Annotated in this window: 46 protein-coding genes and 10 pseudogenes; 33 read left to right on the top strand and 23 right to left on the bottom strand. The window is 69.4% G+C overall.

Annotated features, from left to right (window positions below; all coding sequences use genetic code 11):
- Positions 1-170 precede the first annotated feature (170 nt).
- Complete coding sequence (locus ACZ5VD_RS30195; protein ID WP_468683885.1) at positions 171-1445, top strand: cation:proton antiporter domain-containing protein; 1275 nt, start codon at positions 171-173, stop codon at positions 1443-1445.
- Between the two features lie 190 nt (positions 1446-1635).
- Here ACZ5VD_RS30195 and ACZ5VD_RS30190 read toward each other — a convergent pair whose 3' ends face one another.
- The 5 genes from ACZ5VD_RS30190 to ACZ5VD_RS30170 form a co-directional block, all read right to left on the bottom strand.
- Positions 1636-2112 carry a hypothetical protein gene (locus ACZ5VD_RS30190; protein ID WP_468683884.1) on the bottom strand — a complete coding sequence of 159 codons (477 nt, stop codon included), beginning with the start codon at positions 2110-2112 and terminating at the stop codon, positions 1636-1638.
- Between the two features lie 14 nt (positions 2113-2126).
- Positions 2127-3359, bottom strand: a complete 1233-nt coding sequence (locus ACZ5VD_RS30185; protein ID WP_468683883.1) for a molybdopterin-dependent oxidoreductase — start codon at positions 3357-3359, stop codon at positions 2127-2129.
- Positions 3360-3521: 162 nt separating this feature from the next.
- Entirely contained in the window at positions 3522-4778 is a 1257-nt protein-coding gene (locus ACZ5VD_RS30180) for an SWIM zinc finger family protein (protein ID WP_468683881.1), read from the bottom strand.
- The gene (locus ACZ5VD_RS30175; protein ID WP_468684002.1) at positions 4775-7648 is read right to left on the bottom strand and encodes a DEAD/DEAH box helicase; all 2874 of its coding nucleotides are present in this window, start codon (positions 7646-7648) and stop codon (positions 4775-4777) included. Before ACZ5VD_RS30175 ends, ACZ5VD_RS30180 begins: the two co-directional genes overlap by 4 nt.
- Before the next feature lie 416 nt (positions 7649-8064).
- Positions 8065-8481 carry a hypothetical protein gene (locus tag ACZ5VD_RS30170; protein WP_468683880.1) on the bottom strand — a complete coding sequence of 139 codons (417 nt, stop codon included), beginning with the start codon at positions 8479-8481 and terminating at the stop codon, positions 8065-8067.
- A gap of 562 nt (positions 8482-9043) precedes the next feature.
- On the opposite strand from ACZ5VD_RS30170, the gene ACZ5VD_RS30165 reads away from it, so the two are divergent.
- The gene (locus tag ACZ5VD_RS30165; protein ID WP_468683878.1) at positions 9044-9604 is read left to right on the top strand and encodes a TetR/AcrR family transcriptional regulator; all 561 of its coding nucleotides are present in this window, start codon (positions 9044-9046) and stop codon (positions 9602-9604) included.
- A 476-nt stretch (positions 9605-10080) separates the two neighbouring features.
- Complete coding sequence (locus tag ACZ5VD_RS30160) at positions 10081-11811, top strand: acyltransferase (protein ID WP_468684000.1); 1731 nt, start codon at positions 10081-10083, stop codon at positions 11809-11811.
- 174 nt (positions 11812-11985) lie between these two features.
- Here the strand turns inward: ACZ5VD_RS30160 and ACZ5VD_RS30155 are convergent, their stop codons facing one another.
- Both ACZ5VD_RS30155 and ACZ5VD_RS30150 read right to left on the bottom strand, forming a co-directional pair.
- Complete coding sequence (locus ACZ5VD_RS30155) at positions 11986-12312, bottom strand: SH3 domain-containing protein (protein ID WP_468683876.1); 327 nt, start codon at positions 12310-12312, stop codon at positions 11986-11988.
- 361 nt (positions 12313-12673) lie between these two features.
- Positions 12674-13558, bottom strand: coding sequence for a helix-turn-helix transcriptional regulator (locus tag ACZ5VD_RS30150; RefSeq protein WP_468551696.1), 885 nt, complete (start codon positions 13556-13558; stop codon positions 12674-12676).
- A 232-nt stretch (positions 13559-13790) separates the two neighbouring features.
- On the opposite strand from ACZ5VD_RS30150, the gene ACZ5VD_RS30145 reads away from it, so the two are divergent.
- The 6 genes and pseudogenes from ACZ5VD_RS30145 to ACZ5VD_RS30120 form a co-directional block, all read left to right on the top strand.
- The gene (locus ACZ5VD_RS30145) at positions 13791-14114 is read left to right on the top strand and encodes a carboxymuconolactone decarboxylase family protein (protein WP_468683875.1); all 324 of its coding nucleotides are present in this window, start codon (positions 13791-13793) and stop codon (positions 14112-14114) included.
- A 166-nt stretch (positions 14115-14280) separates the two neighbouring features.
- Positions 14281-14685, top strand: coding sequence for a (R)-mandelonitrile lyase (locus ACZ5VD_RS30140; RefSeq protein WP_468551698.1), 405 nt, complete (start codon positions 14281-14283; stop codon positions 14683-14685).
- 48 nt (positions 14686-14733) lie between these two features.
- Positions 14734-15750, top strand: coding sequence for a zinc-dependent alcohol dehydrogenase family protein (locus ACZ5VD_RS30135; RefSeq protein WP_468683873.1), 1017 nt, complete (start codon positions 14734-14736; stop codon positions 15748-15750).
- A 90-nt stretch (positions 15751-15840) separates the two neighbouring features.
- A complete protein-coding gene (locus ACZ5VD_RS30130) occupies positions 15841-16608 on the top strand; it encodes a glucose 1-dehydrogenase (protein ID WP_468683872.1) in 768 nt (255 codons plus the stop codon).
- 102 nt (positions 16609-16710) lie between these two features.
- A complete protein-coding gene (locus ACZ5VD_RS30125) occupies positions 16711-17682 on the top strand; it encodes an aldo/keto reductase (protein WP_468551701.1) in 972 nt (323 codons plus the stop codon).
- Positions 17683-17920: 238 nt separating this feature from the next.
- Positions 17921-18412 (top strand): annotated as a pseudogene (locus ACZ5VD_RS30120) (MerR family transcriptional regulator); the annotation flags it as partial.
- Between the two features lie 241 nt (positions 18413-18653).
- Here the strand turns inward: ACZ5VD_RS30120 and ACZ5VD_RS30115 are convergent.
- Positions 18654-19640, bottom strand: coding sequence for an aldo/keto reductase (locus ACZ5VD_RS30115; protein WP_468551702.1), 987 nt, complete (start codon positions 19638-19640; stop codon positions 18654-18656).
- Between the two features lie 274 nt (positions 19641-19914).
- Here ACZ5VD_RS30115 and ACZ5VD_RS30110 point away from each other — a divergent pair, with 274 nt between their 5' ends.
- The 5 genes from ACZ5VD_RS30110 to ACZ5VD_RS30090 all read left to right on the top strand — a co-directional run bounded on the left by ACZ5VD_RS30110 (position 19915) and on the right by ACZ5VD_RS30090 (position 25828).
- Positions 19915-20958: an NAD(P)-dependent alcohol dehydrogenase gene (locus ACZ5VD_RS30110; RefSeq protein ID WP_468551703.1), complete on the top strand. Its 1044-nt coding sequence runs from the start codon at positions 19915-19917 to the stop codon at positions 20956-20958.
- Between the two features lie 51 nt (positions 20959-21009).
- Positions 21010-21999 carry an aldo/keto reductase gene (locus ACZ5VD_RS30105; RefSeq protein ID WP_468683999.1) on the top strand — a complete coding sequence of 330 codons (990 nt, stop codon included), beginning with the start codon at positions 21010-21012 and terminating at the stop codon, positions 21997-21999.
- A gap of 54 nt (positions 22000-22053) precedes the next feature.
- On the top strand, positions 22054-23055 hold the full coding sequence (locus ACZ5VD_RS30100) for an aldo/keto reductase (protein WP_468683871.1): 1002 nt from the start codon (positions 22054-22056) through the stop codon (positions 23053-23055).
- A 668-nt stretch (positions 23056-23723) separates the two neighbouring features.
- The gene (locus tag ACZ5VD_RS30095; RefSeq protein WP_468683998.1) at positions 23724-23948 is read left to right on the top strand and encodes a TetR/AcrR family transcriptional regulator; all 225 of its coding nucleotides are present in this window, start codon (positions 23724-23726) and stop codon (positions 23946-23948) included.
- A 623-nt stretch (positions 23949-24571) separates the two neighbouring features.
- On the top strand, positions 24572-25828 hold the full coding sequence (locus tag ACZ5VD_RS30090) for an SGNH/GDSL hydrolase family protein (RefSeq protein ID WP_468683870.1): 1257 nt from the start codon (positions 24572-24574) through the stop codon (positions 25826-25828).
- A 979-nt stretch (positions 25829-26807) separates the two neighbouring features.
- On the opposite strand, the gene ACZ5VD_RS30085 is transcribed toward ACZ5VD_RS30090, so the two are convergent.
- Positions 26808-27410 carry a TetR/AcrR family transcriptional regulator gene (locus tag ACZ5VD_RS30085; protein WP_468683868.1) on the bottom strand — a complete coding sequence of 201 codons (603 nt, stop codon included), beginning with the start codon at positions 27408-27410 and terminating at the stop codon, positions 26808-26810.
- Between the two features lie 48 nt (positions 27411-27458).
- Positions 27459-28454, bottom strand: coding sequence for an NADP-dependent oxidoreductase (locus ACZ5VD_RS30080; protein WP_468683867.1), 996 nt, complete (start codon positions 28452-28454; stop codon positions 27459-27461).
- A 161-nt stretch (positions 28455-28615) separates the two neighbouring features.
- On the opposite strand from ACZ5VD_RS30080, the gene ACZ5VD_RS30075 reads away from it, so the two are divergent.
- On the top strand, positions 28616-29137 hold the full coding sequence (locus tag ACZ5VD_RS30075) for a TetR/AcrR family transcriptional regulator (protein WP_468683866.1): 522 nt from the start codon (positions 28616-28618) through the stop codon (positions 29135-29137).
- On the opposite strand, the gene ACZ5VD_RS30070 is transcribed toward ACZ5VD_RS30075, so the two are convergent.
- Positions 29031-29957 (bottom strand): NADP-dependent oxidoreductase, encoded by a 927-nt coding sequence (locus ACZ5VD_RS30070; protein WP_468683865.1) that lies wholly within the window; start codon positions 29955-29957, stop codon positions 29031-29033. The two genes, ACZ5VD_RS30075 and ACZ5VD_RS30070, sit on opposite strands and share 107 nt — an antisense overlap.
- A 136-nt stretch (positions 29958-30093) precedes the next feature.
- Here ACZ5VD_RS30070 and ACZ5VD_RS30065 point away from each other — a divergent pair, with 136 nt between their 5' ends.
- Positions 30094-31137: a GlxA family transcriptional regulator gene (locus ACZ5VD_RS30065; protein WP_468551709.1), complete on the top strand. Its 1044-nt coding sequence runs from the start codon at positions 30094-30096 to the stop codon at positions 31135-31137.
- A gap of 75 nt (positions 31138-31212) precedes the next feature.
- Here ACZ5VD_RS30065 and ACZ5VD_RS30060 read toward each other — a convergent pair.
- Positions 31213-31344: pseudogene (locus tag ACZ5VD_RS30060) on the bottom strand (IS630 family transposase); the annotation flags it as partial.
- 210 nt (positions 31345-31554) lie between these two features.
- On the bottom strand, positions 31555-32505 hold the full coding sequence (locus ACZ5VD_RS30055; RefSeq protein WP_468551710.1) for a LysR family transcriptional regulator: 951 nt from the start codon (positions 32503-32505) through the stop codon (positions 31555-31557).
- An 89-nt stretch (positions 32506-32594) separates the two neighbouring features.
- On the opposite strand from ACZ5VD_RS30055, the gene ACZ5VD_RS30050 reads away from it, so the two are divergent.
- The 5 genes and pseudogenes from ACZ5VD_RS30050 to ACZ5VD_RS30030 all read left to right on the top strand — a co-directional run bounded on the left by ACZ5VD_RS30050 (position 32595) and on the right by ACZ5VD_RS30030 (position 35855).
- Entirely contained in the window at positions 32595-33515 is a 921-nt protein-coding gene (locus tag ACZ5VD_RS30050) for a zinc-binding dehydrogenase (protein ID WP_468551711.1), read from the top strand.
- On the top strand, positions 33512-34504 hold the full coding sequence (locus ACZ5VD_RS30045; RefSeq protein ID WP_468683864.1) for an alpha/beta hydrolase family protein: 993 nt from the start codon (positions 33512-33514) through the stop codon (positions 34502-34504). Before ACZ5VD_RS30050 ends, ACZ5VD_RS30045 begins: the two co-directional genes overlap by 4 nt.
- Positions 34501-34860 (top strand): annotated as a pseudogene (locus tag ACZ5VD_RS30040) (SDR family NAD(P)-dependent oxidoreductase); the annotation flags it as partial. The gene ACZ5VD_RS30045 and the pseudogene ACZ5VD_RS30040, both read left to right, overlap by 4 nt.
- A gap of 85 nt (positions 34861-34945) precedes the next feature.
- Positions 34946-35323: pseudogene (locus ACZ5VD_RS30035) on the top strand (SDR family oxidoreductase); the annotation flags it as partial.
- Positions 35320-35855, top strand: a pseudogene (locus ACZ5VD_RS30030) (flavoprotein). The pseudogenes ACZ5VD_RS30035 and ACZ5VD_RS30030, both read left to right, overlap by 4 nt.
- Positions 35856-35912: 57 nt before the next feature.
- Here ACZ5VD_RS30030 and ACZ5VD_RS30025 read toward each other — a convergent pair.
- Positions 35913-36488 carry a hypothetical protein gene (locus ACZ5VD_RS30025; protein ID WP_468683862.1) on the bottom strand — a complete coding sequence of 192 codons (576 nt, stop codon included), beginning with the start codon at positions 36486-36488 and terminating at the stop codon, positions 35913-35915.
- Between ACZ5VD_RS30025 and ACZ5VD_RS30020 the strand changes: the two genes are divergently transcribed.
- Both ACZ5VD_RS30020 and ACZ5VD_RS30015 read left to right on the top strand, forming a co-directional pair.
- Positions 36472-36807, top strand: a complete 336-nt coding sequence (locus tag ACZ5VD_RS30020; RefSeq protein WP_468683861.1) for a tyrosine-type recombinase/integrase — start codon at positions 36472-36474, stop codon at positions 36805-36807. The two genes, ACZ5VD_RS30025 and ACZ5VD_RS30020, sit on opposite strands and share 17 nt — an antisense overlap.
- Before the next feature lie 199 nt (positions 36808-37006).
- Positions 37007-38839, top strand: coding sequence for a TerD family protein (locus ACZ5VD_RS30015; protein ID WP_468683860.1), 1833 nt, complete (start codon positions 37007-37009; stop codon positions 38837-38839).
- A 486-nt stretch (positions 38840-39325) separates the two neighbouring features.
- Here ACZ5VD_RS30015 and ACZ5VD_RS30010 read toward each other — a convergent pair whose 3' ends face one another.
- From ACZ5VD_RS30010 to ACZ5VD_RS30000, 3 genes are all read right to left on the bottom strand, one after another.
- Positions 39326-39823, bottom strand: a complete 498-nt coding sequence (locus ACZ5VD_RS30010; RefSeq protein ID WP_468683859.1) for a transposase family protein — start codon at positions 39821-39823, stop codon at positions 39326-39328.
- Positions 39824-40223: 400 nt separating this feature from the next.
- Positions 40224-41255 carry a hypothetical protein gene (locus ACZ5VD_RS30005; RefSeq protein ID WP_468683857.1) on the bottom strand — a complete coding sequence of 344 codons (1032 nt, stop codon included), beginning with the start codon at positions 41253-41255 and terminating at the stop codon, positions 40224-40226.
- Positions 41256-41502: 247 nt separating this feature from the next.
- Positions 41503-42402: an alpha/beta fold hydrolase gene (locus tag ACZ5VD_RS30000; protein WP_468683856.1), complete on the bottom strand. Its 900-nt coding sequence runs from the start codon at positions 42400-42402 to the stop codon at positions 41503-41505.
- A 56-nt stretch (positions 42403-42458) separates the two neighbouring features.
- Here ACZ5VD_RS30000 and ACZ5VD_RS29995 point away from each other — a divergent pair, with 56 nt between their 5' ends.
- Complete coding sequence (locus ACZ5VD_RS29995; protein WP_468683855.1) at positions 42459-43067, top strand: TetR/AcrR family transcriptional regulator; 609 nt, start codon at positions 42459-42461, stop codon at positions 43065-43067.
- 383 nt (positions 43068-43450) lie between these two features.
- Positions 43451-44641, top strand: coding sequence for a DUF418 domain-containing protein (locus ACZ5VD_RS29990; protein ID WP_468683854.1), 1191 nt, complete (start codon positions 43451-43453; stop codon positions 44639-44641).
- Between the two features lie 331 nt (positions 44642-44972).
- Here the strand turns inward: ACZ5VD_RS29990 and ACZ5VD_RS29985 are convergent, their stop codons facing one another.
- Entirely contained in the window at positions 44973-45653 is a 681-nt protein-coding gene (locus tag ACZ5VD_RS29985) for an adenylate kinase (protein ID WP_468683852.1), read from the bottom strand.
- Positions 45654-45884: 231 nt separating this feature from the next.
- Here ACZ5VD_RS29985 and ACZ5VD_RS29980 point away from each other — a divergent pair.
- Positions 45885-46047, top strand: a pseudogene (locus tag ACZ5VD_RS29980) (dCTP deaminase); the annotation flags it as partial.
- A gap of 36 nt (positions 46048-46083) precedes the next feature.
- On the opposite strand, the pseudogene ACZ5VD_RS29975 reads toward ACZ5VD_RS29980, so the two are convergent.
- Positions 46084-47206 (bottom strand): annotated as a pseudogene (locus ACZ5VD_RS29975) (IS630 family transposase).
- Positions 47207-47288: 82 nt separating this feature from the next.
- Entirely contained in the window at positions 47289-48038 is a 750-nt protein-coding gene (locus ACZ5VD_RS29970) for a MerR family transcriptional regulator (protein ID WP_468683851.1), read from the bottom strand.
- 47 nt (positions 48039-48085) lie between these two features.
- Between ACZ5VD_RS29970 and ACZ5VD_RS29965 the strand changes: the two genes are divergently transcribed.
- Complete coding sequence (locus ACZ5VD_RS29965; protein WP_468683996.1) at positions 48086-48565, top strand: DUF6194 family protein; 480 nt, start codon at positions 48086-48088, stop codon at positions 48563-48565.
- 255 nt (positions 48566-48820) lie between these two features.
- Here the strand turns inward: ACZ5VD_RS29965 and ACZ5VD_RS29960 are convergent, their stop codons facing one another.
- Positions 48821-49609: an IclR family transcriptional regulator gene (locus tag ACZ5VD_RS29960; protein WP_468683850.1), complete on the bottom strand. Its 789-nt coding sequence runs from the start codon at positions 49607-49609 to the stop codon at positions 48821-48823.
- A gap of 126 nt (positions 49610-49735) precedes the next feature.
- Here ACZ5VD_RS29960 and ACZ5VD_RS29955 point away from each other — a divergent pair, with 126 nt between their 5' ends.
- From ACZ5VD_RS29955 to ACZ5VD_RS29935, 5 genes and pseudogenes are all read left to right on the top strand, one after another.
- Positions 49736-50695: a 5-dehydro-4-deoxyglucarate dehydratase gene (locus ACZ5VD_RS29955; protein WP_468683849.1), complete on the top strand. Its 960-nt coding sequence runs from the start codon at positions 49736-49738 to the stop codon at positions 50693-50695.
- 277 nt (positions 50696-50972) lie between these two features.
- On the top strand, positions 50973-52310 hold the full coding sequence (locus ACZ5VD_RS29950; RefSeq protein ID WP_468551724.1) for a gluconate:H+ symporter: 1338 nt from the start codon (positions 50973-50975) through the stop codon (positions 52308-52310).
- 36 nt (positions 52311-52346) lie between these two features.
- Complete coding sequence (locus ACZ5VD_RS29945; RefSeq protein WP_468683848.1) at positions 52347-53678, top strand: enolase C-terminal domain-like protein; 1332 nt, start codon at positions 52347-52349, stop codon at positions 53676-53678.
- Between the two features lie 40 nt (positions 53679-53718).
- Positions 53719-53880 (top strand): annotated as a pseudogene (locus tag ACZ5VD_RS29940) (NF041680 family putative transposase); the annotation flags it as partial.
- 18 nt (positions 53881-53898) lie between these two features.
- Positions 53899-54081 (top strand): annotated as a pseudogene (locus ACZ5VD_RS29935) (IS630 family transposase); the annotation flags it as partial.
- Between the two features lie 42 nt (positions 54082-54123).
- On the opposite strand, the gene ACZ5VD_RS29930 reads toward ACZ5VD_RS29935, so the two are convergent.
- Positions 54124-54447, bottom strand: a complete 324-nt coding sequence (locus ACZ5VD_RS29930) for a hypothetical protein (protein WP_468551726.1) — start codon at positions 54445-54447, stop codon at positions 54124-54126.
- A 353-nt stretch (positions 54448-54800) separates the two neighbouring features.
- On the opposite strand from ACZ5VD_RS29930, the pseudogene ACZ5VD_RS29925 reads away from it, so the two are divergent.
- A pseudogene (locus tag ACZ5VD_RS29925) lies at positions 54801-55402 on the top strand (DUF1707 SHOCT-like domain-containing protein).
- A gap of 96 nt (positions 55403-55498) precedes the next feature.
- On the opposite strand, the gene ACZ5VD_RS29920 reads toward ACZ5VD_RS29925, so the two are convergent.
- Positions 55499-55952: IS5 family transposase (locus ACZ5VD_RS29920; RefSeq protein WP_468683846.1), on the bottom strand; the 454-nt coding region annotated here is incomplete at its 5' end.

Below are 55952 nucleotides of genomic sequence, written 5' to 3'. Positions count from 1 at the left end.
ACTCAAGGCTGCGAGGGACGGGTCGCCCACCACGCCCGAGTGGATCGGCCTTCCCCTCGACAGCCGCAATCGGGCAGTCCAGTGAGCTTGGGGACGTACTCGGGCGAGGTATCGGTGCGGACGGGGTACCCACGTGGCCTGGGAATGATCGGGTCGAGCAGGAGGTCGCCGTGACGCTTTCGGACGGGGTCTACGTCTGTCTGGGCCTGGGGGCGCTGGTGGCGGCTGTGCTGCCTCAGGTGGTGTCCAAGCGGCCGCTGTCCCTGCCCATGGTCTTCCTTGCCGCGGGGGTTCTGACCGAGTTGCTGCCGGTGGGCGTACCGGCCGTGGATCCTGTTCGTGATCGCTTGTGGGTCGAGCACATCACCGAGGTGTGTGTGATCGTGTCGCTGATGGGTGCAGGGCTGGCCATCGACCGGCCCTTCGGATGGCGCCGGTGGTCCAGTACGTGGCGGTTGCTGGGCATCACGATGCCGCTGACCGTGGCGGTCGTTGCCCTGCTGGCCTGGGGGTTGCTCGACTGGCCGCCCGCTGCCGCTCTGCTGCTGGGGGCCGTCCTCGCGCCCACGGATCCCGTGCTGGCCGGTGAGGTGCGCGTGGGTGAGCCGCTCGATACCGAGCGCGAGGAGGACGAGGACGAGGTGCGGTTCTCCCTGACCAGTGAGGCCGGGCTGAACGACGGACTCGCGTTTCCGTTCGTCTACGCGGCCATCGCTCTCGCCGCGGCGGCCGGGACGGGCTGGTCGGCGGAGTGGATCGGCTCCTGGGCGCTGACCGACCTGCTGGGCAAGTGCGCTGTGGGGCTGGCCGTCGGGGGCGGTGTCGGCTGGGTGCTGGGGTGGATGTTCTTCCGGGTGCGTACCTCCGCGCTGCGGTTGTCCGAGCACATGGAGGGTTTTGTGGCGCTGGGTGCCACCTTCGTGTCGTACGGCATCACCGAGGTGCTCCACGGCTACGGCTTCCTGTCCGTGTTCGTCACCGCCTGCGTCATCCGGGCGGCCGAGCGCAGCCACGGCTACCACAAGGTGCTGCACGGGTTCACCGAGCAGATCGAGCGGTTGCTCACGGCCGTGCTGCTGTTCCTGCTCGGTGGCTATCTGGTGGCGGGCGCCTTGTCCGCCCTGTCGCTGAGGGGTGCGGTGCTGGGCGTGCTGGTGCTGCTCGTCGTACGGCCGCTGACCGGGTGGCTGGCACAGGGACGGGCCGCCATGGGAAAGAAGGAGCGTGCCGTGGTCGCCCTGTTCGGGATCAGGGGAATCGGTTCGCTGTTCTACCTGTCCTACGCCCTTGGGCAGGACTCCTTCGGAGGGCTGGAAAAAGAGCTGTGGGCGATCGTGACCCTCACCGTGGTGATCTCGGTGGTGCTGCACGGGGGCATGGCGGCCCCGGCCATCGGTTACCTGGACCGCCGGCGCGAGGGGCCGGAGCTCGGCGGTCGGTCGTAGGCCCACGACCAGGTCGGCATCCAGATCCCGCCCAGCCATGTCGCCGAGGAGCCCGCCGAACGCTTCGACCGTGTCGGGGTCATCAATCCGCGGCGTCCGGGCCCGCACGCATAAAGCACGAGCTGCGGCACATGCGCGCCCGGGGCGGCGGTGCCGTCATCAGCCTGCTCCTCGGCTGGCGCCCGCAGCGTCAGTGGGGGACCGGTGGCCGTTCCTTCGCCGCCTGGCGCAACCGCAGGGACCGCAGCAGGAGCGCCACCGCCGAGCCGCCGAACAGCACCGCCGTGATCAGGAGCCAGCGGGACAGGAATCCGTCGCCGGACAGGGTGGTGGCCGAGCTGTAGTGGTCTGCCACCTGCCCGCTGATCAGCGGAAACCAGATCAGCAGCAGTAGGGCGGAGAGCGCCGCCGGGACGCGCACGAAGACCGTCCACTCCCGGTGGCCGGCCACGCCCAGCCCTCGTGCGACGAGCCGGTCCGCGCCTGCGTACAGGGGCAGCAGCACCAGGTCGTGCACGAGCGCAGCGCCCACGAACCACAGCACGACAGAGAGCCAGTCGTCCGCGAGCAGCCGTACACCCGCGTACCCGGCGAGCGCGAACGATCCCAGGAGGAGCAGGAGTTGAAGTGGGCTGCCTACGCGCGGGCGCACCACAAGCCGTCGCATGACATGTCCTCGCATCACAGCTCTCCGAACGTCATTCGGTCCACCCACTTGGTGTTGAGTACGCCGGGCGCCGCGGGGACGATGATTCGCGCCGGGTAGCCGTGGTCGGGGGTGAGGGGTTCGCCGTTGACGAACAGGGCGAGCAGGGAACGCGGGTCGCGCACCTGGTTGTCGCGCAGGGCGGCCCGGCGGAACGCCCCGTGCCGCTGGAGCGACTCCACCATCACGTCGGGCGCCGCGCCGGTCTTGTACCCGACGAGCGCCGCCAGATCCCGCAGGCGTACGCCCCGCCACCACTGGTCGGAGGTCGACCAGCCCTCCACGCACGCGATGGGCAACGCGGCGCTGTGCAGGGGGAGTTGCAGCAGTTCTGCCCGGCTCAGCCGGACTGTCCGTCCGGGCCCCTCGATGACCAGACGCCATGCCTGGTCACTCGTCTCGGTCATGCTGATCCCGCGTGACACGGCTGTCTTGTTGATCTGGAAGCCGCCGGGTCCCGGGCCGGGTTCGGGACCGCCGTGCGGAGCGAGCAGGGCTGTCGCCCGCAGTGGTCCGTCGAAGCTTCGGCCCGCCGTCGTGGCCAGCAGGAGCAGGGAGCCGCCGCCGACGAAGGCGAGGGCGCCGCGGCGCGAGACAGTGGGCGGGGCGGGGTTCGGGGAGACGAGCCCGCCCTCCTCGTCGCGCAGGTGGCGCAGATTGTGGACCGCGGCCGGCATCCGCAGCACCGCGTGTGTCACGAACGCCGCGAAGAACACCCAGGCCCCGTAGAAGTGCAGCGGATAGAAGGAGCCGGGGAAGAGGTAGTCGAGCTGGACGTTCAGTACGCCGGTGATGAACTCGAACAGCGCGCCCCCGACCAGCAGAAGCAACGAGATCCGCTCCAGCGCGTGCGTGAGGGATCGCACGGGCGGCAGGGTGAACAGGCGCGGCAGGACCGACCACAGTTTTGCCAGCAGTACGGGGATCAGTGTGATGCCCAGGGTGACGTGGACGCCCTGGGTGAGTCGGTAGAGCCAGGGCGGGTCGGTCGGCCAGGCGAAGAGGTAGAAGCCGAGCAGGCCCTTGTCCGGGGTCTTGTCGTTCACCGGCGACAGGCCGGGGTTGTAGGCGGCGTACGACACAAGGCCCGTGACGAAGAGCACCGTGATCCCACCGAGCAGCACGATACCGAGCACTGAGGTGAACCAGCGGCTGCGCAGCGGGCTGCGCCAGAAACCGGGGGAGGTGGGGAGTGGATGGTCACGCATGTCCCGACCGTAGGCCGGTACGGGCTGGGGACGGGGCCCGCAACTCATGACGAAATGCTGACGTCCCGGGTTCACCGGAGCGTCATCCGGTCTTCCTCGGCGCTGCGTCGGGCCGTTTGTCGCGGTACGCGCAGCTGCGGATCAGGTGCCGCTCAGCTGGGCTTATTCAAGAGATCCGGGGTCGGACGGGGTGGGTGATCGGCGTTTGTCCCAGACGTCGGTGAGGGCGGTGGCCGGGTCGGGGTGGGCGGGGCCGCAGGGCCACCATTCGCCGTCGATCTCCTGGTAGGGGTGCCAGCGGGTGTCGGGGCCCAGGCGGAGCTGGAGGCCGGTGGCGTCGATGGTCAGCCGGTTGCGCCAGGTGCGCAGAGCGGGCGCGGCGCCATCGTCGCCGTGGATCTCGGCGAGCGTGCGGGCGAGTGCGGTGCGGGCGGTGGCCATGACCGTGGGGTCGGGGCTGTGGGGCTGCTCGGCGGTGGTGACGCCTGCGGCGCCGCCGTGGCGCCAGGCCCGTACGAGGCGGGCGAACTGGTTCGGGCGTAGCCCGGTGCCGGCCTGCAGGCCGTGAAACCACGTGACGTCCTGGTGGGCGGCGGCCATCCGCAGGGCGTCCTGGCGTCGGGTGAGGTACAGGGCCCTCGCGTCGCCGGTCAGGAGGAGGGCGGCACGGGTGGCGGTGTCGGCGGCGAGGCGCTGCAGGTCGTCGGCACAGGGGCCCGAGGCCGGGGGCGGGTCCGTCGTGAGGGCGGGGGTGCGGGAGGTCGCGGGCTGGGGTGGGGCCGCTGGTGCGGGGCGGGCGGTGTTCCAGTCGGCGTACGCGGTGGCCGCGCGGATGCCCCCGGGTGCGGGGGATGGGCTGTCGGGTGCGGCCGGGGGAGTGCGGCGGCGGCGCAGCTCGGCGAAGACCTGCTCTTTCGTACGGCCGCGCAGCGCGAACAGGACGAAGGGGTCGGCGTCGACGTCGGCGGCGATGGCGTAGCACAGGGCGGCGGCGTGCTTGCAGGGGTGGCCCCAGTCGGGGCAGGAACAGTCCGGGTCGAGTTCGGTGGGCCCGGGCAGCAGTGGCACGCCGGCGGTGTGGGCGTCGTCGACGAGGCCCTGGGGCATCTCGCCGTCGAGGAGGGCGGCGGTGTGCCCGGCGCGGGCGGCGATCGCGTCCAGCAGGGTGTCCCACTGGGCGTCGGTGAGGGTGGGGACGCGGACCGAGGTGCGGTACGGGCGTGGGCGGCTGCCCTGGACGGGGGCCTTGACGACGCCGGGGGAGACGGTGACCTCGCCCACCATGTTGTGGCGGGCGTAGGTGCGGCCGCGGGAGAGGCGGCCGGAGTCGAGAGTGGAGTCTTCCAGCGCACCGACCCATGCCTGCCCCCACCAGGTGGCGGCGAAGGCGCGGCCACCGCGGCGCCGGGCCGGGCTCATGACCGCCCGGCCAAAGCGACGAGTTCGGCGAGTTCGTCGTCGCCGAGTTCGGTGAGCGCGGCCTCACCGGAGCCGATGACGGATGCGGCCAGGGCGCGCTTGGATTCCAGGAGCCTTGCCACCTTGTCCTCCACGGTTCCCTCGGTGATCAGGCGGTGCACCTGTACGGGACGGTCCTGGCCGATGCGGTGGGCGCGGTCGGTGGCCTGGTCCTCGACGGCCGGGTTCCACCAGCGGTCGTAGTGCACGACGTGGGTGGCGCGGGTGAGGTTGAGGCCGGTGCCGGCGGCCTTGAGGGACAGCAGGAAGACCGGTGCTTCACCGGCCTGGAAGGCGGCGACCATCTCCTCGCGGCGGGCCACCGGTGTGCCGCCGTGCAGGAAGAGCGGCGCCCGCCCCTGTTGGGCCAGATGCTGTTCGAGGAGCCGGGCCATCGCCGTGTACTGGGTGAAGACCAGGACGGACTCGCCCTCGGCGGTGATGGTGGCCAGGAGCTCGTCGAGCAGTTCGAGTTTGCCGGAGCGGCCGGAGTCCAGCGGACCGTTCTGGCGCAGGTACTGGGCGGGGTGATTGCAGATCTGCTTCAGCGCGGTGAGGAGTTTGAGGACCAGCCCGCGCCGCGCGATGCCTTCGCTGGTGCGGATCGTGTCCATGGTCTCGCGCACCACCGCCACGTACAGGCTCGTCTGCTCGGTGGACAGGGGGACGACGCGGTCGGTCTCGGTCTTGGCCGGGAGTTCGGGGGCGATGCCCGGGTCGGACTTGTGCCGGCGCAGCAGGAAGGGGCGTACCAGGCGGGCCAGTCGTTCGGCGGCCTGTGGGTCCTGGCCGGACTCGACGGGGCGGGCGTGCCGGTCGCGGAAGACGGGCAGTGGGCCGAGCAGGCCCGGGGTGGTCCAGTCGAGGATCGCCCACAGTTCGGAGAGATTGTTCTCGACCGGGGTGCCGGTCAGCGCGACGCGGGCTTGGGCGGGCAGGGCGCGCAGTTCGCGGGCGGTGGTGCTGTAGGGGTTCTTGGCGTGCTGCGCCTCGTCGGCCGCGATCAACGACCAGGGGACGTCGGCGAGTCGCCTGCGGTCGCGGCGGAGCACGCCGTAGGTGACCAGGACGATCTCGCCGCGCGCCAGGTCGTCGAGGTGCCGGTCGCCGCCGTGGAAGCGGCGCAGGGGCGTGCCGGGCGCGAACCGGGCGGCCTCGCGTGCCCAGTTGCCGAGGAGCGAGGTGGGGCAGAGCACCAGGGTGGGCCCGGCGGTGGCCGGATCTTGCTGGCGGTGCAGGTGGAGGGCGAGCAGGGTGATGGTCTTGCCCAGGCCCATGTCGTCGGCGAGGCAGCCGCCGAGGCCGAGTTCGCACATGTCGGCCAGCCAGGCCAGACCGCGCAGCTGGTAGCCGCGCAGGGTGGCCTTCAATGCGGTGGGCTGGGGCACCGGTTCACGCACCTGCGGGTCGCGGATGCGGTCGACGAGCGCGGCGAACGCTCCGGCCGCCTGTACCGGAACACGCTCGCCGTCCGCCTCCGCCTCGCCGGTCAGGGCGGTGGTGAGTGCCTCCATCGGGGAGAGCGGACGCATGCGGCGGTGCCGGGCGCGGGCGACGATTTTCGGATCGGCGACCACCCACTGCTCACGCAGCCGGATCAGCGGCCGGCGGGCTTCGGCGAGGGTCTCCAGCTCGGCCTCGGTGAGCAGCTCGTCGCCGAGTGCGATCCGCCAGCTGAAGTCGAGCAGGCTGTCGGCGTCCAGCAGGCCGGGCGCGGCCGAGCCCGGAGCTCCCGGCCGGCCGATCTCGGCCCGCGCGGTGAGCGCCTTGACCAGCTCGCGCGGCCAGTGCACGGCGATCCCGGCGCCGCGCAGGGAGTCGGTGGCATCCCCGAGCAGATCCAGGGCCTCGTCGTCGCTCAGCGGCAGCCGGTCGGGCGCGGCCTCCTCCAGGAGCCGCTCCAGTGGCGGCCAGGCGCGGGCACCGCGGCGCAGTGCCAGCAGCGTCTCGGTTTCCGCGCGTGGCCCCAACTGCCACTGTACGGCGGCCGGATCGGCCCACAGGTCGGCGGCCTCGACGACCAGGGCGGGGTCGTCGGCGGTGTGCAGCTGCAGCACCGCCTGGAAGCGCCGCCGTCTCCCGGCCGGCAGTTCGACGCGCAGACTGACGGTGACCTTGGCCGACAGGGCCGCGTCGGTCTCCTGCGCCCACGTACGCAGCTCGGGCACCGGGCGCATCTCTCGCCAGGCGTAGGGGAGATGACCGAGGGCCAGCGGGGCGGCCGGGGTGCGGGCCAGCGCGTCGGCGACGGCGTCCGCGAAGTCCCGGATCAGGGCGGCCGGTTCGGCGATCCGCAGCGGAGCGGTGCCTGGCAGGGGAAGGCAGTGCGCGTGCGGCGGGAAGGTGGCGGCCAGCTCGTCGACGGCTCGCCGCCACGCGGTGTCGTACGGGCCGACCCTCCACGCGTCGTACGCGGCCTCGCTCAACGCCGGATACAGGCGCCCCTCGGCCAGCATGCCCAGCGTCAGCCGCGCGGCGGCCGCCCAGGCGGCGGCGGACGGATGCGTGGGCGTGGCCCCGAGCAGGGCGGCCACCGCCACGGGCGGAGAGACCGCGTACGAGGCGATGACGCGGCGGCGTACCGAGCGACCGTGCGGCAGCACCAGCTCGATGCGCCCCGCCTCGGCACCCTCCGGCGCCGGCGCGGCGGGCACCGCATCAGAGGGTTGCCACACGTGCAGCCGTCCCAGCCGGTCGGGCTCGCCGGGCACGAACACCACGGCCCAGCCGCCGGCCAGCAGCTCCCTCACCCATTCCACGGACTGAGGCGAGGCCAGCGGCTGCACCGCCAAGCCCCGTTCACCGGGCAACGGGACGATCACACGGGCCATGCCACCCCATTCCCGCTCTACGGCCACCGCCGCCGACGTACGACAGCCCGACTCCATCGACCATCCGACTCCATCACAGCGCGCACACGGCAGCCAAACCCGGGCCAAAGGTCGTGCACCCCTCCCCGGCGGAACCGCCGGACCCTTCGCCCCCGCCCCGCCGAGCCTCCCCGCACCGGCACCCATGGTCGCGTCCAGGAAAATGCCATGTACGGGTTCGATCTGATCCAGGGGTTTACTCCGGCTTCAGGGTGACGCCCGCAGGTCACATCCGCGGACGTCATGCATGGCGCGCCCTCCGGCGTCCACTGCCGTGCCCCGGTGCGCGGGTTGAGCCAGGGGCGAACCCGCGAGAGCCTTCCGTACTCGACCTTGGAGTGTGCAGCTCAGGAGATGGCCACGGTCCGTCTCCGGCCTCACGTAGGCAGCCACCCGGGCCACCAGGGTGGGACATTGTCAAGGGGGCAGTTGCCGTTGGTGTCGTTCCCCACCCCGAGCGGGGTCCCCAGCCAGGCGAAGTGCACCAAGGTCAGGGCGATCAGCGCTGCCAGGCACACCGCAGGTGGTATCAACAAGTTCAGGTGCCGGCGCTTCTGATGTCGCAGCATGCCCACGGGCAGCGCCCACGCGGCCAAGCCCGTGAATCCCGCCGCGAGGACCGTCAGCGGCGCTTCCCAGGTCCACAGATCTAACAGGCTCGGGTGTTCCCGCAGGATGACGGCGCAGGTCCGGCGCGCCGCGCGGGACAACCGGTAGGCGCCGTAGCCCGCGAGCGCCCCTGCGAGCAATGCCAAGCAGCCTGCCATCCAGGGCGGATTGGTCTGTCTTTCCATGTCAGAACTTGACGCGCCGCGATGCTGCGAGGTTCCTGCATCTACCAGGCTGATCCCGGGAAGTGACGGCTCCCCGCCCGCCTCGGCCCTGTATCGGCACAGATCAGAGGCTTGTTCCGTACCGGGTGAACGCCGTTGCCCTTGGGCGGCAGATACGGCCCACCTGACTGGCCCTCGGTTCAACCCCGGGCCGTTGCGACCCCGGGTACGGCCGGCGCCAGCCGGTACGCATTCCCCTCGCGCCGCACGTGACCGGCGGTCGGCGCCGGGAAGTGCCTGCCGAGCAGCAGGGTCGAGGTGCCGGCCAGCGAGTCGAGCATCCGGTGCCGGGTCCTGGTGGCAAGTTCAGCTGCGATGTCCACGCAGCTGCAGAGATCCGGATGCCCCATCTGGACCGGATGGTGGATGCTGTCGCCGCGGCGGAAGCCCCCGGGCGGCTCGTGCGCGCCCCGGGGCGCGCGGCAGACCTTCTCGGTCGCCGACGTCAGATGGTGCAGTGGCCTTGTCGCCGGGAACGGGACGGGGCGACTAGAAGCAATATATTCGCATTAAGATGGAACGTATGAGCCCCAAGCCCATGACGCGCCCCGGCGGACGTAGTGCCCGTGTGCAGGAGTCCGTCCATGCTGCGGTCCGCGAACTCGTCGGCGAGCACGGCCGCGAAGCACTGACCGTTCCCCTGGTTGCCGCCCGGGCCGGCGTGACCCCCTCCACGATCTACCGCCGCTGGGGCGACCTGCAGGAACTCCTGTCCGATGTCGCAGTCGAACGGCTGCGCCCGGAGACCGACCCCGTCGACCTCGGCAGCCTGCGCGCCGACCTCGACGCATGGGCGGAGCAGTTCCTCGACGAGATGGCCTCACCGCCCGGGCGTGCGTACATCAGGGATGCGCTCCTCGGTGATCCGGACGGCACCAACGCCGGCCAGTGCTCCGCCTACGCCGCAGAGCAGATCGACACCGTCCTGAACCGTGCGACACGGCGCGGAGAGGCCGTGCCTGACACGGAACGAGTGATCGACCGGGTCGTGGCGCCGATGATGTACCGCATTCTCTTCCGACCCGGTCGCCTGGATGCCACGTACGCACGCGAGCTCGTGACCAACGCCCTCGGCCGCCCCTGACGGCGAAACCGCACCGGACGACCGTGCTGAGCCGACCGGGAAACGGCGAGACCCCGCTGCCTGCCCGGCTCCGGGCCCCTCACCGGGCGCGGCATCCCCAGAACGACCGCTGCTGACCAGCAGAAGCTCGCGGTTTTTTCCCCTTTGCCGGTCAGCGGCCGACAGTCCTCGCCGATGGGTTCCCGACCGCCAGGCCGTCCGCGTGCTGGAGCAGCTACTCGCCGATGGCGCGGGCGCCCCATGATGCCGACGCCGCCCGGTGCCGGGCTCACTCGTCGCTGCCGGCGTCCCCGGTCGCGGCCACCGGCCAGCCCAGGTTGACGGTCTCCGTGCCCGTGCCGTTCCACCATGTCGCTACCCGGGCCCATCGGCCGCGCCCCGTGGGAGTGAGGTGGTGGGTGGGTATGGGGTGGGTGGAGTCCGGGGTGGTTCGGGTGGAGGGTATGAGTGTGTTTTCCATGGGTGACCGGGAGCAGATGTCCGAGGGTTTCTCCGGCGGGACTACTGGCGGCTTCGCTGGACGTTTCGACTACTGTCCGTGGTTGTTTGATGGAGAGGCGAGTGAGGAGGGGCGGGCTCTTCAGCGGGAACGGCAAGCCTCCCTCGGAGGGGACAGCGCGGTGGGTGAGCGTTGTTATGTGGCGGACTCGGCGGGGGTATTCCCTGATCTTCTGCGGCTGGGTGACGATTCGTATATCGCCGCATACGCCTACGTCACCGGGACTCTGACCACGGGCGCGAACTGCACGCTGAACCCGTTCACCGTGGTCCGCGGCACCGTCTCCCTGGGCACCGGCGTACGTATCGGCGCTCACACATCGCTTCTGGGCTTCAACCACTCGATGGCCCCCGATCAGCCGGTCTTCCGCCAGCCCCAGACCAGCCGAGGCATCACCGTCGGCGATGACGTGTGGATCGGCTCTCATGTGGTCATCGTCGACGGTGTGACAGTGGGCGACCATTGTGTGATCGGTGCGGGGGCGGTGGTGACGAAGGACCTGCCGGCGTGGACGGTGGCTGCAGGGAATCCGGCGCGGCCGATGGGAGACCGGCGCGAGAGGGGCGAACGGGGACGGAAGCCCGTTGCGGCCGGCGGTGGGGGTGAGGGTGATGCCCTGGCCCGCTTCGCCGACACCGCCCGGGCACAGGCGGCCGGCATCCTGGCCCGCTGCTGGGACGGCGTTCACTACACCGACCGCCCCGGTGCTCCACCTACCGTGCGGGCCCACTGCGATGCCGTGGAGATCGCTGACCTGCTGCTGTCGTCCGTCCCTGAGCAACTGGACAGGACACAGCACATCGAGCGTCTGACATCCCTCCAGGACGAGGCGAGCGGTCTGGTACCCGAACTCGGCGGGCAGGTGCCCTGCGTGGACGGTGACGGCTTCATCGCCGATGGCCCGGCGCTCTATCACGTCCTGTCGGTGGGCTACGCGCTGGATCTCCTGGGCGCTTCCTTCCCCCGGCCCATCTACGGTGTCAGCAGCATGACGGCAGATGAGCTCATGGCACGCCTGGACAAGTTGCCCTGGCGGGACGGTGCGTGGGGGGCGGGCGCCTGGATCGACTCCTGGGCGACAGCGGCCCATTGGAACCTGCGACATCCCGCCGGCGCCCCTCTGGTTCCGGGCACACTCGAAGCCCTCTTCGGCTGGCTCCTGACCCGGGCCGACCCCTGGACGGGTATGTGGGGCAGCCCTTCGGCCGCCACCGGCCGTCTCCAGGTGGTGAACGGCTATTACCGGCTCACGCGGGGTTCCTTCGCACAGTTCGCGATGCCCGTCCCGCATCCGGAGCGGGTCGTGGACGCGGTGCTGGACCACAGCCGGGACGCCCGTTACTTCGGCGCGGGCCGCGAGAACGCCTGCAACGTACTGGACGTGGCGCACCCGTTGTGGCTGTGCACGAGGCAGCTGGGCGGCAGCGGCGAAGACGGCGGCACCTACCGGGCGGCCGAGATCCGGGCCTGGGCCGGACAGCGGCTCACCACCGCCCTGCCGATGTGGCAGGACGGCAAAGGCTTCGGGTTCGGACCGGGCACGACGGGGCCGGGGCCGGAACCGGGCCTGCAGGGAACGGAGATGTGGCTGGCCATCGTCTGGCTGCTGGCAGATCTGGTGGGGGAGTCGGACCGCCTGGGGTACCGGCCACGGGGGGTGCACCGCCCCGGACCGGGCCAGGAGCCAGCGGCCTTGCACATCCCGTGAGCATCCCGCCGGTCCCCGGCCGCCACCCGCGGCAGCAGGCGGGCCGGGCACCGCCGGCACTCAAGAGCGAGCTACGGGCCCCGGGCTGCGCACGGGTGGATGGCATCGGACTGCGCGTGCCTGATGATGCTCCTCGTCGTGACGCCGGTGCTGGGCCAGTGAGCGCGGCCGGGGTCAGCAGTGGTGGGTGGTCCCCCGCGTGATTTGGTCAGAGTTGATGGGGAGGTTGTCGTCGGAGAACCAACCTTCGGTGCTTGTGCCGGCGATCCGCGCCCACGTCCAGGTGTTGCCGTAGTCGTTGCCGGTGTAGCAGTGGTAGTAGAGGAGGGTCCCGGCGTACGTCTGGCCCGTGTTCGAACAGGCCGCGTAGGGGCCGGACTTCAAGGCGTCCGTGCCCGAGGAGCGACCGGAACCGTCGTCCAAGTTGCTGTGGCTCCAGCCGCTGCAGCTCACCGTCGCGGCGGCTCCGGTGGCCGGGGACTTCTTCGTCGGCAGTGTCACGGGTCGGATCGACACAGGAGCTGACCGACAAGTACAGCGCATTGAAGGAGAAGCTGGCGGCAGTCACGGAGAATCTCGCGCATGAGCAGGCCGTCAGTTTCGCACCACGGCGGATCGTTGCCGAGCTCGACCTGGAGCTGATGCAAGCCCTGGTGGAACGTGAGCAGTCCGGGAACGTCACCCGTCTCCCTGCCCCGCGCCGACAGGCAGGGGCAGATGAGAAAACGCCCGTAGTAACCGCCCGTCCGGTCCCATCGGTCCGGTCCGATGGGGAGCGTGCACGGGCAAGGGCTTCTGGTGAGCCGGCCTCAGTACACGAAGCTGCCTGCCGTTGAGCGTGATGTCAGGGGTGGTGCTGCGCTTACTCGTCGCTGGTGAGGCCGGTGTTCAGCTGTTCGCTCCGGTCGAGAGTGGCGGCCCAGCTCGCCAGGAGGCGGAGACCGTCGTGTGATGGGGTGCCGGGCTCGGCGCTCATCGCGGTGAGCGTGAGGCCCGGATCGTTGGGGATGGGCAGGCCCTCGAAGGCGAGGGTGAGGTCGCCGACGGCGGGGTGGCGGAAGCGCTTGAAGCCGGTTCGGTGCAGGCGCACGTCGTGCGCGGCCCACACGGCGCGGAAGTCCTCGCTGCGAGTGGAGAGTTCACCGATCAGGTCGCTGAGGTCACGGTTGTAGGGGTCCTGTCCGGCCTCGGTGCGCAGGAGGGCCGCCGAGGCGGCCTTTTGGTAGTCCAGCTCGGTCATGTACTCGCCGGCGCCGGGGTTGAGGAACTGGTAGCGGGCGAGGTTGACCGGCCGTGCGGGATCCTGGAACACCGGCCAGTACAGGGCTTTGCCGAGGCGGTTGGTGGCCAGGATGTCGAGGCGGCCGTTGCGGATGAAGGCGGGCGCCTCGGTCATCGCGTCCAGCAGCTGCTGGAGGGCGGGGCGGATCGGCTGCGGGCCGCGGCGGCGTGCAGCCCGGCGGGTGGTGCCGGCGGTGCGAGCCAGGTCCAGCAAGTGGGCGCGCTCGGACTCATCGAGCTGCAGCGCCCTGGCGAGCGAGTCCAGGACGGCTTCGGAAGCGCCCGAGAGGTGGCCGCGCTCCATGCGGGCGTAGTACTCGGCACTGACACCGGCGAGCATCGCAACTTCCTCACGGCGCAGCCCTTTCACCCGGCGGCGGCCTGCGGCGGGCAGACCGGCCTGCTGGGGTGTGATCTTGGCACGGCGGCTGGTGAGGAACTCCCGGACCTCGCTGCGGTTGTCCATGACTTCGAGGCTACGACGGTTCCGGGATACGAGGGGCGTACTGCCAGTACACGTATCAACGGGTCCTTCCCCGCACTCGTGACCTGCCGTTGCATCGATAGCAGGCCGGCAATGGGACCGCCCGTCCACTCCGGTGGCGCACACCGGGACGCCGAGACGGAATGGAGAGAAGGTGCCCGCTCCCCGCCCCTGCGGGGACACACCTGGGCATCTACGAGGAAAGGGGCTGACCATGGCGCAGGACAAGAAGCCGGAGAGCCCGCGTCAGCAGTTCGGGGACATCGCCCCGGCGCTGGCGGGATACAGCGAGGACGTGCTGTTCGGGCAGGCGTGGGAGGACCCCGACCTGTCCCCGCGAGACCGCAGCCTGGTCACGGTGGCCAGCCTGATCACCAGCGGCAGCAGCGATCAACTCGCCTTCCACCTGGGCAAGGCCCGGGAGAACGGGGTCAGCGACAAGGAGCTGATCGCGACGATCACGCACATGGCGTTCTACGCCGGATGGCCCAAGGCGATGTCCGCGCTCACGGTCGCCCGCAGCGTGCTCGCGTCCTGAAGGCCCCATGGCGGGCGGCAGGGGCCCAAAGGCCCGGAACCAGCCGCCCGTGGGCTGGGCACCACCGATAGCAAGGCGCACATCCTTCTGCCCGCAGACCCGACCCTCCCCCTCTTCACCTGCACGTGACCTGGTCACGACTTTACGTATGCAAGGAGAACCCCTCATGGAGATCATCAAGCCTCCCTCGACGGCGAAGCTGCCCGCGGAAATGTTCACCGGGGACGCCTGGGCCGATGTCATCTACCGCGGCGAGGACCTCTCCCGCGCACGGGCCAACATGGTCCGCTTCGCGCCCTGCGCCCGCACCGCCTGGCACTCCCACGGCCTGGGCCAGACCCTCTACATCGTGGAGGGCATCGCCCTGATCCAGTCCCGCGGCGGCGACATCATCGAGGCCCACCCCGGAGATGTGATCTTCACCCCGGCCGGCGAGGAGCACTGGCACGGCGCGACTCCGGACCGGTTCATGGCCCACATCGCGCTGTGGGAGGGCGATGACGTCGACTGGCTGGAGCACGTCACCGACGACCAGTACACCGGCCCTCGCCGCCCCGCCCACACCCTCTGAGCCGCCCAGTCCGGCACCCCCTGCTCCAGCGAGATACGGAAGAGAACCATGCGCGCAACCATCCTCCACGCCCCCGGTGATGTCCGGGTCGAAGACCGGCCCCAGGCCGCCGTCCAGCAGCCCACCGACGTGGTGATTCGCACCGTCGCCACCTGTGTGTGCGGCTCGGACCTGTGGGACTACCGAGGCATCAACGACATTGCCGAGCCCACCCCCGGCGGTCACGAATACGTCGGCATCGTCGAAGAAGTCGGCGCCGACGTGAGGGGCATCAAGCCCGGGCAGCTGGTCGTCGGCTCGTTCTTCGCCTCCGACAACACCTGCACCAACTGCAAGAACGGCTACCAGACGTCCTGCCTGCACCGTGAATTCGTCGGCGGCGCCCAAGCCGAGTACATCCGCGTCCCCCTCGCCGACGGCACCCTCGTCCCCGTCCACGGCGATGTGGCCGAGGAACACATCCCGAGCCTGCTGGCCTGCTCCGACGTCATGGGCACCGGCTGGTACGCGGCCGTCGCCGCCGAGGTCAAGCCCGGCGACACCGTCGCCGTCGTGGGCGACGGAGCTGTGGGCCTGTGTGCGGTCATCGCCGCCAAGGAACTCGGAGCGACACGGATCATCGCCATGTCCCGCCACGCATCCCGCCAGAAGCTGGCCCGCGAGTTCGGCGCCACCGACACCGTCGCCGAACGCGGCGAAGACGGCGTAGCCCGCATCAAGGAGCTGACCGGCGGCATCGGCGCCGACCGAGTGCTGGAGTGCGTCGGCAACTCCGACTCCATGCAGCAGGCACTGGGCTCCACCCGCCCCGGCGGCAACGTCGGCTTCGTCGGCGTCCCGCACGACGTGCAGATCGACGGCGAGGAACTGTTCTTCTCCCACGTCGCCCTGCGCGGCGGCCCCGCCCCGGTCCGCGAGTTCCTCCCCGACCTCATCCAGCGCGTCCTGGACGGCCGGATCAACCCGGGCAAGGTCTTCGACCTGGAGCTCCCCCTGGAAAAGGCGGCCGAGGGCTACCGGGCCATGGACGAGCGCCGCGCCATCAAGACCCTCCTGCACCCCTGACCGCGCCACTTGCCCGCGGATGCGTCCGAGCGCCGCCATAGCGGACCCGGCTAGCTCGCCCGGTCATGGCAACCATCAGATAGGACCCCCATGAACCCGCAGTACAACTTCGACGGCCAGGTCGCCCTGGTCACAGGCGCCGCTTCCGGCATGGGGCTCGCCGCCGCTCGCGCCTTCGCCCAGGCGGGTGCCGCAGTCGTGCTGGCCGACGTCAACAAGGACGCCGTCGACAGCGCGGCCAAGGACCTCACCGACGCCGGCCACCAGGCCACCGGCGTCGTCTGTGATGTCACCGACGAAGCCCAGGCCGCCGCGATGGTGGACCAGGCCGTGGCCACCTACGGACGCCTGGACATGGCCTTCAACAACGCAGGCATCCAGGCCCCGCCCTCGGACGCCGCAGATGAGAAGGCCGAGGACTTCGACCGCGTCAACGCCGTCAACCTGCGCGGCGTTTGGGCCGCCCAGAAGCACGAGCTGCGCCAGATGCGCAAGCAAGGGTCCGGTGCCATCGTCAACAGCTCCTCCCTCGGCGGCCTGGTCGGCCTGCCCGAGCGCGCCGCCTACCACGCCTCCAAGCACGGCGTGATCGGCCTGACCAAGAGCGCCGCGGTCGAGTACGCGCCCAAGGGCATCCGGATCAACGCCATCTGCCCCGGTGTCATCGAGACCCCAATGGTCGCCGACATGCTCGAAGGCCAGGCCGAAGCCATGGCCGAGATCATGAAGCAGCAGCCCATCGGCCGCCTGGGCCAGGCCGAAGAAGTCGCCGCAGCCGCCGTGTGGCTGTGCAGCCCCGGCGCCAGCTTCGTCATCGGCGCCGCGCTTCCCGTCGACGGCGGCTACACCACCCACTGAACGGAGATCCCGCCGCACAGGCCGCCGGGGCCGGCAGCACCGCGTCACACACCGGGCTGACACCGCCTCCGAACCGCCACCCGATCCTCAAGGAGCGCCACCATGGAGTACACCCGCCTCGGCACCACCGGACTGAAGGTAAGCCGGCTTGCACTGGGGTGCATGAGCTACGGCGACCCGACCGTCACCGGCGCCCACCCCTGGGCGCTGACCGAGGACCAGGCCGCCCCCTTCTTTCGGCAGGCCGTCGCGCTGGGCATCACCTTCTGGGACACCGCCAACGTCTACCAGGCCGGCACCTCCGAAGAGATCGTCGGCCGTGCGATCCGTCGGTACGCGCGACGCGAGGACATCGTGCTCGCCACCAAGGTCCGAGGGAAGATGCACGACGGCCCGGGCGGAGAGGGCCTGTCCCGCAAGGCGGTCCTGGAACAGGTCGACGCCTCTCTGGCGCGGCTCGGCACGGACTATATCGACCTGTACCAGATCCACCGCTTCGACGACGACACGCCGGCCGAGGAGACCATGGAGGCGCTGCATGACGTCGTCAAGGCCGGCAAGGTCCGCTACCTCGGCGCCTCCTCGATGTACGCCTGGCAGTTCGCCAAACTCCAGCACGCCGCTGACCTCGGCGGATGGACACCCTTCGTGTCCATGCAAAACCAGTACAACCTGCTGCGCCGCCAGGACGAGCCGGAGCTCATGGCCATGTGCAAGGACATGGGCGTGGGCCTCGTCCCGTACTCCCCGAACGGCAAGGGCCGCCTCGCGCGCCCCGCAGGCGAACAGAGCACCCGCTCCCGCACCGACCACGTCGTCCAGTCCTTCGACAGCCCGCACGACGAACCCGTCATCAGCGCGGTGCAACAGATCGCCGGCGCCCGGAAGGTGGCCATGGCCCAGGTCGCCCTCGCCTGGGTGCTGCGCAACCCGCTCGTCTCTGCCCCCATCGTGGGAGCCACGGCACCGCGCCACCTCGAACAGGCGGTGGACGCACTCGGCCTCCACCTGTCGGACGAGGAAGCGGCCACCCTGGAGAAGCCGTACGTCAACGCGGGACCGTCCTGGTTCTGAGCCCCGGACGCGCGGGCCTGGAACAGGGCGCGGCGCAGCGCCGCGCCGGCTGCGTTCCCCACCCCTCGCAGAGAAGAGGGCCCAAGGCGGACCAGCGTCCTCAGCTGATCACGCAGCCCCCGGCCGAGTGGGAGACCATCGGAGGGCGCCAAGCAGAATCCTTGGTTGACCTTCACCTTGGGGGAGCCCACCGCATCAGTGGGGCCGGGCGACGTGCTCGGCATGAGGAAAAACGAGCATGGGGTTGCTGACTATCGGGGCGTTCGCGAAGGCGTCCCCGCTGTCGCCGAAGGCACTGCGTTTTTACGGCGAACTCGGTCTGCTGACCCCCGCTCATGTCGACCCGGTGACCGGCTATCGCCTCTACGCACCGGAACAACTGGATCAGGCCCGACTCGTCGCCTGGCTCCGGCGCCTGGGGATGCCCCTGGCCCGCATCCAGCACGTCAGCACGCTGGATGCAGCCGCGGCAGCCCAGGAGGTCCGCGCGTTCTGGGTCCAGAACGAGGCCGACACCGCCGCACGGCGAGACCTGGCCACCTTCCTCATCGACCATCTGTCCTGGAAGGACCCTGCCATGTCCGCCACCGCCAAGCCCCTGGGAATCCGTTACGCCGCTCTGTCCGACACGGGCCTGGTCCGCGAGAGCAACCAGGACACCGCCTACGCCGGTCCCCACCTACTCGCCGTCAGCTCCGGAGGCCCCGGCAACGTCAGCTGCGTGGTCGCCGACGTCGACGTCATGGAGTTCCAGCAGTAGGAGCGAGTGGCAGGCACTTCGAGTTGCACCGGATCCGCTCTCAAGAGCTCATCCGTGAAGGCGACGAACACCGGCTCTCCCAACACGTCAGGAAAGCCAAGCCGGCTCGTCGGGCCACGACAGCCCGGACGCCCGGTCAACCGTAGGCACCGCAGGTCAGAGCCCTGACCTGCGGTGCCTACGGTTGACCGGGCCGGGACACCCCCGTCCGCTACTTGTCCACCAGTGACATGTGGTGCTCGTTGTAGCGGTCTCCCTGGACGCTGATCCGGCCGGCGAGCTCGTTGAGATCCGCCAGTTCGTCGGCGGACAGCGGCACCTGCGTGGCGCCGAGGTTCTCCTCGATGCGCGCGCTGCGCCGGGTTCCGGGGATCGGCACGATGGAGGGATGCTGCGCCAGCAGCCAGGCGAGGGCGACCTGTCCCGGTGTGGCGTCCTTGCCCTGGGCCAGTGACGTGACGTGTTCGACGAGCGTCTGGTTCGCGGCCCGGTTCTCGGCAGTGAACCGGGGGATGGTGGTGCGGACGTCGTCGGCCGCGAACGATGTCGACGCGTCCACGGCCCCGGTGAGGAACCCCTTGCCGAGCGGGCTGAAGGGCACGAACCCGATCCCGAGCGCCACGCAGGCCGGCAGGACCTCCGGCTCGGGATCCCGGGTCCACAGCGAGTACTCGCTCTGTACTGCCGTCACCGGGTGGACCGCGTGGGCACGGCGGATGGTCTGCGCACTGGCCTCCGAGAGCCCGAAGCAGCGGACCTTGCCTTCCTGCACCAACTCGCCCACGGTGCCGGCGACGTCCTCGATGGGCACTTCCGGGTCGACGCGATGCTGGTAGAACAGGTCGAGCCTCTCGACCCCGAGCCTTTTGAGCGAGGCGTTCGCGACGGAGCGGATCTGCTCGGGCCGGCTGTTCAGCCCGACGGACGCACCGTCCTCGATGCGGAAGCCGAACTTGGTGGCGATCACCACCTGGTCACGCATCGGGGCGAGGGCCTCTCCGACGAGTTCCTCGTTGACGTAGGGGCCGTAGACCTCCGCGGTGTCGAAGAACGTGACTCCCTGATCGACGGCTCCGCGGAGCACGGCGATCATGTCGCTCCGGTCACCGGGATTGGGGCCGTAACTCTGGGACATGCCCATGGCACCGAGGCCGATGGCGGAGACCTGAAGGTGGCGACCGAGTGTTCGCGTGTGCATTGGTCCTCCTGCGCCTCGTTGACGAGCCGACCGCTTGGGTGTCTGTCTCCGACCCTCCGGGACCCTCCGGGCGGAGTCCTCAGGCACCGTACCCCGCACCCGATCTCCCAAGGGGGGAAGGAAATTTACCCCCCATGGAACCCTCCCCCGCACCGGGTCGGTGACCCGCTGACCACGGGGTACGCGGCCCGCAGCGGCCCGGTTGCCCGATCTGCCGGATACGCCGCGACGGCTGTCGCCGGGACAGCCACCACAGCCACCTGTTGGGAGAAACGTGTTCACCGTCAACGCGTACGCCGCTACGTCCTCGACCGAACCGCTCGTCCGGACCACCGTCGAGCGCCGTGACGTCGGCCCGCACGATGTCCTCATCGAGATCAAATACGCCGGCATCTGCCACTCCGACATCCACCACGTGCGTGGGGACTGGGGCCAGGTGCACTACCCGGTGGCCCCCGGGCACGAGATCGCCGGAATCGTCACCCAGGTCGGCTCCGAGGTCGTCAAGCACGCGGTGGGCGACCGCGTCGGCGTCGGCTGCATGGTCAATTCCTGTCGCACCTGTGACTCGTGCCGCAAGGGGGAGGAGCAGTACTGCCTCAACGGCACGACGCTCACCTACGGTTCCCCGGACCGGGACGGAACGTGGACACAGGGCGGATACACCACCCATATCGTCGTCGACGAGCACTTCGTCGTCCGCGTCCCCGAAGGCGTCGCCCTGGACGAGGCCGCCCCGCTGCTGTGCGCGGGCATCACGACCTACTCGCCGCTGCACCGCTGGGGCGCCGGCCCCGGCAAGAAGGTGGCCATCGTCGGTCTGGGCGGACTCGGGCACATGGGCGTCAAGTTCGCGCACGCGATGGGGGCGGACGTCACCGTCCTGTCGCAGTCGTTGAAGAAGATCGACGACGGTCTGCGCCTGGGCGCCGACCACTACCACGCCACCAGCGACCCCGCCACTTTCGAGGAACTGGCGGGCACCTTCGACCTCATCGTCAACACGGTCAGCGCCAAGCTCGACGTCGACGCCTACCTCTCACTGCTGGGCGTGGGCGGCACGATGGTCAACGTCGGCGCCCCGCCGGAACCCCTGTCCCTGAACGTGTTCTCGCTGCTCGCGCGCGGGCGGTCGTACGCCGGCTCGTCGATCGGTGGAATCCGGGAGACCCAGGAGATGCTGGACTTCTGCGGCGAGCACGGCATCGGTGCCGAGATCGAGACCATCGGGGTGGAGAAGACCAACGAGGCGTACGAGCGCGTCCTGTCCTCCGACGTGCGCTACCGCTTCGTGATCGACATCGCGACGCTGGCCTGACCCGCACCGCGCACGCAGTAAGGCCGCAGGAACGGAAGAACACCGATGACGATGACGTACCACCAACTCGGCCGGACAGGTCTGCAGGTGAGCAGGCTCGGTCTGGGGACCATGAACTTCGGCTGGGTCACCGACGAGCCCACCGCCTTCGCCATCCTCGACCAGGCAGTCGAGGAAGGTATCAACTTCGTCGACACCGCCGACGTCTACGGCGGGCCGCAGTCCCCCGACATGGAAGTGGGCTACGGCATCTCGGAAGAGATCATCGGCCGATGGCTGGCCCAGGGCGGCGGCCGACGCGACCGGATCGTGCTGGCGACCAAGCTCTACCAGCCCATGGGAACCGGCCCGAACGACAAGTACCTGTCGGCCTACAAGATCCGCAAGGCTGCCGAGGACAGCCTCCGACGGCTGCGGACCGATCACATCGACCTGTACCAGATGCACCACGTCGACCGTTCCACACCATGGGACGAGATCTGGCAGGCCATGGAGCAACTCGTCCGCGAGGGCAAGGTCACCTACGTGGGCAGCAGCAACTTCGCCGGCTGGCACGTCGCGACCGCCCAGCAGGAGGCCGGCAAGCGGCACTTTCTCGGTCTCGTCTCCGAGCAGAGCCTCTACAACCTCAACGCCCGTACGGTCGAACTGGAACTGATCCCCGCACTTCGCCACTACGGCATCGGCCTGATCCCGTGGAGTCCGCTGGGCGGTGGCCTGCTCAGCGGCGCCCTGCAGAAGGCCGACAGCGGCCGGCGTTCGTCTCCCGACTTCCTGGCCGCCGTCGAGCGGCACCGCTCGCAGCTGGAACGCTACGAAGCCCTGTGCGCGGAGCTCGGCGAGCGGCCCGCGGACGTCGCTCTCGCTTGGTTGCTGCACAACCCGGCGGTCGCGACCACCATCGTCGGACCACGCACTCCCGAGCAGCTCCACCAGACGCTCCGGGCTCCGCACCTGAGCCTGTCGGCGGAGACCCTACGAGAGCTCGACGCGATCTGGCCCGGGCCCGGTGGCGAGGCTCCCGAAGCGTACGCCTGGTAGCTCGGTGAGCCAGGAGACATGCACGGCTGCCCGATTCACTTGCTTGGAGCACGTATGGAATACACCCGACTCGGAAGTTCAGGACTCGTTGTCAGCAGGCTCGCGCTCGGCTGCATGACCTTCGGGGACACCTCTAGCGGTTTCAGCACCTGGGCACTCGGTGAAGAGGAATCGGAGCCGATCTTCCGGCAGGCCGTCGAGCTGGGCGTCACGTTCTGGGACACCGCCAACGCCTACAGCTTCGGCAGTTCGGAGGAGTTCGTCGGGCGCGCGATCAAAAAGTACGCGCGTCGCGAGGACATCGTGCTCGCGACCAAGGTCTTCTATCCGATGCACGCCGGCCCGGGCGGATCCGGAACCTCGCGCAAGGCGATCATGGAGCAGATCGACGCGTCGCTGACCCGGCTCGGCACGGACTACGTGGATCTCTACCAGATTCACCGCCTCGACTACGACACGCCCGCCGAGGAGACGATGGAGGCCCTTCACGACGTCGTGAAGGCGGGCAAGGTGCGCTACATCGGTGCCTCGTCGATGCTGGCGTGGGAGTTCGCCAAGCTGCAGTACACCGCCGACCTGCACGGATGGACGCGGTTCGTGTCCATGCAGGACCAGTACAACCTCCTCATGCGGGAGGAGGAGCGGGAGATGTTCGGCCTGCTCGCCGACCAGGGTGTGGGGAGCGTTCCCTGGAGCCCGCTGGCACGCGGCCGGCTCACCCGGCCCTGGGGGACGCAGACCACCCGGTCCGGAACCGATCCGGCATACGGACGCCTGTTCACCGAGGAGGAGTCGAACGGGAAGATCGTCGGGGCGGTGCAGTCGGTGGCCGAGGCCCGGGGGGTGTCCATGGCCACGATCGCGCTCGCGTGGGTGCTGTCGAATCCGGTCGTCAGTGCTCCGATCGTCGGGGCGTCCAAGCCTCGGCACCTCGCGGACGCAGTCGCGGCCCTCGACATCACCTTGACGGACGAGGAGATCGCCGCCATGGAGGAGCACTACACGCCCCGGAACGCGACCGGCATGAGCGCCGCCGACCGGCCACCGGCCCGCTGACGGTTCTCACGACGCATCGAAGGGCTGCCGCCCGGGCGGTCGAGCCGACGATCGGCCCGGGCGACATGACGACGTACAACGGACACCTGGGCGTCTGCCGTGCGGGACGGCGGCAGAGGAGTCTGCGGAGGGCGGGCGACACGGTGCCACTCCGCGGAGCGGGTGCGGATCCCAAGGGTGCCCTGCAGACGCCGTCGCCTGGGTGCTCGGGCTGCCCGCGGCGCGGCGTCGTGTGGTTCAGCTTGGGGACAGGCGCTGGGCGTCGGCTGTGGTGCGCGAACGCCACGAAACACCTTCCGCCGGTGGCTCGGCGGCGTCGATCGCCGCCATGCGTGTCGGCCAGCGGCGCGGGTGTCCAGCAGTCGTCGCTGCCGAAGAGGACGCGGTCGGGGTCGACCGGGCGTTCAAGGCGCCTTCGCTCAGCGCCATCAGGTTCACGTGTTCCGCCAGGACGGAGTGCCGGCCAGATGGGGACAGCTGGTGCCAGAGGGAGGTGGCCAGGTCGGCGCGGGTGTCGATACGCGAGAACGACGCGCTCAGCACAAGTGAGCTGACCCGCTCCGGTGGACGCACGGCGAGGTGGATCGCAACGGGTCCGCCGAGCGAGTACCCGCTGACGCGAACGTGTCGAGCCTGGGAGCCGACGCGCCTTCGACCGCGACACGGCCCTGGCTGCCGCTCTGCGGGAGTTCTGGACACACGGGTACGAGACGACGTCGGTCGCCTCACTCACCGAGGCGATGGGGATCAACCCGCCGAGCCTGTGTGCCGCCTTCGGCGACAAGCGCCAACGGTTCGACGAAGCCGTCCAGCCGCACACGCGCGCGTTCGGAGCCCGCTTGGAGCAGGCCCGGACGCCCGCACGGCCATCGCCGCGCTGCTGCGATACCTAGCCGCCCACTACACCCACCCCAACCACCCGCCGGGCTGCCCCATCATCACGGGGGGCGACCAACTGCGCCTCCGGCTCGCAGGACGTGAAAGACAAGCTGCGCGCGATGAGCGAGGAGACCAGGGCTGCGATCGCAGCCTGTATCCGTGCCGACATCGGTGCGGGCCGGCTCCCCGGCGACCTGGACGCCGACGGGTTGACTGCCCTTCCACGCCGCGGCCATCCAGGGGATGAACCAGCAGGCCGTCGACGGGGCGACGCGGGAGATCCTTGAGCGTGTGGTGCACGCAGCGATGGCGGCCTGGCCGGACGCACCGCCTCCGTAAGAAACAACACGGTCGCTCTCGTGCTCCAGACGCTCCCTGACTCCCTCCGGCCGGCAGACGCGAGTGATGCTGCCCCCTCCACTCGACGGCTTGTGATTCACCATCGCGTCCCGAGGACGCGCTGCAAGGCGCAGCGTCTTACCCCCTCCGCGGAGAGCAAACGGGGGGAATTTCTCCCCCCTCACAACGCTCAGCCGCCGTGCAAGGGTGAAGGGCACATCAGCGCGTCTTCCCGCGAGGCGGTATCTGCCAGGGCTGGGTGAGCGCGTGCGGCGACTTATCGGTGGAGTGGATGAAGATGACATTCGGCACGCGACGCACTCTGAGCGCCACAGCGGCACTGCTGGTGGCCGGGATGATCGCCACCTCAGGGACGGCGGCGGCCGACCCCGCAGGGCAGCCATGGACCGGCGGCTGGAAAGCCGCCATGACGGCCGGCGGGCCGAGTCTCTCCGACCAGACGGTGCGGATGGTGGTGCACACCAACGCCGCGGGCCGGAAGGTGCGGCTGCGGCTGAGCAACGCATACGGCAGCGCGCCGCTGGTGATCGGTGCCGTGAACGTCGCCGTACGCACCTCGGGCGGGAGTGTCGACGCCCGCACCCGGCACAAGGTCACCTTTCACGGCGCCACCAGAGCGGTGATCCCGGTCGGAGGCGAACTCAGCAGTGACGCCGTCGACTTCACCACCGCCGCGGACGAGGACCTGCTGGTCAGCGTCTATCTACCCAAGACGACCGGCCCCGCCACCTTCCACTCCGTCGCCCGGGACACCAGCTACGTCTCCACGACGGGCGACCACACCGCGGACACCGGCACCGCGAACTACCCCAAGACCACCAGCTCCTGGTATTTCCTGGACGGCCTGGACGTTCTCAACCCCCGCACAAACAGCACCCTGGTCGCCTTCGGCGACTCCATCACCGACGGATGGGGCTCCTCACCGGGCACCAACACCCGCTGGCCGGACGATCTGGCCCGCCGCCTCGCCTCGCAGCCGGGTGGCAGCCGCATGGGCGTGGTGAACGCAGGTATCAGCGGCAACCGGGTCCTCACCGACGCACCGGCCGCCGAGCCCGAACTAGGCGTCAGCGGACTGGACCGCTTCACCCACGACGCCCTGGGCGGACCCCGGGTCCGCAGCGTGATCCTGCTCGAAGGCATCAACGACATCGGCAACAACGCCGGCCCCGACGGCAAGTCACTCACCGCCCGGGACCTGATCGACGGCTACCGCGCCCTGATCGCCAAGGCGCACGCCGCCCACGTCCGCATCTACGGCGGCACCCTCCTCCCCTACAAGGACGCCGCCTACACCAACACCAAGGGCGGCCCCTACTACACCGCCGCCGGCGACACGATCCGCCAGAAGGTCAACCACTGGATCCGCACCAGTCATGCCTTCGACGGCACCATCGACTTCGCCAAGACGATGGCCGACCCGTCCGACCCGCTGAAGCTCCTGCCTGCCTACGACAGCGGAGACCACCTGCACCCGAACTCCGCGGGCGACCAGGCGATGGCGAACGCCATCGATCTCGCCCAGCTCCGCTGACCCACACACCGCGGTTGCCGGCGGGCTTCCGGCCGGCCTCGTCGTGCGCCTGGGCGCGACATGCTTCCGATGACGCATCACGTGGAGTGTGTCGCCATCCTCGTACCGGCCAAAAGGGCTTTTGACCTGCGGGTTTGCGTGTGCGCATTATGTGCGGTGTGGGCGTTACGGGTGATATCTTGACGCTGAAATGACGCTCGTTCTGACGGGATGTCACCTGACTGATCGTGCAGGTCGTGCCAGGTGGAGGGTGCGTGCCCGCGAGCTGTCTTTGCAGGAACTCGAAGGAAACTAGGCCGAGTTCCTACGTGCCGTAGTTCGGCGGGTCGGGCGTTGGCGGAGCGGGCGCTCAATAGGCCGGTCCGTAGGGCTCCATTCCCCGAGGGAGGGCCTTAGGTCGTCGGCTTGCGGTTCGGGGACTCGGGCAACCGGGGCGGTGAGCTCAGTGGGTCGAGGCGCTCGACGGTGGTCGCTGCTGTATCACGGTGTGCGGATGCGCGAGCCGCGGCGGCACGGAGATGGGTAACCGTCCCACTTCTGTTATGCGCTGCTGAGCTGTCCGCGGACTATCGTCCGGCGTCATGTCGATCACCGGTTGGCGAGCACGGGAGTTCAGCTCCATGTTGGCCGATCTCGGTGAGGGGTTGGATGATCTGAGGGTGCCCGAGGGGCAGCCGTTCCTGATCAGTCCGGCGGGTGTGTACGACGTGGCGCTGAACCGGTATTTCTCGGTGTGGCCGGCGTCTTCGCCGTGGAACACCCAGGCCGCCCCTGCGATGGGGGACTCGACGCCACGTAGGCGGGCAGTCTCCGGAATCCCAGCAGCACGCGGTGGCGGTAGCCCTCCGGCCGGCCGCCCCAGCCGTCCGGTCATGCCGGTATGGGCAGCACGGCCGGCTGACCTGTCATGTGGGGATTCGGGCCATGCCGCAGCCGAGGACTGCCCGGATGGTCGCCTGGGCCTGAGGCTGGCCGCGCTTCAGCGAGGCAGCAGGACGTCGACCTGCCTGCGGATGTCCTGCACGATCTCCTCGACGCTCAAGGCGATGTTCACGCCTGCCGCCATGCTGAGGAACATCACGGCGGACACGATGTGTGCCAGCGTCGCGGCGTGGCCCTCTGCGACCCGTTCGTCTCGGCGCAGCACGGCGGCGACGGCCTCCTCGGTCTGCGCGACGATGGCCAGTGCCGCGCCGTGCCGGGGCTCCTCGGGGTCGCCGAAGACCATCTCTCGCAGGTAGGTGCGTCCGTTGTCGATCTGGATGCGGTTGCACTCGACGATCGGCCGGACGATCGCCAGCACCGCGTCCAGCATGCCGGGGACGGTCTCGGCGTCCGCCCGGCCCTGCTCAAGTGCTTCGACGTACTTGGCGTTCTGGACAAGGAGGAGGAGTTCGCCCTTGGTCTTGGCGTAAAGGAACAGGGTCCCGGTGCCGATGTCGGCCTGGTCAGCGATCTGCTGGGTCGTGACCTCCTCGACGCCGTGTTCGGCGAACAGTTCACTGGCGGCAGCGACGATGCGGTCGAGTTTCTCCTGCTTGTTCCGCTCGCGCCGTCCGACCGACTGGGAGGCGACAGACATGGATGGTGTCCTCGTGCGTTCTGTGTCGCCCGTCGCGGTTGCGGCGGGTCAGCTGCTGCCGATGACGGCCTTGCCGCGGATGCCACCCTGAGACAGGGACTGCAGCGCCTGCGGGGTCTGGTCGAAGCCGACCACCTTTCCCACGACCGGACGCACCACGCCCTGGTCGATGAGGGTGGTGATCTGGCGGAGCTGGTCGCCGCTGGCGCGCATGAGCATGAACTCATACGTCACGCCGAGCTTCTTCGCCTGCCTGCGGATCTTGCGGCTCAGGACGGCGACCCCCAGGCGCAGCAGCGGGTTGAGGCCGGCCTCGCGCGCGAAAGTGGGCTCCGGGGGACCAGCGATCTCGATGGCCTTGCCGCCGGGCTTGAGCACCCGCAGGGACTTCTCGAGAGTCTCCCCACCGAGGCTGTCCAGCACCAGGTCGTAGCCGGTCAGGAGCTGCTCGAAGTCCTGGCTGCGGTAATCGATCACCGTGTCCGCGCCGAGCGCGCGCACGAAGTCCGCGTTGGAACCGCTGGCGGTCGTGGCGACGCTCGCACCGAGGTGCGCGGCGAGCTGGATCGCGATCGAACCGACCCCGCCGGCCCCGGCGTGGATGAGAACCTTCTGCCCGGGCCGCACCTTCCCGCGCTCCACCAGCGCCTGCCACGCCGTGAGCGCCACCAGCGGCAGCGAGCCGGCCTCATTCATGCTGATCGAGGCGGGCTTGAGCGCCAGGTCGCCCTCCGCGACGGCGATGCGCTCGGCGAACGTGCCGATGCGGTCCTGGTCGGGCCGACCGTAGACCTCGTCTCCGGGCTTGAAGCCGCGAACCGCCGTCCCGACGCTGATGACAGTGCCCGCGACATCGTTGCCCAGGATCAGCGGCAGCTTGTAGGGCAGGATCTGCTTCAACTCACCGGCGCGGATCTTCTCATCCAGCTGATTCAGTCCGGCGGCCTCCACCCGGACGAGCACGTCGTGCTCCCCCACGGTGGGTTCGGGGACGTCCGCCTCCTGTAGCGGCTCCTTGTACTTGGTGACGACGAACGCTCGCATGGGGCACTACTCCTTGTCTTCATCCTGCTTATCCAGGCGTGAGGCCAGATCGGCCAATTCGGCGTGACATCGGGGCTTGTCTCACTCCATCTAACCGATTGCACTCAATTCTGAGTGTACTCAGAATTGTCGTCAAGGGAGGTCCCTTGGGGCGCGGTCACATGCCGATCGGGCGCCGCGAGCGGGCCAAACAGGCCAAGCGTGAGCGCATCATGACCGCAGCCCGCGAACTATTCGCCGAACATGGCGTCAGCTGGGTCACGACACAGCAGATCGCCCGCCGGGCCGACGTCGCGAACGGCACTCTTTACCTGTACGCGTCCACGAAGGCCGAGTTGCTGATCATGGTGCAGAACGAGAAGTTCGCCGCCGCCATCGACGTCGGCCTCGCCGCCGCGAACGCCACCGTCGGACAGGGTGCAATCCGAAGCCCCGAGCCGCAGTTCTGTCCTGTCCGGCCGTGCCCGCAGTCCGCCCCGTCCCGTTCGGCCGCGCCCGGAGTCCCGGGACCGGTCGGTCCCGGGGTTCCAGTCCCGCTCCACCTGCCCGCAGCCGACCCGGCCGAGGCGGCCGGCGTCAGGCGACGCTCAGGACGATCTTCCCGGTGGTGCGGCCCTGCTCGCCGATCTCGTGCGCCTTCGCGGCCTCGGCCAGCGGGACGACGGTCTCGACCACGGGCGTGAGCGCGCCCCGCTCGGCCAGGGCGGCGATCTCGCGCAGACCCAGGTGGTCGGGCTCGACCAGCATCCACACCGCCCGCACGTGGCCGGGGACGTCGGCGGGGACGTCGTCGGGGCCGGGCAGGGTGATCAGCCGGCCGCCCGGGCGCAGCACCGTCAGGGACCGCTCGGCGTTCTGGCCGCCGAGCCCGTCCAGCACGACGTCCACGTCCCCGACGGTGTCCTCGAAGCGGACCGTGCGGTAGTCGATCACCTCGTCCGCGCCCAGCTGCCGTAGCAGGTCGTGCTTGCCGGCGCTGGCCGTGCCGATGACGTACGCGCCGCGGGCCTTGGCGATCTGCACGGCCAGGTGGCCGACCCCGCCGGCCGCCGCGTGCACCAGCACCCGCTCACCGGCGCGCACCCCGGCGGTGTCCACCAGGGCCTGCCAGGCGGTCAGCGCGGCCAGCGGCAGCGCCGCCGCCTGCACGTGGGTGAGGTTCGCCGGCTTGGGCGCGAGATGGCGGGCCGGGGCGACGACGTACTCGGCGTAGGCGCCGGCCTGCCGCGGGAACAGCGGCATGCCGTACACCTCGTCCCCGGGGCGGAACATCCCCACGCCCGGTCCGACGGCCTCCACGGTGCCGGAGACGTCCCAGCCGACCGCCGGGACCTCGCCCCACTCGATCAGGGCCCCGCTGGCCCGGGTCTTGAAGTCCACCGGGTTCACACCGGCCGCGTGGACCCGCACCAGGACCTCGTTCAGTCCCGGCTCGGGCCGGGCGACCTCACGCTCCACCAGCACCTCCGGTCCGCCCCACTGCTCCACGACCACCGCACGCATGCTGTCCGCCTCACTCTTTTCCGTCTTGATCGGATACCGGCCACCCGGGCCCTTCCCGGCGCGACGCAGTCCACGATCCGGCACCCGCCCCCACCATGGTGTTGGCCGTCTGGCCACTATGTGACAGGATCTGGCCATGAGTGAGATGCCGTGGCCGTGCACCGACCCCCGCCCCGACCCGAGCGCCGACGCGGTCGGGCGGCACCGCATCGCCGTCCTCGCCCTGCCCGGCGTCCCGCCCTTCGAACTCGGCATCCCCTCCCGCGTCTTCGGCAGCGTCCTGGACGCCGGCTCACGCCCGCTGTACGAGGTCACCGTCTGCACCGCCGACGGCGCCCCGGTCCTCAGCGACGCCGGGTTCACCGTGCAGCCCGCGGCCGGTCCCGAGGCCCTGGCCGCCGCGGACACCGTGATCGTCCCGCCCACGCACGCCATGCCCGAGCTGGGCCGCGGCGGCCCGCTGCCGCCCGAGGTCGCCGCGGCCATCGCCGGCATCCGGCCCGGCACCCGCCTGGTGTCCATCTGCGCCGGCTCCTACGTCCTGGCCGCCGCGGGCCTCCTCGACGGCCGGCCCGCCACCACCCACTGGCACCTCGCTCCCGAGTTCCGCCGCGCCTACCCCCGCGTCAAGGTCGACGAGGAGGTCCTCTTCGTCGACGACGGCGACGTCCTGACCTCCGCGGGCGTCGCCGCCGGCGTCGACCTGTGCCTGCACATGATCCGCCGCGACCACGGCGCCGCCGCCGCCAACCGCGCCGCCCGCATATGCGTCGTCCCGCCCTGGCGGGACGGCGGCCAGGCCCAGTACATCGACCGCCCGGTGCCCGAACCCACCGTCGCCACCACCACCGCCACCCGCGCCTGGGCCCTGGAACACCTCGGCGAACCCCTCTCCCTGAACCGCCTGGCCGAACACGCCCGGATGAGCCTGCGCTCCTTCACCCGCCGCTTCCGCGACGAGGTCGGCATGACCCCCGTGCAGTGGCTCACCGCGCAACGCCTGGAACTGGCCAAGCAGTTGCTGGAGACCACCGACCTGTCCATCGACCTGGTCGCCCACCGCTGTGGCTTCGGCTCCGCCAACTCCCTGCGCGCCCACATGCGCACCGCCTTCGGTGTCTCACCCGCCTCCTACCGCCGCACCTTCCATACCGACGACCTGGTGGAAGCGGGCGTCTGAGGACACATCAGCGCCGCACATACCCGCTCCGCGGGCCGGCCGGGCGGGATCCGCCTGATCATCCGCTGCCGGTGCCCCTCCAGCGGAGGCCGGCAGCATCATCGCCCGCCGATAGCGCACCGAACTCGTGCCGCCCCGGCGCACGATCTGCTGCAGCTTCTGCCCCTCGTGGTCGGTCAGTGTGCGCACACGGACGGGCTCGGCCACCGCGCCTCCAGCGGTCGGATCGGATGTCACCGCACATGCAACCGCCACGACCGCCGACCCGGCGAACCTATGCGCTAGATCACGATGAACCCATTTCCCGACGGATGTGCCTGACCAGCTCGGTGCCGACGTTCACCCGGTCGTGGCAGCCCTGACCCGACCGAGTCCGGTTTGCACACGGCGAGGACGGCACACTTGAGACGGTACTGCTCAATGCTGGTCATCCTGGCGCCGAGGATGGCTCGTGGGTGGTTCGGGCAACCAGTCGCGGGTCGGGTCGTACTCCAGCCATCGGCTTCGCCCTGCTTCCTCCGCGCAGGCGGTGGCGAGGCGGTTCAGTCCCGGGTGTCCGTTTCCGGTGCGCCACAGCAGTGACCAGGCGTACAACGGCGTGGGATCGACCAGGGGAACGGAGCGCAACCTCGGGACCTCCGGCAGTGGCGCGTCGGCAGGTACCAGCGAGAAGCGTCGCGGTTCTTCCGCCATCTCGGAGAGGAAGTGGGCGAGCCCGAGGTTGACGCTCGCGGCCGTGTTCCGGATGCCGAATCGGTCGGCGAACCGGTGGAGGAAGTCGAGCCGGTCCAGTGCGCCGGGCGCCCACAGGGTGCTGTCGCGCAATTGGTCCGGCCGCAGAGCCGGTTCGGCCGCGAGCGGATGGTCCGTGCTCAGTACGGCGTCCACCGGTTCGAGGCGGACGAGGCGGTGGGCAAGGCCGGTGGGCAGCGGGGGGTGGACTCGGCCGAAAGCCGCGTCGATGTCGCCGTGCAGCAGTGCCGTCGTCACGGACGGCAGGTCGCGCCCGTGCCCCAGCGCCAGTTCCCCGGCTCGTCCGGCGACCTGGGCCAGTGTCCGCATCGGTGCGTAGAGATGCCCCCAGACGTCCACGCGCAGCGGGTGTTCCGTCCCGGACACCGCCGCGACCGCGGCGTCGGCGGCGGCCACGGTCTGCCGGGCCGGTGGGAGGAAACGCTGTCCGGCCTCGGTGAGGCGTACTCCGTTGCCGCCGCGCCGGAAGAGCTCGGTGCCGAGCAGGGATTCCAGCCGCGCGATCCTCTTGGACAGCGTCTGCTGGGAGATCGCGAGCGTCCTGGCCGCCCGGCCGAAGTGCAGTTCCTCGGCGGTGCGCACGAAGGCACGTATCTGCGCCACGTCGAGATCCATGGCTCCCACCATAGGTGACAACCGAAGGTTGTTGGCTTTGCTTGGGCGTTGTTGGATCGCGGGGCGGCCGTGGGGGTTGCATCTTCTCCATGCAAAGACTGATTCCGACGGGAGAGGCGGCGCGTCCGGTCGCCTTCGCCGAGGTCTCCCAGCCCGTGCCGGAGGCCGGTGAGGCACTGGTCAAGGTCGAGGCGTTCGCCCCGAACCGGGGCGAGACATTCCTTCTCGAACGCCCCCGGCCGGAGCTGCTGCCCGGCAAGGACATCGCAGGGCTCGTCGTGCAGGCGGCAGCCGACGGTTCCGGCCCCGGCATCGGCACCCGTGTGGTCGGGCACCCGGCGCAGGGCGGCTGGGCCGAGTACGCCGCCGTGCCCGTGCACTCGCTCGCGGTGCTCCCGGACAGCGTCGACAGCGCACGGGCGGCGGCTCTGCCCCTGGCCGGGATCACTGCCCTGCGGCTGCTGCGTACAGCCGGTTCCCTGGCCGGCCGACGAGTGCTGCTGACCGGCGCCTCGGGTGGCGTCGGCCACTACGTCACCGAGCTCGCCGTCGGGGCCGGAGCCGAGCTGACTGCGGTGACGGCCACGCCGGTGCGCGGCGAGCGGCTCGCGGAACTGGGCGCGCACGTGGTGCACGAGGTCGCGACGACTCAGGGACCGTTCGACGTCGTACTGGAGTCCACGGGTGGGCCGGATCTGGCACTCGCCCTGTCGAAGGTGCGCCCGGGCGGCACGCTCGTCTGGTTCGGGCAGGCGAGCCGCACCCCGGTGTCCCTCGACTTCTTCCAACTCCTCGGTGGGCCCGAGCGCGTGACGATCCAGCACTTCCACTATGCCGGCGCCCCGTACGACTCCGATCTCGCAGCACTGGTGAGCCTCGTGGAACAGGACCGGCTGCACCCGGAGATCGACCGCATCACCGACTGGGCACAGACCGCCGAAACCCTGGTCGACCTGCGCGAGCGCCGGATACGCGGCAAGGCCGTCTTGCTGACTGGAGGAGCACGATGAGCGCCACCGAATTCGCCACCGCCCAGTGGACCCGTGCCACCGGTGCGGGCGTGGACCCTCACGAGTACCGGCGCGTCACCGATGGCCTCACCTCCGTCGCTGACTGGGGACCCTCCTTCCTTCGCACCGGACACGGCTACCTCCAGCGCGCGGAGTACGCGGGATCAGCCCTCTCGGCAGGTGAGCACCTGCTGATGGCGGCCCGGTGGTTCCACCTCGCCACCCTGGCGCCGTACGCGGAGGCGTCTCGTGCTGCCGCCGAGGCGGACCACGCCCTGGGCCGCGCTCTCACCGTGTTGGAGCCGGGTGCGCGGCGGGTGAGCGGCGAGGGATTCGCCGGCTGGCTGCGTGGCCCCGCCGACGCGCCGGGGACCGTGGTCGTCGTCCCCGGTCTGGACTCGGCCAAGGAGGAGTTCCTCGATCTGGTGTCCGCGCTGCTGGCCAGAGGGCTGGCGGTATTCGCGATGGACGGCCCTGGACAGGGCGTGCTCGCGGCCACCTCGACCTTCGTACCGGACTACGAGCGGGTCGTGGGCCGGGTCATCGACGCCCTCGGCGTCGCACGCATCGGGCTTGTCGGCCTGAGCCTGGGTGGCTATTTCGCGGCCCGGACCGCGACGTTCGAGCCGCGCGTGGCAGCCGTCGCCACCGTCAGCGGTCCCTCCCGCCTCGACTGGGATGAACTACCCCCGCCCGTACGGGACATCATGGCCAGCCGCGCGGGAGGCGCCGACGCCGCCCAGGAGTTCGTGCGCCACGTCGACCTCACCGCCCTGGCGCCCCGCATCGCGGCCCCGCTGCTGGTTGTGGACGGTGGCAAGGACGTCATCCCCGGCGTGACGAACGGCGAGCCCTTGGCCCGTCTGGCGCCGCACGGCAGCTACCTGTCCGTCCCCCACGGCGACCACCTCCTTGGTAACGCGCGGCCCGACTGGCTGCCCCACCTCAGCGACCACATCGCGCACACTCTGACGGGAATATCAGCATGAACCGCTTCGATGACAAGACCATCCTCATCACCGGAGGCACCAGCGGCATGGGTCTGGCGACCGCACACCGCCTCGTCGCCGAAGTCGCCCACGTCATCGTCACCGGCCGCACCCGCGCACGGGTGGACTCCGCCGTCAAGGAGCTCGGCTCCAACGCCTCGGGGATCGTGGCCGACGCCGCCGACCTCGGCGCGGTGGAAGCGCTGATTGAGAGCGTCCGGGACCGTCACGGCCAGTTGGACGGCCTCTTCGCGAACGCGGGCACCGGTACATTCCTGCCGTTCGAGGACAACGCCGAGCTGGACTTCGACTACGGCGTCGACTTCAAGGGCGTGTTCTTCACCGTCCAAAAGGCGCTGCCGCTACTGGCGGACGGCGGCTCGATCGTCATCAACGCCTCCTGGACTCTCCACCGGGGCAAACAGTGTCCTGACCCTCTGCTCGGCGACCAAGGCCGCCGTGCACAGCCTGGCCCGAACGCTCGCCGCCGGACTTGCCCCGCGCGGGATCCGCGTCAACTCCGTCAGCCCCGGCTACATCGACACCCCGATGTACCCAGCCGCCCGCCCGTTGATGCGCCGCCATATCCCCGTGCCTGAACGACGGGCCGCTCTGTGGGTTGGGACGGCCTGCGCCTACAGCCAGCAAGGCCGCCTCTCCGACGGCTACCAGGCCCTCCGTATCGCCGAGACCTGCGCTGCCCAGGACGTCCGCCGCCCTGCCGTCCGTGACCTGGTCGCCGACATGGCCGCCCGCGACCGCCGACGTACGCTGCCGGAGCTGCACCACTTCGGCCGCCAACTGGGAGTCCCTGCGTGACCAAGCCGAACGTCCCCGAGGAGAAGCCCTTCCTGTATGTCGTAGCCTGCGCGTGCGGCATCGCCGGAGACGTCGGCAAGCTGATCACCGCCGTGCAGGAACGGAACTGGGACGTCGGCGTGATCGCCACCCCGCAGGGCCTGGGCTTCCTCGACACCGAGGCGATCGAAGCACAGACCGGCTATCCGATCCGTTCCGCCTGGCGCACACCGGGCGAGGCCCGCCCGCGGACGCCATCGCCGTCGCGCCGGCTACCTTCAACACGATCAACAAGTGGGCCGCCGGTACCTCCGATACCCTCGCCCTCGGCATCCTCTGCGAGGCGTACGGGATGGGGATCCCCACGGTCCTCCTGCCGTACCTAAATGCAGCCCAGGCCGCGCACCCGGCCTATCAGCAAAGCCTCGAGCGACTTCGGGGGATGGACGTCGTGATCGGCTCGTACGAGCCTCACCGGCCCAAGGCCGGCGGTGGCGCGGAGCGCTTCGGCTGGGAAGAGGCTCTGGAATTGTTGGAGCCCAAGTTGAATTAGCGGTCCAGGCACGCAGCCAGTGAGCAGAGCGGTGTGCCTGGTCGCCGTCGGGTGCTGTCAAGACGCTGCCGCGTGCACGTGCATGCGGTGGGTGGCGCCCGTGGGGTTGATGCGCGCCGCAGTGCCGTTTTGGAGATGCGGGCCATCACCCGCATGGACATCCAGAGCTGGATCCGCGCCCTGGTGGAGAAGGGCGAGGGGGCCTCCGCGATCAAGAGGGCGTACAACCTGACGTCCGCCATGATGCGCGCGGCCGTTGACGACGACATCCTCGCGGTGAGCCCCTGCCGCAACCTCGACCTGCCGGCCCTCGCGGTCAGACCGCTGCAGTGGATCACTCTCGACCAGGCGCAGAGCATTCTGGACGGACTCCTTACCGCATGGCGGACGATGTGCCTGCTCGGCTTCAACACCGGGCTGGGCTGGGGCGAGCTCTCCGACCTGCACCGCCACCGCATCGACCAGCGACGCTCGCGGCTGTTCGTCGTGGAGGTCAACACCACGAGCGGCATCAAGAAGTACCTCAAGAGCTCCAAGAGCCGTCGGAAGGTCGCGCTTCCGGCCCACGTCCTGGAGGCCCTCGAACGCCACATCCACCGGCTCGACCGTGACGCCCGTGGTCTTCACCACCATTTCCAAGGGCCGCTCCGGACGCCTCCTCGCCGACAACAACTGGCGCACGCAGACCTGGTGGCCCGCCGTCGAAGCCGCCTACTACTGCGACACCGACGGCGAGCAGCATCTCGTCCCGCATTTCCCGCCGAACTCCATGCGGCACACCTGCGCCTCGTGGCTGGTCCAGAAGGGAGTCTCGCTTTACGAGGTCCAGCACCTCCTTGGCCACGAGAGCTTCCAGACCACTTGGCGCTATGCCCACCTGCAGCGGGACGCGCACAAGGCCGTCTTCGGTGCTTGGGAATGTCTGGGCGCTCCGATGACCATTGCCGCATAAACGTTCCTTCGCACTGTTCACTCGGAAAACGGCTGGCACCGAGGCCAACTCCGCAGAGCACCAGCTTGTCCGCCACCGGAATGGCTCTCCGTTACAGATCCACCACCCACGGCGCCCGGTGCGTGCGAAAATCGCACTGGTCGATCATCGCCTTGAAGAGGGTGTGCTGCCCGCCGCACCCGGGGGAGGGGAGCCTCGCATGGTCCTGCTGTCGTCGAGCCCGAAGTGGCCCACCCTGCCCGACTACTTCCACGACTGGGCGCTGGTGGACGTGGAGACCTCCGGGCTGAGACCCGGCCGTGACCGCGTCCTTTCACTTGCGATCCTCACACTGGACGCACACGGCAACCAGACGGGGGAGTTCTCCACCCTCCTCAACCCGGGCTGTGACCCCGGCCCGATGCACATCCACGGCCTCACACCCGACCGGCTCGCCGGCGCCCCCACCTTCGAGGCGATCGCGCCGCAGGTGGGGGTACTGCTCAGCAGCCGCGTGCTGGTTGCCCACAACGCGCAGTTCGACTACGACTTCCTGGCCCACGAGTTCGCCCACGTCCGTTCATGGGTGCCGGTCAGCAGGCGGTTGTGCACGCTGGCTCTCAACCGCCTGGTCGGACCCGCGACACCCGACCTCAAGCTGGGAAGCCTCGCAGCGCACTACGGCGTGCGCCAGGAGAAGGCCCACGACGCGCAGGACGACGTACGCGTGCTCTCCGGCATCCTGCGCGGCTCGCTGGGCGCCGCAGAGCAACTGGGCCTGTCCCTGCCGCTCCTGGAGTGCCCGCCTCGCCAGGACTACAGGCCGTACGTTCCCAAGACGCCCTGCGCGTACCGCAATCCGGGCCAACTGGAGTCCGGAGGGCCCTTGGTGCAGGGCATGAAGGTTGCCGTCACCGGAGACACTCAGGTCTCCCGTGAGGAACTGGTCGCCCGCTCGGTGGCGGCCGGGCTGAACATGATGACTTCGGTCAGCGGCCAGACCAGCGTCGTCCTCACCAACGACCCCGGCGCCGCATCCGGGAAGCTGCGTCGCGCCGCGGACGAGGGTGTGCCGCTCGTGGACGAGCCGACGTTTCTGCGGCTGCTGGAGGGTGTGCGGCCGGGCCAGGCCAAGGGCACCGCTAGACAGCATCGCGTGGCGGAGCCGCCCCCGAGTGCGACCACCGAGCCCCCTGCTCCGGCGCCGAATATCCCGGCCCAGCGCCCCGCCACACCGACCGCGTTCACCGTCACGGTGGATCAGTCGCTCGCCGGGCGCAGGGTCCTGGTCCTGGGCGGCACCCACGACGAGGCCGCCGAGGCACGCGCGCGTGCTGTCGCCCTTGGCGCTTCCGCGGCGGTCAACGTCTCGGCCAGCGTGTCCGACGTCGTCCTGCTGCCCGGCGGCGAAGCGGACCGGCGTATGAGTCGCATCTCCGCCCTCGGCCTGCCTGTGCACCATGCCGATTGGCTCCTCGCACCCACGCCTGCGCCGGCGCAGAGCGCGGCCGAGAATCAGCCGGACATGGCAGAGGTACTGGTCCGAGGTGCTGTCATCGACCTGTCCGACACCGGCATGCCCTGGACCGTGGCGGCCACCTGGCGTCAGCACACCACCTGTGATGTGGACGTCGTCGCCTTCGCGGTCGATGCGCAGGAACAGGTGGCAGGCGACGAGGACTTTGTCTTCTACGGCGCCCCCGAGCACCCGGACGGCACCGTACGACTGGCCACGGACGGCCCGACGGAACAGGCCGTCACCGCTGACCTGGAGTTCCTGCCCCTGGAGATCCACCGGGTCGTCATCGCCGCCGCCATCGACGGAGCTGCGACCTTCTCCGACGTCGGAGCCATCGAGATCACCGCCACCTGCGGGATTGGCGCGGCCCTGACCGCCCGCGCCACCCTCGATGCCGCCACCACTGAGCGCACCCTGATCCTCGCCGAGCTCTATCGCCGAGGAGAGGGTTGGCGGCTGCGTGCTGTCGGGCAGGGCTACGACCACGGCCTGGCCGACCTCGCTCGCGGCTACGGCGTCGACGTCGCCGAGTGAACAACGGGTTCACTTCAGGAGGGCCGGGCCCTCAAGGAGCTGTCACTCGTGCGTGTCATTGCAGGAGGCCGTGGAGCGGAGTGGGCTGGCCTCATGCATCGCTGGTCTCCCTTGAATGAACGACAGCGCGCACTACTTGGCCGAATCGCCGACGGCGAGGATCCCGGGGGCTGGGCCCCGGGTGAGTGGCGGTCGGCCTACGCGTTGTGTGACCGGGGGCTGTTGACGGTCAGGCCCGGGGAAGACGAGGCGCACCTGCAGGTCACCGAGGCAGGTACGTTCTATCTCCGGAACGGCCATCACCCGGATCATCCGGCGCACCGCAGGAGTGCGACAGAGGATGCGTCAGCCGGCAAGGCATCGACTGGTCGGATGCCGTACAGCGAGCCGCCGTCACCTTGAAGTCGCAGGTCAAAGGGCTGGTGTGACCGGTTCTCGGGGTGCTCACGCTGGTCGTGGGCGGCTGTCTGCGGAGCAGATCGTCTGTCAGCGGTTGACTTCGAGGTTCGTCAGAACGAGCAAGGCGCGCAGGAGGCGGGTCGCATGGGCGGGGCCGGTTCGGAGCTTGGTGAGGGTCCGCCAGTTCTTGAGGTGGGCGAAGCCGTGCTCGACCGGTGCACGTCCGACGGCGAGGACGCGGTTGGCGGTCTTCTGGCCGGGTGTGAGCTTGTGGGTGCGGCTGGCGTGGAAGCCGGTGATGATCACGGGGTCGCGTACGTCGTTGTCCAGGCCGCGGAAACCGAGGTCCGTCAGCGCTCTGAGGGCGGCGGCGCGCAGGTGGGCCAGGATGTGGTCGTGGCGGGCGGCCGTGATGTCGTGAGTGCGGCCGGGCCGGGCGGCGGATATCCAGATCAGGCGGCCCTTCTCGTCTGCCAGGGTGAGGAAGTGCAGGCCGTGATGGTGGTGTTTACCGGAGTCGTTCCGCCGGTCGGCCTTTCCGGTGCGGCGCTGGGTGGGGATGAGGGTGCCGTCGATCAGAACCACCTCCCCGCCCTGCTTGGCGACCTTCTTCAGGACGCGGTCCAGGCGCGGCCCGGGCGGCGAGCAGGGTGCTCAGTTCGTCGTGCCATCGGCGGACGGTGGACTCGGAGACGTTGTTGCCGTCGGTCATGTCGGCCAGGCGCTGGTCGTGTCGCAGTATGGCCAGGACGATCACCGCGATCTTCCCCGGCGGCGGGATCCGCCATCGGGACCGAATCGCCTTCAGGTGGCGCCTGAGCAGATCGTCGAGATGGTTGACGGTGCGCGTGGACAGCGGCAGGCGGCACTGGTAGACAACCGGGCAGATGTCCTCGGCGCGCTCTTTGGTATTCGTCACACACTTCCAACGGCCGTCGGGGGCGCCGCGGTTACGCTTGCCGCGCTTCCCCAGGGGCACGACAAACTACTGGATGCTCCAGCGGTGCGGATGCTCGGGCTCGTTGGGACAGGCGAATACGTTGAGCTCACCCCAGCGGCCCACAGTGATCTCCGTGGGCGTGGCGCAGCGGTGAGTGGGCTGGTTCTGGTCCTCCAGCGGTTTCCAGCTGCCGCTGCCGCCGTCCCATTCCGAGCTGTCGATGGTCAGCAGCAGGTGCATCGGTGCCGTGCAGGTCAGACAATTCATGGGATACGGGTCGGTCGAGTGCCAGGAAGCGAAGCCGCCCACGTGCCAGCCGGGCGGGATGGACAGGTCGTACTGGTAGCCGAGCAGCTCTGTCGTGCTTTCGTCCGTCGACTGTTCGGCTTCCTCGTCAAGGGCTTCCTCCCAGGCGTCGATCCGGGCGCACAGTTCTTCCGGCAGAAGGCCGGCAAACGGGTAGGTGACCACCTGCTCCGGGTGCAGCACACAGGGCTCGGGCACGAAGCCGTCGAACCCGACAACGAGCGGCTGCGGCGGCGCGGTCAGTACCTCGCCGACCTCCCACGACCGCCGCCAGCGCAGGTGCAGCTCCAGGTCAAACCGGCTCGGGCCGTGCGCGTTGAAGGGACACCAGAACACTTGAAGTAGATCGCAGTCGCCCGGCCCAGCCGGCAGGTCGGGCACATCGCGCCGGTACAGTTGCGCGAGGCCGATCATCGGCAGCGGGTCGATCTCGGATGCCCCGGGGATCCGGTGCTCCTCGTGCAGTTCGCCCAGGAGCTTCCGCTCCTCGTCCGTCGGGCCGGGAGCCTGCTCGCGGGCCCACGCGGAAGCCAGAACCTGCCGATAGCGGCGGATGTCGGCCGGGCGTCGACCACGCCCACCGCCGTGGGTCTCGCCGCACGCCGGCCACGGCTCGTCCGCCGGCCACAGCATAGGACCGCCCACGGAACTGGCCGAATGGTCTGGTCTGCCCGGCCGCGGATGGAGCCGAGTTGTCGTCCCCCGGAAGGCGGCCAGTTCCGGGAAGAGCGCCTCGACATCGAGAGGGCGCGGGGGCGTGGTCCTCGTCATGGACGCGACTTTAGACGCCTGGCATCCCCGGTCACCGAACACCCACGGCGACGCGCTGGAGCGCCGACTCGCAAACGTCGAGGACGCCGACAGGCCAGACAGGGAAGCGTCGAGGCTGTGGCTGGACTGGGCTCGACGGTATGTTCAGGCACTTGATCCGCTCAGCCGGCTCCCGGCCATGCCGAACCTCCGTGAGCCGATACCGGACGATCTCAAGCCATACCTGAAGACTGGTGTGGCGTGCCTGCTACCGGCCGGCCACGAGGAAGTCCTCCAGGATCTCGACAGACCGCGCCGGCTGCTCCTCGGCCGGGTAATGGCCGCAGCCGTCGATGACGACCCCCGTGACGTCGTCGGCCGCCAGCCGCATCGTCTGGACGACATTCGCGCCGCTCCACAGCGCGCCGCCGAGGGCGAGCACCGGCAGCGTCAGCCTGGTCTTGCTGCGCTGCTCGTTCTGCGCGATCGTCTCGTCCAGCGCCCGGTAGTACGCGAAGCTCGCCCGCAGCGCGCGAGGATCCGCGGTGATCGCGTCGACGTAGACATCGACGGCGTACGCGGGGATCGCGTCCGGGGTGGCCGCCTTCTTGGCGAACTGGTAGCCGAAGAAGAGCCGCTCCCGTCCTTGGACCAGTTCCTCGTTGAGGTCGGTGAGCCGGTTGAAGCCGAACTGCCAGAGCTTCAGGTTGACCTCGGCCGGGCCGAAGAACGGCGGGGACGGCGTGAGGCCGGGGATCACCGCTTCGAGGATGGCGAGCCGGCCCACCCGCTCGGGGTGATCGGCGGCGAGGGCGTATCCGGTCCACGTACCGATGTCGTGGCCGACCACGTCGAACCGGTCGTGCCCGAGCGCGGCCATCAACGCGACCAGATCGGCTGCCAGCGTGCCGGCGTCGTACCCGTCGTCGGGCTTGTCGGAGAGCCCGGCGCCGCGCGGGTCGACGGCGACGACGGTGTGCCGGCGGGCGAGCGCGGGCATCACCTCCCGCCAGGCGTACCAGGTCTGGGGCCACCCGCCGATCAGCAGCAGCGCCGGGCCGTCCCCACCGGTGACCGCGTGCAGCCGCAGCCCGTTCACCTCCACGAGCCGGCTGGTGAAGATGTCGGTGAATCCGTCGGGCAGCCGCAGCGAACTCAGGGTTGTCATGCCGGTGACCCTACCCATCTTTGAACGATCGGTACAAGATGTGTAGGCTGACGACCATGGCAGGCCGCAAACAATTCGACGTGGACGAGGCGCTACGACGTGCGATGCACGTCTTCTGGCGCTGGGGTTATTCGGAGGCCTCGATCGATCGCCTGACCGAGGGCACGGGCCTGGGCCGGGGCTCGCTCTACGGCACCTTCGGCGACAAGAGCACCCTCTTCCGCAAAAGCCTCCAACGGTACGCGCAGACCTACCAGCCGCTGTACGAGCGGGCACTGTCCGGCCCCCACCCGAGCCCGAGCGCCGTTGTGGCCGACTACCTGCAGGTCGCCCTGAACCGCATCGCCGACCCGACGGTCCCGGACGGCTGCCTGCTCACGGTGTCGGCCACGCAGTTCCCGGCGCTCGACGCGGAGGGCCGGGCGATGGTCCGCACCATGATCGACGGTTTGCGGGCGAGGCTGGAACAGGCGCTGCTGGCGGCGGGGGCCGATGAGCAGGAGGCGGCAGAGCTGGCGTTGTGCACGCTGGCGACGAACAAATCCCTGGCGGTACTGAGCCGCGCCGGCTTCTCGGGTGAAGACCTGGCAACCGTCGCGGCAGCCGCCGCAAAGAATGCCAAGGCCGTGCCGAACCGGTCGGCCGAACCGTCGGGGCCGCGATAGGGGGAACCCCTCCGTCGCCGATGGACCTGCACAGACCTCGGGGCAGCCGGCGGCTCGGTGGGAAGTGACTCGACCCAGCCCCCAAGTCGGTTGCGCGTCCTGTGCGTTCTGCCGTGGGCTTGACGAGGACGACATCGTGATCGGCGATGGCAGGCGACCAGGTCGGCGACGGCAGTCGTTCGTGCGGCCGACCGAACCCCGTCAATCGGAGGGGGGCCGCTCGCCCGAGAGGCGGGTCATCTCCCGAAGCCCGGCGGATGGTTGACCGCCTCCACGCCACGGCAGCCTGGGCCCGGTGACTGAGATCGAAAGCGCCGAGAAGGTGCCTCCGCGTTCCTCGCCCGCCCCCCGGGACCACCGCGCCGACCGAACGTGCTGCGCCGATGGCACGGCTGGTCGGGGTCGACCTCGCCCGTGCACTGGCCGTGTTCGGAATGTTCGCCGTGCACGTCGGCCCTTCCACCTCCACCGGCGGTGTCGGCGACTGGTTCCTGGGCCTGGTGAACGGCCGGGCCTCGGCACTGTTCGCCACCCTCGCCGGGTTCTCGTTGATGCTGATAGCAGGCCGCTTCGAGCCGAAGACCGGGCTGGCCGGCCGGCAGGCGAGGGCCCGGATCGTGATCCGGGCCGTGATCCTGCTGGTGCTGGGCAGCGCGCTGGCGATGACCAACTTCGGCAGCGCCGGAATCCTCAATTCCTACGCGTTGTACTTCCTGCTGGCCCTGCCCCTGCTGCGGCTGCGGGCCAGGACGCTCGCGATCATCGCGGCCACGCTCGCGGTCGTCGCGCCGCAGGTGGCGTACGCCCTCAGGGCACCCCTCACCGAGTCGATCGTGATCACCATCAACACCTACGACCCGATTGAGCGTATCTCCGGCGTGGGCGTGCTGGACTTCCTCCTCACCGGCTTCTACCCGGCGATCACCTGGATGACGTTCGTGGTCACCGGCATGGCGTTGGGCCGGCTGGATCTGGCCTCCGGCGCGGTGCAGCGGCGGCTGGCTGTGGTCGGTCCCGCGCTGATCACGTTCGGATACGGCGTCTCGTGGCTGCTGCTCCGGGCGACCGGCGGGGCCGAGAAGGTCTTCGCCGGGATGGCTGCCATGAAGGACTCCGGTGCCATGAAAGACCCCGGCAGGGTATCGGGATCGCCCTTGGGAGCCGTCGACGTGAAGATCGGCGGTGGGCTGGGAGGCCCCGACGCATGGAGGTTGCTGGCAGCCGAGCCGCACACCGGTACCACCTTCGACCTCATCGGCAGCATCGGGATCGCGATCACCGCACTCCTGTGCCTGACGGTGGCGATGGACCGACTGCCGTGGCTGCGCCGGCCGGCGACTCCGATCATCGCCGTCGGCACCATGTCCCTGACCCTCTACGTGGGCCACGTCCTGGTCATCCTCGCCCTGCCCGGCGAAGCGGCCACCCCGCCGCAGTCCGCCTCCACCGCGTTGCTGCTCTCGTTCATCGCCGGGGCCACCCTGTTCGCAGCGGTCTGGTCCCGCTTCTTCCGCCGCGGACCGCTGGAGCACCTGCTCAACGGCGCCACCAAACTGGCGAATTCCGTGCGGTGAGCCTCGGGTAGGCACCCCGGGAAGTGGAACCGGCCGCGATCGTCGCACCACGTGGCACCGGCCAACCTGCTGATTGTCGTCGGTCGAGAGGACGGTGCCTGACACCGCCCTTGGAGCGTCAACGCAGCGCAGGTAAATGCCAGGTGTCGTTCCTGAGGGCGGCAAGCGGCTCCCTCAGTGCCTCTCGTTCTCGGAGTGCCTCAGCACTCCGAGCACGAGAGGCAGCGTGGTGTGGCCTCCGGTGGGCGGCGCCGGAGCCGGCGAGGGGCGGGGCTTGCAGTCCTCGGCGGTGGTCGTCAGGGCCGCAGCCCCGCGTCTTCCCGGCGGAGGGTCAGCAACTCGACGCGCCGGAGGCATCGACCTGACCGTCGCCGATCGCGATCAGCGCGCGGTCCAGGACCTCCTGGACCTGGCCGAGGGCCGAGATCGTGGTCACCAGGCCCTGAGCTTGGTAGTGGTCGATGACCGGCGCCGTCTCGCTGCGATAGACCTCCAGCCGCTGGTAAACGGTTGCCTCGCGGTCGTCATCTCGCTGGTACAGCTCACCGCCGCAGACGTCGCAGGCTCCTGCCACTTCAGGCGGGCTGTAGTGGACGTGGAAGATGTGTTCGCGGTCCTGACGGCACAGCCGTCGTCCAGCGATCCGTCTGACCACTTGAGCCTCGGGAATCTCCAGATCGAGAACGGCATCCAGTCTCGACTTCGAGTCGGCCAGCATGGCGTCCAGCTCCTCTGCCTGGGCAAGATTGCGGGGGAAGCCGTCCAGCAGGAATCCGCGCCCGGTGTCCGGGCGGGCAAGGCGTTCTTTGACCACTTCGATGGTGACCTCGTCCGGTGCCAGACGGCCGGCGCGTATGTGCGTGTGGGCGCTCTGTCCGAGCTCGGTGCCCTGGTCGATGTGCTCGCGGAACAGGTCACCGGTGGAGATGTGCTGGATCGACAGATGCGCGGCAAGGCGTACTGCCTGCGTGCCCTTGCCGGCTCCGGGCGGCCCGATCAGGAGGATGCGCATCGATGCGGTGTCCCTTCGTCATGTGTGGCCATCAAGTCACGCACGTTCGCCGTGCACCGATGTTATTGCCCATCCGGCAAGCCGCCCTCTGGCGGTGGGGATAGCCACGCCATGGGACGTCGGCGCGTTGAATTTGATGCTTCTCCAGTCTCGTTCCCTGACCGTTCGGACAGGGCCAGGTCCGAGCCGAGGCGATGAGCGTCGTTCCGGTGGCCGATCATGGTCCAGAAGCAGGTACTCGACGGCGAGCGCACCATCGATTCGCTTGGTATCTGGGTCCACGTCTTCGCCCCACTCGGCCACCAAGGCCACGGCCATACAGTGGACTTTGGAGATTCGCGCTGCCAGACCCTTCTGTGTCTGTCCCCGGGCGGCGTTCGGCAAGCTCGTCTTCCAGATCACCTGAGACGGGACATCTCCCAGCGCCGCATCAGGCAACGTTTGCCCTAGCGACGAGGGCTCGTAGGCGCCGGTCATCGGCGTGGTGGTTTCGCCAGATGATGTAGCGGCGGATCATGCCGCCCTGTTCCTTATGGCTGGCGCGGTCGGTGCCGTCGAGAGTGACGTAACGCAGGGCGGTGCACTGGGCCTCGATGCGGTTGAGCCAGGAGCTGTTGGTGGGGGTGTAGGCGATCTCGACATTGTTCGTGGTGGCCCAGGTGCCGACCCGCTGGCACTTATTCCTGGTCAGGGTGCGGGGAGAAGTTGTCACAGACGATCGCGATACGGACCTCGGGCGCGTAGCGAGTGCGCAGGTAGTGGCAGAACTCCAGGGACTGGGTGCGCTTCTTGATCGGCTTGATGTGGCCGTAGAGCTTGTCCTTGGCCAGGTCGAGGGCGGCGAACAGGTGGCGGACCCCGTGCGCGCGGGTGTAGGTCGCCCGGCGGCGGGGCCGGGGCTCGCGCTTGGGATCCCTGTGCCGGCCGCCGCGTTCGGCCCACTGCCGGCCCGGGTGAAGCATCAGGTTGAGCGGGCCGAACTCGTCCATGCAGAAGACGACTTCGGGCTCGCCCTCCTCGGGTATGACCTCGCCCGTCGGTGATCGCGTGGAGGTGCTCGACGCGGGCCTTCTTGGCCGCGTAGTCGGGATCGCGGGAGGTCTTCCAGGTCCTCAGGCGTTGAAAGGAAACGCCTTCCTCGCGGAGCAGGACCCGCAGGCCCTCGTGGCTGAGTCGTCGACCACGCCCTCGGCGACCAGGGAATCCGCCAGCTTGGCCAGGCTCCAGGCCGAGGACGGCAGGCCGTGCTTGGCCGGCCTGAACTTCGCGATCTCGCGCCGCTCGGGCAAGGTGAAGGTCTTCGGCCGACCGCCCCTGTACTTCGGATACAGGGAGTCGAAGCCGTCGGCGTTGAAGTTGTGGATCACATCCCGGACCCGGTCCGCGCTGGTGAACGTCACCTCGACGATCTTCGCCATCGGCAGGCCCTGCGCGGACAGCAGGATCATCTGGGCCCGCCGCCAGGTCACCACCGAACCGGTGCCTGTGCGGATGATCCGCAGCCACCGCCTGCCCTCGTTGTCGATTTCCCGGATCCGCACACGTTCAGCCACGTGATCATTCTGGCCGTCCAGTGCAGCCCGGCGCAGCAACCGAGCGCTGCCTCATGACAGGGCGAACGTTGCTGATGCGGCACTAGGTGGTCGTCGATTCCTGGGCGGCCGTGACGACGGCTGCCAGGTCTGCGCCCGCCCGGAGGAGTGCCACGGTCCGCATGGCGATCTGGTCAAGACGCTGTTGCAGGATGCGTCGGGTCTCTCCCAGGCCCTCGAGTTGATGCAGGGAACCCATGATCTCGCGCACCGCGGGAATGCCGTAACCGGTGCTGCGCAGGGCCGCAACGATTCGGGCCGCTCTGATGGCTGACAGGTCGTAGCGGCGCGCTCGCAGTGACGTCACCCGGTCGGGGGTGACAAGCCCTTCCTGCTCCCAGAACCGCAGGGTCGAGGGGCGTACATCAAGCGCTCTGGCGAGCTCCGTGATCGTCATCGCGTCGCTCTCCTGCTCGAATTCGGGTGTGTTCGTTTCGGCCTGGATCGCACGCAACGCTTGTTGAGCGCGCAGGGCCTCCTCGCGTTCCCGCGCGAGCCGAACATGGACCGCGTTGATCGCTGAGGCTGCCTCCGTGATCGTCTCGGATCGCAGTTCCGCGAGCATCTGCCGGGCTGTGACAGGCCCAACAGCGCCTGCGAGTCCTCGATAGGCGCGCAGGGCGTGCACGTGCAGCGGCGTGTAGGACCGGTAGCCGTTGCTCGATCGAGCGGCTGGGGGAATGACTCCCAGCCGCTCCAGGTCGCGAACCTGTTGCACCGAGTACCCCGACTCCTTGGCGACATCGGTGGTTCGGAGCGGTACCCGTTGCGAACCGCTCACCGCCTCGCCCATCAGCCAACCCCACATAAGCACTTGAAGGTGATGCTTGAACCATGAGTATGGAACAGATCATCGCGACCGTGCGAGGCTTCGCCGGGGCGCTCGTGGTTGTCCCGGAGCCGGGCGGCAACTTCCCCGAGATCGCGTGGGGGGACGCGTTCTTCTACTACGCCCCCGACGGCCAGATGCCTCAGAACGTCCAGCCTTACGGAACGATCGTCACTAAGAACTACCCCGCCGACGCCGCTTGTGACCTTGACCCTCCGGGCCGCTGGCGCGTGAACATCCACGCCGACCGTGCGACGTTCCGGGAACTCACAGGGGAGGAACCGCGCAGCCTCACCCGACCTCGCGACTACGCAGCTGCCGACAGCGTGATGCCGCACCCGGTGTACGGGGCGCTCGGCTGGATCTGTGTCGTCAATCCTGGTGAGAGGACAACAGGCACGGTCGTGCAGCTTCTGCGCAGCGCCCACGACGCCGCTCGTGCCAGGTTCGCGCGGCGACATGAACCGGGAAGGTCTCTGGAGGATGACTGACACGGTTCCAGATCAGGTGGACTTGAGGGCGAACGTTGCCTGATGCGGCACTGCAGCAAGGGCCCGAACCCGAAATGGCTCACGGTGGATTGGGGTGCCGTTGACAGCGTCGGTATTGATGTGGAAGGCGCGGCTGCCTGCCGCCTGCATGCGCTGAGTTCCTTGAGGGACCGTTCCAGGGCGTTGCAGTGCGGCAGTGTCACGGCGGGACTACTCCTTCTCGGCTCTCGCCGACGAGGCAGTCGTACCGCAGCCTCAGCGCCACTCGGGTACGCCCGAGACGGGCGGCAGGTGGGCTTCGATCTTCGCTCGTACTTCCCGCATCACGGAGACGATGCGGACCTCGTGGTCCCGGGTCAGGCGGGCCACCGGGACCGAGCAGCTGATGGCGTCGGTGGCCGGTGCGTCGTACCGCAGGGCGAAGCCGAAGCCGGCGATACCGGGCACCGTCTCTTCGCGGTCGATGGAGTAGCCGCGCTCGCGCACCTCGGCCAGGTCGGCGAGCAGTGCGGCACGGTCGGTGCGCGTGTTCTCCGTGAGGGCCTTCAACGGTCCGAGTCTGGTGTGCAGTTCGTCGTCGGTGCGCTCGGCGAGAAGGGCTTTGCCGAGGGCGCCGGCGTGGGCGGGGACGCGACGGCCGACGCGGCTGATGGTGCGCAGGTACTCGTGGGACTCGCGGGTGGCGAGGTAGACGACGTCGGGACCGTCGAGCCGTGCCATGTGGATGGTCTCGCCGAGCGCGTCCGAGGCCTCGTCGAGGTAGGGCCGGACGGCAGGGATGCGGCGGTCGCCGTCGAGGTAGCTGGTGCCGGTGAGCAGGGCGCGGATTCCGATGCCGTAGAGGGAGCCGGTGACGTCGGTGCGGACCCATCCGCAGTCGACGAGGGTCCGCAGCAACTGGTACATGCTGCTGCGTGGTACTCCCAGCTCCTCCGCGAGCTGGTCCAGACGTGAGGGCTCCTCGCCCCGAGCGGCGAGCAGTTCCAGCAGCGCGACGGTCCGGGCCGCCGACTTGACTGCGCGGACACCTCTCTCATCCAACATGGGGCCATCGTAAATCCGCCGGCGATGCGGGCGATCACCAGTTTCTGCACACTCGTTGACCCATCGAGGTCACCCATCTAACCTCCATCTGTATACGTAGACGACGTCTGCATACAGGGATGAGATATGGCGGGTATCAGCACGGAGGTAACAGCAGTCGCCCAGCGGCTCCGCGACGGAATGGCGAGCGGGGTGCTGTCCTTCCCCCTCACGAGCTTCCGCACCGACGGCAGCCTCGACCCGGACGCCTACCGGGCCTACCTGGCCGACCGGTTGGCCACCGCACCCGGCGCGGTGTTCCCGGCCTGCGGGACCGGAGAGTTCTTCTCGCTGGACGAGGACGAATACCGGGCGGTCGTGCGGACCACGGTCGAGGTCGCCGATGGGCGGTTGCCGGTGGTGGCCGGCATCGGCTACGGCTGGGCACAGGCTCTGCGCTTCGCCCGTATCGCGGAGGAAGCCGGCGCGGACGCCGCGCTGGTACTGCCCCACTACCTGGTCGGCGCCCCGCAGGACGGTCTGGTGGAGCAGCTGCACCGGATCGCCGAAGGCACCCGGCTGCCACTCATCTCCTACCAGCGCGGCCAGGTCGCCTTCAGCGCCGACAGCCTGCGCCGGATCGCGCGCATCCCCACCGTCGTCGGCCTCAAGGACGGCCACAGCGACCTCGACCGGCTCCAGCGACTCACCCTCGCCGCGCCTGACGGCTTCCTCTTCTTCAACGGCGCTGCCACCGCCGAGATCCAGGCCCGCGCCTACGCAACGGTCGGCGTCCCTGCCTACTCATCGGCCGTCCACGCCTTTGCCCCCGAGATCGCGAACGCCTTCTTCACCGCGCTGCGCCACGGGGACGACACACAAGTGACCGTATTTCTGAGGGAGTTCTACGTTCCACTGGTCGAACTACGCGACCGGGTGCCGGGCTACGCCGTCTCCCTGGTCAAGGCCGCCGCCCGGCTGCGCGGCTTCCCCGTCGGCCCGGTGCGCGCCCCGCTCACCGACCCGGGCCCGACCGACCTCGCCGACCTGGAGAAGGTGCTGGACCACGGCCTGAGCCTGGTCGACACCGTACGACGCCCCGCTTGACGAACGGCGAACGGGCAGGCATCCCTCGATCCCGCCCGACGCACCCACAGGTGCCCAGCGTGGCGCAGAAGGACCCGCCTCCGGACCGGACCGGAACGAGAAGCCCTGCCCCCGGGCAGCCCGCCGTTTTGGGCCGGTAAGGCCACAGCCGCCGCAGTGCCGCGCCACCCGCACCCCTCCGCACAGCCACGCGACAACGCTCTGCCGCTCCTCAGCGGCGCGGCCGAGCACGCCGTACACCGATCGGGCTCACTCAACAGTTCAAAGGGGAACTGCCATGCCTCTGCTCGTAGTCGGAATCAGCGTTCTACTCCTACTCCTCCTCATGACCAGGCTGAAACTCAACGGCTTCGCGGCCCTCCTGCTCGTGGCGGTCGGCGTCGCACTGGTCCGGGGAATCCCGGTGGCGACGATCCCGGACGTCCTCTCCGAAGGCATCGGCGGCCAAATCGGCGACACCATGCTCACCATCGGACTCGGCGCCATGGTCGGCCGTGTCATGGGAGACTCCGGCGCCGCACAACGGATAGCCGGCAAGCTCCTCGACGCCTTCGGCCCGCGCTGGGTCCAGGTGTCCATGGTGGTCACGTCCATGCTGATCGGCGTGACCATGTTCTACGAGGTCGCGTTCATCATCATCGTGCCCATCGCGTTCACCCTGGTCAGGGTCACCGGGGCGAAGCTGCTGTGGGTCGGCCTGCCGATGTCCATCGCCCTGTCCACCATGCACAGCTTCCTGCCGCCGCACCCCGGACCCACCGCCGTCGCCGCGACCTTCCACGCCTCCGTCGGACTGACGCTCTTCTACGGTCTGTTCATCGCCCTTCCCGCCGGCACACTCATCGCCCTGACCTGGCCGCGCCTGCCGTTCGTCAAGGCGATGAACCCCTCCATCCCCAAGGGCCTGGTCAGCGAGCGCGAGTTCACCGACGAGGAGATGCCCGCACTGGGCTGGTCTCTGTTCGTGGCGCTGTTCCCCGTGGCGCTGATCGTGGCCGCCGCCGTGACCGACATGGCCACGTCGTCCGAGAGCCCGATCGTGAACGTCGTCCTCTTCATCGGCTCGGCGCCGATCGCGCTGCTGCTGACACTGTGCCTGGCCCTCTGGGCGTTCGGGCCGCGGATCGGCCGGAGCCTGGAGGAGGTCGGTGACTCCTGCGCCTCTGCGGCCAAGGCGATGGCGATGATCCTCCTGGTCATCGGCGCCGGCGGGGCCTTCAAGAACGTCCTCGTCGAAGGCGGGATCTCCGACTACATCAAGGACTCCACGGACGGCTGGTCCATCTCGCCGATCGTCCTTGCCTGGCTCGTCGCGGTCATCCTCCGCATCGCGCTCGGTTCGGCAACGGTCGCCGTCGTCACGGCGTCCGGCGTGGTGCTGCCGCTCCTGGCGGGCAGCGGGATCCACCCGGAGATGATGGTGCTTGCCGTCGCCTGCGGATCCATCGCGGGCTCCCACGTCAACGACCCCGGATTCTGGCTGTTCAAGGAGTACTTCAACCTCTCCGTCATCGAAGCGATCAAGGTCCGAACCACCTATACGACGGTGCTCGCCGTCCTCGGCCTGGGCGGCGTCCTGGCGGCCGAGTGGGCCCTCGACGTCCTCAGCCTGTAACCCGACTCATCCACGACACAAGGGACTTGGACCATTATGAGTATTCAGCCGACCGTCACCGAGTTCGCCGTCTACCCCGTCGCCGGCCGGGACAGCATGGAGCTGAACCTCTCCGGCGCGCACGGCCCCTACTTCACCCGCAACATCGTCGTCCTCACCGACTCCGAGGGACGTACCGGCCTCGGCGAGGTACCCGGCGGCGAGAAGATCACCCAGACGCTCCGTGACGCCGAACCCCTCGTCGTCGGAGCCAAGGTGGGCGACTACAAGCGTGTACTGCGCGAGATCGGCCACCGGTTCGCCGACCGCGACGCGGGCGGACGGGGCGCCCAGACCTTCGATCTGCGGACCACGGTCCACACGGTCACCGCCGTCGAGTCGGCCCTGCTCGACCTCCTCGGCCAGCACCTCGACGTGCCCGTCGCCGCGCTCCTCGGCGACGGCCAGCAGCGGAACTCCGTACGGGTGTTGGGCTACCTCTTCTACGTCGGCGACCCGGACCGCACCGACCTGGAGTACGTCCGCGAACCGGACTCACCTGTGCAGTGGTACCGGGTCCGCCATGAGGAGGCCCTGACCCCGGCCGCGATCGTGGCGCAGGCCGAGGCGGCCTACGACCTGTACGGCTTCCGGGACTTCAAGCTCAAGGGCGGCGTCCTGGCGGGCACCGAGGAGGTCGCGGCCGTACGCGCCCTGAAGGAACGCTTCCCCGAGGCCCGGATCACCCTCGACCCCAACGGCGCCTGGTCGCTCCAGGAGGCGATCGAGCTGTGCCGGCCCCTCGGCGACACCCTCGCGTACGCCGAAGATCCCTGCGGAGCCGAAGGCGGCTACTCCGGACGGGAGATACTCGCCGAGTTCCGCCGCGCCACCGGCCTGCCGACCGCGACCAACATGATCGCCACCGACTGGCGCCAGATGGCCCACGCCCTCGCCCTCCAGTCGGTCTCCATCCCGCTGGCCGACCCGCACTTCTGGACCATGCAGGGCTCGGTGCGCGTGGCGCAACTGTGCAACGCGTTGGGTCTGACCTGGGGCTGTCACTCCAACAACCACTTCGACATCTCCCTCGCGATGGTCACCCACTGCGGCGCGGCGGCCCCCGGCGAGTACAACGCCCTGGACACCCACTGGATCTGGCAGGAGGGCACGGAGCGCCTCACCACCGCACCGCCGCGCATCGTCGACGGCGAGATCGCCGTCCCGGACGCGCCGGGCCTGGGCGTGCACCTCGATGAGGACCGCCTACTGGCCGCCCACGAGCTCTACCTGGAGAAGGCGCTGGGCGCGCGCGACGACGCGGTCACCATGCAATACCTCATCCCCGACTGGAAGTTCGACAGCAAGCGCCCCTGCCTGGTGCGGTAGACACCTTCCCATCGCTTCGGGCATGCCAACTCGATCAGAGAACGGGCCGGTGACCTCACCGGTCGACCTGACACTGCCGGCCGAACACCGCCGCGGGCACGGCGCGTTGTACGACGCCTCGAACCACGGCCGTATCGACGTGGACAGGCTTCGGCGTGCGCCGGCCGTGCTGCCGCAGCCCAAGGGCGCCGGCAACCGGCTCGCTCCCTGGTGCACGATCGTCGCGAACTCGAACTATCCCCACCACACCGTGCAGAGCCGGGCGCTGCGCGTCTCCCTCCGTTGGCGCAACGGCAACGCCCACCACCGCGACGTCCTGTCCACCGAACGCAAGGAACGCGCCCGCATCCGCAGTAAGAAAGGCATCCGGTGGGGCGGACGCCCTCTCTCAGCCGCGGCCTGATCCCACCCGACCCGGTAATCCTGCGCGGTCACAGCACCCGGCTCAGTCAGGCGGTGGTGGAGGCGCGGAGTGTTGCTCGGCTCTGGTGACGCGTTCTTCAAGGGCCCGGATGCGGTCGTAGAGATCGACCAGGGTCAGGCCGTTGGCCACCACACCGGAGCGCTTCCAGTGCCTTCGCACAAATTCCTCTCGGCTCTCCTGCACCGACTGCTGGAATTCGGTCGGAGCCACCGCGCCTGGTGCCGTCGCCGACCTGAGCTCGTCTCGCCTAGGAGAGACCTTTTGTAGCTTCGTCACAGCAATCGCACCGAACACGATCGCCACGAGAGCGGCGACGGGTATCAACAACGCCCAGCTGGCCGACATGAGAACTCCCTGGTCCCTGGCAGTGGATCAACACTATCGGCCCTCGGCCAAGCCGGAGTCAGTGCGTTGCTTTCACCCTGCTTGCAGGTCACGGGGCCGGCGTGGGGCAAGGGCAGGGTGCTCGGGGAAGCACCGCGGCCCCGCCGCACGTCAACCCCCACCGCCCGCGATGTTCAGGGTGAAACCGCTCAGGGGCGTCATTGAGACGGAGCGAGGGAGTGCTTCGACCGCATAGGTTCGCCGGGTTGGGCGATCAAGGCCGTGAAGACCAGCGATCGGCGTCCCCATCAATTGCCTTGCCTGCTACGGACCTTGGCGTGTTCGCATGGTCGGCACGGCCCTGGAGTGAGACGGTGACCTCTCTGCCGGAAGTCCCGTCTTCGCTGATCGGTGAAGACGACCGGGACACGGCCGTGCAGCGCCTGCAGGAGGCGTACGCCGAAGGGCACATCTGGCACGAGGAGATGGACGAACGCCTCCGCCAGGTCCTCACCGCCAAGACGCACAGCGAGCTCGTGCCGGCTCTGGTCTCTCTCCCGGAGAAGAATGCGGGCACCAGGTCCACGATTGCGGTCGCCGGCGGACGGATCGAGCGGCGAGGCACATGGCGGGTATCTTGCATCGTCAAGGTCGAGTTCGCATACGGCAGGGTGCGCCTGACCTGTCCCGCGCGGTCATCGAGCATCCGGTAGTCGACATCGGGGTGCAACTCGGCACCGGCCGGGCGAAGATCACGGTGCCTCGCGACGCGGTCGTCGACTTCGAGGAGCTGCGCACCGGGTGGAAGGACATGCTCTGCAAGCCCCCACGCCGTTCCCCGTCCGGCGGGCCGACGATCCGGATCTCCGGGGCCATGGGGTCCGGACGGTTGAAGATCCGCCACGCGCGGCGTCGAGTCCCCGCCGGGCGCTGGCACTACCTGTCCGTCACTTCTTCGTCCCCGCTCGACTGCTGATGCTGTGACGTCACTGGGTCGCCAGGTTGGCTCAGTGTCTGGCGGCCGTGTGGGCGGTAATGCCTTCCCCCCTCTAGGGCCTGTGTGACGTTGTGATCAGCCAGTTGCCTCCAGCAGGTCGTTGATCCAGATCATTGAGGCACGGAGGTGGAGGCCGGCGAGGTAGCTCTCGGGCGACTTGTCGTATCGAGTGGCGATGCCCCGCCAGGCCTTCAGCTTGTTGATGAGCCGCTCGACCGTGTTCCGCTCCTGGTAAAGATCACTGTCGTGGCACGTGGGGCGGCCGCCTCGGCGCCCCTTCTTCTTCCGGTTGGCGGCCTGGTCCTTCTTCTCCGGAATGACTGCCTTGATGCCGCGTTTCCTGAGGTAAGAGCGGTTGGCACGGGACGAGTAGGCCTTGTCCGCGGCGACAGCGCCGGGCCGGGTTCGAGGCCGGCCGACAGGCAGACGGACCCGAATCCTCTGCAACACGGGGACGAACTGCGGGCTGTCACCGGCCTGTCCTGCGGTCAGCACGAGGGACAGCGGACGGCACCTGCGGTCCGCGGCG

The organism is Streptomyces sp. NPDC032822, from assembly GCF_055578825.1.
Note: the sequence above shows the minus strand (reverse complement) of the source record. Positions and strands in the feature narration are given on the sequence as shown.

Bases quoted from the DNA above. Each gene is read 5' to 3' on its own strand.
- ACZ5VD_RS29955 (WP_468683849.1), top strand. From the start codon at position 49,736: ATGGCGGGTATCAGCACGGAGGTAACAGCAGTCGCCCAGCGGCTCCGC.
- ACZ5VD_RS30100 (WP_468683871.1), top strand. From the start codon at position 22,054: ATGGAATACACCCGACTCGGAAGTTCAGGACTCGTTGTCAGCAGGCTC.
- ACZ5VD_RS30065 (WP_468551709.1), top strand. From the start codon at position 30,094: ATGAGTGAGATGCCGTGGCCGTGCACCGACCCCCGCCCCGACCCGAGC.
- ACZ5VD_RS30190 (WP_468683884.1), bottom strand. From the start codon at position 2,112: ATGCGACGGCTTGTGGTGCGCCCGCGCGTAGGCAGCCCACTTCAACTC.
- ACZ5VD_RS30140 (WP_468551698.1), top strand. From the start codon at position 14,281: ATGGAGATCATCAAGCCTCCCTCGACGGCGAAGCTGCCCGCGGAAATG.
- ACZ5VD_RS30150 (WP_468551696.1), bottom strand. From the start codon at position 13,558: ATGGACAACCGCAGCGAGGTCCGGGAGTTCCTCACCAGCCGCCGTGCC.
- ACZ5VD_RS30015 (WP_468683860.1), top strand. From the start codon at position 37,007: ATGGTCCTGCTGTCGTCGAGCCCGAAGTGGCCCACCCTGCCCGACTAC.
- ACZ5VD_RS30045 (WP_468683864.1), top strand. From the start codon at position 33,512: ATGAGCGCCACCGAATTCGCCACCGCCCAGTGGACCCGTGCCACCGGT.
- ACZ5VD_RS29970 (WP_468683851.1), bottom strand. From the start codon at position 48,038: ATGGGCGAGGCGGTGAGCGGTTCGCAACGGGTACCGCTCCGAACCACC.
- ACZ5VD_RS30125 (WP_468551701.1), top strand. From the start codon at position 16,711: ATGGAGTACACCCGCCTCGGCACCACCGGACTGAAGGTAAGCCGGCTT.
- ACZ5VD_RS30075 (WP_468683866.1), top strand. From the start codon at position 28,616: ATGCCGATCGGGCGCCGCGAGCGGGCCAAACAGGCCAAGCGTGAGCGC.
- ACZ5VD_RS30145 (WP_468683875.1), top strand. From the start codon at position 13,791: ATGGCGCAGGACAAGAAGCCGGAGAGCCCGCGTCAGCAGTTCGGGGAC.
- ACZ5VD_RS29960 (WP_468683850.1), bottom strand. From the start codon at position 49,609: ATGTTGGATGAGAGAGGTGTCCGCGCAGTCAAGTCGGCGGCCCGGACC.
- ACZ5VD_RS29950 (WP_468551724.1), top strand. From the start codon at position 50,973: ATGCCTCTGCTCGTAGTCGGAATCAGCGTTCTACTCCTACTCCTCCTC.
- ACZ5VD_RS30000 (WP_468683856.1), bottom strand. From the start codon at position 42,402: ATGACAACCCTGAGTTCGCTGCGGCTGCCCGACGGATTCACCGACATC.
- ACZ5VD_RS30080 (WP_468683867.1), bottom strand. From the start codon at position 28,454: ATGCGAGCGTTCGTCGTCACCAAGTACAAGGAGCCGCTACAGGAGGCG.
- ACZ5VD_RS30050 (WP_468551711.1), top strand. From the start codon at position 32,595: ATGCAAAGACTGATTCCGACGGGAGAGGCGGCGCGTCCGGTCGCCTTC.
- ACZ5VD_RS30130 (WP_468683872.1), top strand. From the start codon at position 15,841: ATGAACCCGCAGTACAACTTCGACGGCCAGGTCGCCCTGGTCACAGGC.
- ACZ5VD_RS30070 (WP_468683865.1), bottom strand. From the start codon at position 29,957: ATGCGTGCGGTGGTCGTGGAGCAGTGGGGCGGACCGGAGGTGCTGGTG.
- ACZ5VD_RS30090 (WP_468683870.1), top strand. From the start codon at position 24,572: ATGACATTCGGCACGCGACGCACTCTGAGCGCCACAGCGGCACTGCTG.
- ACZ5VD_RS30185 (WP_468683883.1), bottom strand. From the start codon at position 3,359: ATGCGTGACCATCCACTCCCCACCTCCCCCGGTTTCTGGCGCAGCCCG.
- ACZ5VD_RS30025 (WP_468683862.1), bottom strand. From the start codon at position 36,488: ATGGTGGTGAAGACCACGGGCGTCACGGTCGAGCCGGTGGATGTGGCG.
- ACZ5VD_RS29930 (WP_468551726.1), bottom strand. From the start codon at position 54,447: ATGTCGGCCAGCTGGGCGTTGTTGATACCCGTCGCCGCTCTCGTGGCG.
- ACZ5VD_RS30085 (WP_468683868.1), bottom strand. From the start codon at position 27,410: ATGTCTGTCGCCTCCCAGTCGGTCGGACGGCGCGAGCGGAACAAGCAG.
- ACZ5VD_RS29965 (WP_468683996.1), top strand. From the start codon at position 48,086: ATGGAACAGATCATCGCGACCGTGCGAGGCTTCGCCGGGGCGCTCGTG.
- ACZ5VD_RS30055 (WP_468551710.1), bottom strand. From the start codon at position 32,505: ATGGATCTCGACGTGGCGCAGATACGTGCCTTCGTGCGCACCGCCGAG.
- ACZ5VD_RS30105 (WP_468683999.1), top strand. From the start codon at position 21,010: ATGACGTACCACCAACTCGGCCGGACAGGTCTGCAGGTGAGCAGGCTC.
- ACZ5VD_RS30170 (WP_468683880.1), bottom strand. From the start codon at position 8,481: ATGGAAAGACAGACCAATCCGCCCTGGATGGCAGGCTGCTTGGCATTG.
- ACZ5VD_RS30175 (WP_468684002.1), bottom strand. From the start codon at position 7,648: ATGGCCCGTGTGATCGTCCCGTTGCCCGGTGAACGGGGCTTGGCGGTG.
- ACZ5VD_RS29985 (WP_468683852.1), bottom strand. From the start codon at position 45,653: ATGCGCATCCTCCTGATCGGGCCGCCCGGAGCCGGCAAGGGCACGCAG.
- ACZ5VD_RS29995 (WP_468683855.1), top strand. From the start codon at position 42,459: ATGGCAGGCCGCAAACAATTCGACGTGGACGAGGCGCTACGACGTGCG.
- ACZ5VD_RS29945 (WP_468683848.1), top strand. From the start codon at position 52,347: ATGAGTATTCAGCCGACCGTCACCGAGTTCGCCGTCTACCCCGTCGCC.
- ACZ5VD_RS30115 (WP_468551702.1), bottom strand. From the start codon at position 19,640: ATGCACACGCGAACACTCGGTCGCCACCTTCAGGTCTCCGCCATCGGC.
- ACZ5VD_RS30180 (WP_468683881.1), bottom strand. From the start codon at position 4,778: ATGAGCCCGGCCCGGCGCCGCGGTGGCCGCGCCTTCGCCGCCACCTGG.
- ACZ5VD_RS30165 (WP_468683878.1), top strand. From the start codon at position 9,044: ATGAGCCCCAAGCCCATGACGCGCCCCGGCGGACGTAGTGCCCGTGTG.
- ACZ5VD_RS29990 (WP_468683854.1), top strand. From the start codon at position 43,451: ATGGCACGGCTGGTCGGGGTCGACCTCGCCCGTGCACTGGCCGTGTTC.
- ACZ5VD_RS30005 (WP_468683857.1), bottom strand. From the start codon at position 41,255: ATGACGAGGACCACGCCCCCGCGCCCTCTCGATGTCGAGGCGCTCTTC.
- ACZ5VD_RS30135 (WP_468683873.1), top strand. From the start codon at position 14,734: ATGCGCGCAACCATCCTCCACGCCCCCGGTGATGTCCGGGTCGAAGAC.
- ACZ5VD_RS30160 (WP_468684000.1), top strand. From the start codon at position 10,081: ATGTCCGAGGGTTTCTCCGGCGGGACTACTGGCGGCTTCGCTGGACGT.